This is a genomic window from Pantoea rodasii, assembly GCF_002095465.1.
Classification (GTDB): domain Bacteria; phylum Pseudomonadota; class Gammaproteobacteria; order Enterobacterales; family Enterobacteriaceae; genus Pantoea; species Pantoea rodasii.
In genome coordinates this window covers 57,672-114,628 of record NZ_MLFP01000016.1, presented here as the reverse complement: position 1 = coordinate 114,628, position 56,957 = coordinate 57,672, and the positions used below count along the sequence as shown (strand labels likewise).

At 56.0% G+C, this 56,957-nt stretch carries 31 protein-coding genes and 9 pseudogenes (1 of these 40 only partly in view); 30 read left to right on the top strand and 10 right to left on the bottom strand.

Annotated elements, in window-relative coordinates:
• Nucleotides 1–890 precede the first annotated feature (890 nt).
• From dppA to HA45_RS18105, 12 genes and pseudogenes are all read left to right on the top strand, one after another.
• Nucleotides 891–2,499: pseudogene (gene dppA / locus HA45_RS18160) on the top strand (dipeptide ABC transporter periplasmic-binding protein DppA).
• 323 nt (nucleotides 2,500–2,822) lie between these two features.
• Nucleotides 2,823–3,842 (top strand): dipeptide ABC transporter permease DppB, encoded by a 1,020-nt coding sequence (gene dppB / locus HA45_RS18155; protein ID WP_100701510.1) that lies wholly within the window; start codon nucleotides 2,823–2,825, stop codon nucleotides 3,840–3,842.
• A 9-nt stretch (nucleotides 3,843–3,851) separates the two neighbouring features.
• Nucleotides 3,852–4,754 (top strand): dipeptide ABC transporter permease DppC, encoded by a 903-nt coding sequence (gene dppC, locus HA45_RS18150; RefSeq protein ID WP_100701509.1) that lies wholly within the window; start codon nucleotides 3,852–3,854, stop codon nucleotides 4,752–4,754.
• 12 nt (nucleotides 4,755–4,766) lie between these two features.
• Nucleotides 4,767–5,753 (top strand): dipeptide ABC transporter ATP-binding protein, encoded by a 987-nt coding sequence (dppD, locus tag HA45_RS18145; RefSeq protein ID WP_100701508.1) that lies wholly within the window; start codon nucleotides 4,767–4,769, stop codon nucleotides 5,751–5,753.
• Entirely contained in the window at nucleotides 5,743–6,750 is a 1,008-nt protein-coding gene (dppF, locus tag HA45_RS18140) for a dipeptide ABC transporter ATP-binding subunit DppF (protein ID WP_100701507.1), read from the top strand. The genes dppD and dppF overlap by 11 nt, the downstream gene beginning before the upstream one ends.
• 476 nt (nucleotides 6,751–7,226) lie before the next feature.
• Nucleotides 7,227–7,982 (top strand): cellulose biosynthesis protein BcsO, encoded by a 756-nt coding sequence (gene bcsO / locus HA45_RS18135; protein ID WP_100701506.1) that lies wholly within the window; start codon nucleotides 7,227–7,229, stop codon nucleotides 7,980–7,982.
• Nucleotides 7,973–8,772: pseudogene (bcsQ, locus tag HA45_RS18130) on the top strand (cellulose biosynthesis protein BcsQ). Before bcsO ends, bcsQ (HA45_RS18130) begins: the two are co-directional and overlap by 10 nt.
• A gap of 62 nt (nucleotides 8,773–8,834) precedes the next feature.
• Nucleotides 8,835–10,940 (top strand): UDP-forming cellulose synthase catalytic subunit, encoded by a 2,106-nt coding sequence (gene bcsA / locus HA45_RS18125; protein WP_100701504.1) that lies wholly within the window; start codon nucleotides 8,835–8,837, stop codon nucleotides 10,938–10,940.
• A complete protein-coding gene (bcsB, locus tag HA45_RS18120; RefSeq protein ID WP_100701503.1) occupies nucleotides 10,937–13,477 on the top strand; it encodes a cellulose biosynthesis cyclic di-GMP-binding regulatory protein BcsB in 2,541 nt (846 codons plus the stop codon). The genes bcsA (HA45_RS18125) and bcsB (HA45_RS18120) overlap by 4 nt, the downstream gene beginning before the upstream one ends.
• An 11-nt stretch (nucleotides 13,478–13,488) precedes the next feature.
• Nucleotides 13,489–17,290, top strand: a pseudogene (locus HA45_RS18115) (cellulose biosynthesis protein BcsC).
• A complete protein-coding gene (gene bcsD / locus HA45_RS18110) occupies nucleotides 17,291–17,737 on the top strand; it encodes a cellulose biosynthesis protein BcsD (protein WP_100701501.1) in 447 nt (148 codons plus the stop codon).
• 9 nt (nucleotides 17,738–17,746) lie between these two features.
• Nucleotides 17,747–18,750, top strand: a pseudogene (locus tag HA45_RS18105) (family 8 glycosyl hydrolase).
• A 96-nt stretch (nucleotides 18,751–18,846) separates the two neighbouring features.
• Here HA45_RS18105 and bcsC read toward each other — a convergent pair.
• The 5 genes and pseudogenes from bcsC to bcsR form a co-directional block, all read right to left on the bottom strand.
• Nucleotides 18,847–22,320: a cellulose synthase complex outer membrane protein BcsC gene (bcsC, locus tag HA45_RS18100; protein ID WP_100701499.1), complete on the bottom strand. Its 3,474-nt coding sequence runs from the start codon at nucleotides 22,318–22,320 to the stop codon at nucleotides 18,847–18,849.
• Nucleotides 22,313–24,609 (bottom strand): annotated as a pseudogene (gene bcsB / locus HA45_RS18095) (cellulose biosynthesis cyclic di-GMP-binding regulatory protein BcsB). The gene bcsC and the pseudogene bcsB (HA45_RS18095) overlap by 8 nt, the downstream one beginning before the upstream one ends.
• A gap of 15 nt (nucleotides 24,610–24,624) precedes the next feature.
• Nucleotides 24,625–27,240, bottom strand: a complete 2,616-nt coding sequence (gene bcsA, locus HA45_RS18090) for a UDP-forming cellulose synthase catalytic subunit (RefSeq protein WP_100701497.1) — start codon at nucleotides 27,238–27,240, stop codon at nucleotides 24,625–24,627.
• Nucleotides 27,237–27,968, bottom strand: a complete 732-nt coding sequence (gene bcsQ, locus HA45_RS18085) for a cellulose biosynthesis protein BcsQ (protein ID WP_100701496.1) — start codon at nucleotides 27,966–27,968, stop codon at nucleotides 27,237–27,239. Before bcsQ (HA45_RS18085) ends, bcsA (HA45_RS18090) begins: the two co-directional genes overlap by 4 nt.
• Nucleotides 27,968–28,162 carry a cellulose biosynthesis protein BcsR gene (bcsR, locus tag HA45_RS18080; RefSeq protein WP_100701495.1) on the bottom strand — a complete coding sequence of 65 codons (195 nt, stop codon included), beginning with the start codon at nucleotides 28,160–28,162 and terminating at the stop codon, nucleotides 27,968–27,970. Before bcsR ends, bcsQ (HA45_RS18085) begins: the two co-directional genes overlap by 1 nt.
• 194 nt (nucleotides 28,163–28,356) lie before the next feature.
• Here bcsR and bcsE point away from each other — a divergent pair.
• The 6 genes and pseudogenes from bcsE to HA45_RS18045 all read left to right on the top strand — a co-directional run bounded on the left by bcsE (nucleotide 28,357) and on the right by HA45_RS18045 (nucleotide 37,216).
• A pseudogene (gene bcsE / locus HA45_RS18075) lies at nucleotides 28,357–29,902 on the top strand (cellulose biosynthesis protein BcsE).
• On the top strand, nucleotides 29,902–30,090 hold the full coding sequence (bcsF, locus tag HA45_RS18070; RefSeq protein ID WP_100701493.1) for a cellulose biosynthesis protein BcsF: 189 nt from the start codon (nucleotides 29,902–29,904) through the stop codon (nucleotides 30,088–30,090). Before bcsE ends, bcsF begins: the two are co-directional and overlap by 1 nt.
• Entirely contained in the window at nucleotides 30,090–31,730 is a 1,641-nt protein-coding gene (gene bcsG / locus HA45_RS18065) for a cellulose biosynthesis protein BcsG (RefSeq protein ID WP_100701492.1), read from the top strand. The genes bcsF and bcsG overlap by 1 nt, the downstream gene beginning before the upstream one ends.
• Nucleotides 31,731–31,932: 202 nt before the next feature.
• Nucleotides 31,933–33,945, top strand: a complete 2,013-nt coding sequence (gene hmsP, locus HA45_RS18060; protein WP_205960943.1) for a biofilm formation regulator HmsP — start codon at nucleotides 31,933–31,935, stop codon at nucleotides 33,943–33,945.
• Nucleotides 33,946–34,175: 230 nt separating this feature from the next.
• Nucleotides 34,176–35,456: a dicarboxylate/amino acid:cation symporter gene (locus HA45_RS18055; protein ID WP_100701490.1), complete on the top strand. Its 1,281-nt coding sequence runs from the start codon at nucleotides 34,176–34,178 to the stop codon at nucleotides 35,454–35,456.
• A gap of 245 nt (nucleotides 35,457–35,701) precedes the next feature.
• Nucleotides 35,702–37,216 (top strand): M16 family metallopeptidase, encoded by a 1,515-nt coding sequence (locus HA45_RS18045; protein WP_100701488.1) that lies wholly within the window; start codon nucleotides 35,702–35,704, stop codon nucleotides 37,214–37,216.
• 179 nt (nucleotides 37,217–37,395) lie between these two features.
• On the opposite strand, the pseudogene HA45_RS18040 reads toward HA45_RS18045, so the two are convergent.
• Together HA45_RS18040 and kdgK are read right to left on the bottom strand one after the other, a co-directional pair.
• Nucleotides 37,396–38,264, bottom strand: a pseudogene (locus tag HA45_RS18040) (alpha/beta hydrolase).
• A 436-nt stretch (nucleotides 38,265–38,700) separates the two neighbouring features.
• Entirely contained in the window at nucleotides 38,701–39,630 is a 930-nt protein-coding gene (gene kdgK, locus HA45_RS18035; RefSeq protein ID WP_100701486.1) for a 2-dehydro-3-deoxygluconokinase, read from the bottom strand.
• 284 nt (nucleotides 39,631–39,914) lie between these two features.
• On the opposite strand from kdgK, the gene pdeH reads away from it, so the two are divergent.
• Complete coding sequence (gene pdeH, locus HA45_RS18030; RefSeq protein ID WP_100701485.1) at nucleotides 39,915–40,688, top strand: cyclic-guanylate-specific phosphodiesterase; 774 nt, start codon at nucleotides 39,915–39,917, stop codon at nucleotides 40,686–40,688.
• 63 nt (nucleotides 40,689–40,751) lie between these two features.
• Nucleotides 40,752–42,812: an AsmA family protein gene (locus tag HA45_RS18025; protein ID WP_100701484.1), complete on the top strand. Its 2,061-nt coding sequence runs from the start codon at nucleotides 40,752–40,754 to the stop codon at nucleotides 42,810–42,812.
• Here the strand turns inward: HA45_RS18025 and ppiC are convergent, their stop codons facing one another.
• A complete protein-coding gene (gene ppiC, locus HA45_RS18020; protein ID WP_084933160.1) occupies nucleotides 42,813–43,094 on the bottom strand; it encodes a peptidylprolyl isomerase PpiC in 282 nt (93 codons plus the stop codon). It lies immediately after the preceding gene.
• 127 nt (nucleotides 43,095–43,221) lie between these two features.
• On the opposite strand from ppiC, the gene rep reads away from it, so the two are divergent.
• A complete protein-coding gene (gene rep, locus HA45_RS18015; protein WP_100701483.1) occupies nucleotides 43,222–45,243 on the top strand; it encodes a DNA helicase Rep in 2,022 nt (673 codons plus the stop codon).
• A gap of 158 nt (nucleotides 45,244–45,401) precedes the next feature.
• Here rep and ppx read toward each other — a convergent pair whose 3' ends face one another.
• Complete coding sequence (gene ppx / locus HA45_RS18010) at nucleotides 45,402–46,886, bottom strand: exopolyphosphatase (protein ID WP_100701482.1); 1,485 nt, start codon at nucleotides 46,884–46,886, stop codon at nucleotides 45,402–45,404.
• Between the two features lie 7 nt (nucleotides 46,887–46,893).
• Entirely contained in the window at nucleotides 46,894–48,189 is a 1,296-nt protein-coding gene (gene rhlB / locus HA45_RS18005; protein WP_100701481.1) for an ATP-dependent RNA helicase RhlB, read from the bottom strand.
• Nucleotides 48,190–48,305: 116 nt separating this feature from the next.
• Between rhlB and trxA the strand changes: the two genes are divergently transcribed.
• The 9 genes and pseudogenes from trxA to wzxE form a co-directional block, all read left to right on the top strand.
• Nucleotides 48,306–48,638 carry a thioredoxin TrxA gene (trxA, locus tag HA45_RS18000; protein ID WP_003851963.1) on the top strand — a complete coding sequence of 111 codons (333 nt, stop codon included), beginning with the start codon at nucleotides 48,306–48,308 and terminating at the stop codon, nucleotides 48,636–48,638.
• 345 nt (nucleotides 48,639–48,983) lie between these two features.
• Complete coding sequence (gene rho / locus HA45_RS17995; RefSeq protein ID WP_084933178.1) at nucleotides 48,984–50,243, top strand: transcription termination factor Rho; 1,260 nt, start codon at nucleotides 48,984–48,986, stop codon at nucleotides 50,241–50,243.
• Between the two features lie 278 nt (nucleotides 50,244–50,521).
• Nucleotides 50,522–51,600: pseudogene (wecA, locus tag HA45_RS17990) on the top strand (UDP-N-acetylglucosamine--undecaprenyl-phosphate N-acetylglucosaminephosphotransferase).
• A 36-nt stretch (nucleotides 51,601–51,636) separates the two neighbouring features.
• Nucleotides 51,637–52,685 (top strand): annotated as a pseudogene (gene wzzE, locus HA45_RS17985) (ECA polysaccharide chain length modulation protein).
• A gap of 10 nt (nucleotides 52,686–52,695) precedes the next feature.
• Nucleotides 52,696–53,820 carry a non-hydrolyzing UDP-N-acetylglucosamine 2-epimerase gene (gene wecB, locus HA45_RS17980; protein ID WP_100701479.1) on the top strand — a complete coding sequence of 375 codons (1,125 nt, stop codon included), beginning with the start codon at nucleotides 52,696–52,698 and terminating at the stop codon, nucleotides 53,818–53,820.
• A gap of 2 nt (nucleotides 53,821–53,822) precedes the next feature.
• Nucleotides 53,823–55,082, top strand: a complete 1,260-nt coding sequence (wecC, locus tag HA45_RS17975) for a UDP-N-acetyl-D-mannosamine dehydrogenase (protein ID WP_100701478.1) — start codon at nucleotides 53,823–53,825, stop codon at nucleotides 55,080–55,082.
• A gap of 18 nt (nucleotides 55,083–55,100) precedes the next feature.
• Nucleotides 55,101–55,796, top strand: coding sequence for a dTDP-4-amino-4,6-dideoxy-D-galactose acyltransferase (gene rffC / locus HA45_RS17970; protein ID WP_100701477.1), 696 nt, complete (start codon nucleotides 55,101–55,103; stop codon nucleotides 55,794–55,796).
• Nucleotides 55,796–56,926 carry a dTDP-4-amino-4,6-dideoxygalactose transaminase gene (gene rffA / locus HA45_RS17965; RefSeq protein WP_100701476.1) on the top strand — a complete coding sequence of 377 codons (1,131 nt, stop codon included), beginning with the start codon at nucleotides 55,796–55,798 and terminating at the stop codon, nucleotides 56,924–56,926. Before rffC ends, rffA begins: the two co-directional genes overlap by 1 nt.
• Nucleotides 56,926–56,957, top strand: the beginning of a protein-coding gene (gene wzxE / locus HA45_RS17960) for a lipid III flippase WzxE (protein WP_100701475.1). 1,222 nt of this gene lie beyond the right edge of the window; only the first 32 of its 1,254 coding nucleotides appear in the window; the start codon lies at nucleotides 56,926–56,928; its stop codon lies beyond the right edge, outside the window. The genes rffA and wzxE overlap by 1 nt, the downstream gene beginning before the upstream one ends.

The window sequence follows — 56,957 nt, the reverse complement described above, 5'->3', positions numbered from 1 at the left end:
CAGTCAGGAGTGAATACGGGGCCGCTGCGTAAAGTCGCTGTCTCGTCCCTGATCGCTCGACACACGCCATCCCTGGCGTGTAACGCTTTACTCCGCGGCCCCGAATTCCCTCCTTCATCTGATTCTGTGCGCGCTGCTTTTCAAAACAGCATTATCAATGCTGATGTGCGATGGGAAGGCGGCTCGGGGAGCAAAGCGTCCGCCGCAAGGATGCGGCGGCCGAGGCTACAGGGATGTATTTACGCCGTCTTTGCGATCGAGCCGCCTTCCCTGAGCAGCGCACCAAACAAAAGCGATGGTATTTATTCCTAACCCGCTAATTCACCGATCCCATCCGGCAAATCAACCTTACCCGTCATTATTCCCACTTTACGTACTCCATCCCTTACTCAGTCAACCCCGCCTGCTTAATTCGCGACACATTCTTCTTATGACCGCTTTTTGCTTTTTGCTGATTTCTTATGCCATTACCCCAGCATATTTCGCTGCCTGAACGTCATAACGCACGGAGAATCGTTCAGATATTCGACATTTACCAATAACTTTTGTGTGTTTTTTAGCGGTGATAATCACTGTCATTTGGCACCATAGCCAGATAATCACGCGGCATTGAGCGCTTTATCACCTTTTTAAATTTTGGCTGAGCGCAATAACCCTGTTTTTTATCGTTGCTTGCACTTACTCACACTCTGTGTAAATAACCCCACCTTGTATTGACGTTCTTTGCAACTGTTGACAAATTGATGCGTCAATAACATGCAGAGTAGGGCGATTCAGAGAGCCACTGGCTATCGGATGACAAAATAAACCACTCGCATGCTGCCCGAACCGCATAAAAAAATTCAGAGGTCGGGCGACGCACACAACATCACATCACAATGGAGCAAAACATGATCAACTCCCTGGCTAAATCCAGGATGCTGAAGGTCGGTCTAAGCCTGATTGCTTTGACCGTTGCCGCGGGTGTCCAGGCGAAAACCCTCGTTTATTGTTCTGAAGGTTCGCCGGAAGGCTTCAACCCACAGCTCTTCACATCGGGTACCACTTACGATGCCAGCTCCGTGCCGATCTACAACCGTCTGGTTGAGTTCAAAACCGGTACTACCGAGTTGCAGCCGGGTCTGGCTGAGAAGTGGGACGTTAGCGAAGACGGTAAAACTTACACCTTCCACCTGCGTCAGGGCGTGAAGTGGCAAACCACCAAAGACTTCAAGCCCACTCGTACCTTCAACGCTGACGATGTCGTGTTCTCCTTCGAGCGCCAGCTCGACAAAAACAACAAGTTCCACGGTGTTTCGGGCGGCAGCTACGAATACTTCGAAGGCATGGACATGCCTAAGCTGATCGCAAAAATCGAGAAAGTTGACGATTACACCGTACGCTTCACCCTGACGCGTCCAGAAGCGCCGTTCATTGCTGACCTCGGCATGGACTTCGCCTCAATCCTGTCAAAAGAGTACGCTGACAACATGCTGAAAGCCGGCACGCCAGAGAAGCTGGACCTCAATCCAGTGGGCACCGGCCCATTCGTGCTGCAGCAGTATCAGAAAGACTCACGCATTCTGTATAAAGCCAACCCGGACTTCTGGGGCACCAAGCCGAAGATTGATCGTCTGGTGTTCTCCATCACGCCTGATGCGTCTGTGCGTTACGCCAAACTGCAGAAGGGTGAGTGCCAGGTGATGCCGTACCCGAACCCGGCTGACATCGCCAGCATGAAGAAAGATGACAAAATTAACCTGATGGAACAGCCTGGTCTGAACGTCGGTTACCTGTCATTCAACACCGAGAAAAACCGCTGGATAACGTGAAAGTGCGTCAGGCACTGACCATGGCGGTAAACAAACAAGCCATCATTGATGCCGTTTATCAGGGCGCTGGCCAGGCCGCGAAAAACCTGATCCCGCCAACCATGTGGGGCTACAACGACGACATCAAGGATTACGCCTACGATCCGGCGAAAGCCAAAGAGCTGCTGAAAGAAGCAGGCATGCCGGATGGTTTCTCTATCGACCTGTGGGCAATGCCGGTACAGCGTCCTTACAACCCGAACGCCCGTCGTATGGCGGAAATGGTTCAGGCTGACTGGGCGAAAATCGGCGTGAAGGCCAAGATCGTCACCTTCGAGTGGGGCGAGTACCTGAAACGTGCTAAAGCCGGTGAACACCAGACCGTGATGATGGGCTGGACCGGTGATAATGGGGATCCGGATAACTTCTTCGCCACCCTGTTCAGCTGTGCTGCGGCGAAAGACGGTTCTAACTACTCTCGCTGGTGCTACAAGCCGTTTGAAGATCTGATTCAGCCAGCGCGTTCAGAAGCCGATCACAACAAACGTATCGAGCTCTACAAACAGGCTCAGGTGGTGATGCATGACCAGGCTCCGGCACTGATCATCGCTCACTCCACCGTGTATGAGCCGGTGAGCAAGAAAGTGACAGGCTATGTGGTTGATCCATTAGGTAAACATCACTTCGAAACGTCGATATCCAGGAATAACCTTTCGGATTATCGCGGTCTGGGCCAGCGCTGCTGGCCCTCGGGCGGCACCTTTGCCGCCCGGTCTCCGCACTTTTTTTCCGGCTAATTTCTTATATACCCTAAATAATTCACGCTACAGAAAGGCGGCAAGTTCGTGAATGCCCGGGAGCTTACTCAAGTAAGTGACTGGGATGAGCGAACGCAGCTAACGCAGATGCAGCGTGAAGTATGACGGGGATTTTGAAGCGCTTCTTGCGTCGCGGTCGGCTTTGTCGATTGCGTGTTGTGAGCAATGTAGTCCCTGGCGGTAACGCCACGGGAAATGACTGAGAATCCGGCTTATGCTGCAATTCATATTCCGACGTCTGGGCCTTGTCATCCCAACGTTCATCGGTATTACCTTACTGACCTTTGCGTTTGTCCATCTGATCCCCGGCGACCCGGTGCTGATCATGGCGGGTGAACGCGGCATCTCTCCCGAGCGTCACGCCCAGCTGATGGCCCAATTTGGCCTCGACCAGCCAATGTGGAAACAGTACATCACCTATATCAACGGTGTGCTGCACGGCGACCTCGGCATCTCACTGAAAAGCCGCATCCCGGTATGGGATGAGTTTGTGCCCCGTTTCAAAGCCACACTGGAACTCGGCTTCTGCGCAATGCTCTTCGCCATTGCGGTGGGCATTCCAGTGGGCGTGCTGGCTGCGGTTAAGCGCGGCTCAGTATTCGACCATACGGCGGTCGGTATCTCATTGACCGGCTACTCGATGCCGATTTTCTGGTGGGGCATCATGCTGATCATGCTGGTGTCGGTGCAGTGGAACCTGACGCCGGTTTCCGGGCGCATCAGTGACATCATCTTCCTCGATGACAGCCATCCGCTCACCGGCTTCATGCTGATCGATACGCTGATCTGGGGCGAGCCGGGTGATTTTAAAGATGCGGTGATGCATATGATTCTGCCGGCCATCGTGCTCGGCACCATCCCGCTGGCGGTGATTGTGCGTATGACGCGCTCCTCAATGCTGGAAGTGCTGGGTGAGGATTACATCCGCACCGCACGCGCCAAAGGCCTGACGCGTATGCGTGTGATTGTGGTGCATGCGCTGCGCAACGCCATGCTGCCGGTGGTCACCGTTATCGGTTTGCAGGTCGGTGCTTTGCTGGCCGGTGCGATTCTGACGGAAACCATCTTCTCATGGCCGGGACTCGGTCGCTGGCTGATCGAAGCATTGCAACGCCGTGACTATCCGGTGGTGCAGGGCGGCGTGCTGCTGGTGGCGATTCTGATCATCGTGGTCAACCTGCTGGTTGATCTGTTGTACGGCGTGGTCAATCCGCGCATTCGACATAAGAAATAAGGGGGCATCATGACAACTGTTGATCCCGCAAGCGTAAGCGCTGCACCCAAGCCGATGACCCCGATTCAGGAATTCTGGCACTACTTCAAACGTAATAAAGGCGCGGTGATTGGCCTGTTTTACATCATCCTGATGCTGCTGATCGCCATCTTTGCCGACGTGCTGGCACCGCACGCGCCGTCAGAGCAGTTCCGCGATGCGCTGCTCCATCCGCCGGTTTGGCAGGATGGTGGCAGCTGGAAATTTATCTTTGGCACCGATGACGTGGGCCGCGATGTGTTGTCGCGCCTGATGTACGGTGCGCGCCTGTCACTGTTGGTCGGCTGTCTGGTGGTGGTGCTGTCGCTGATTCTCGGCGTGGTCTTTGGCCTGATGGCCGGTTACCTCGGCGGTGTGGTGGATGCGATCATCATGCGCCTGGTGGATATCATGCTGGCGCTGCCAAGCTTGCTGTTGGCACTGGTGCTGGTGGCGATCTTCGGCCCGTCGATTGTGAACGCCTCGCTGGCGATTACCTTCGTCGCCCTGCCGCACTATATCCGTCTGACGCGTGCTGCGGTGCTGGTGGAAGTGAACCGTGATTACGTGACCGCTTCCAGCGTGGCGGGGGCCGGTACGCTGCGCCAGATGTTCGTCAATATTCTGCCTAACTGCCTGGCACCGCTGATCGTGCAGGCGTCATTAGGTTTCTCCAACGCCATCCTTGATATGGCGGCGTTGGGCTTTCTCGGAATGGGGGCGCAACCGCCTACGCCGGAGTGGGGCACCATGCTCTCCGACGTATTGCAGTATGCGCAAAGTGCCTGGTGGGTCGTGACGTTCCCTGGTGTCGTCATCCTGCTCACCGTGCTGGCATTCAACCTCATGGGCGATGGTTTGCGTGATGCACTCGACCCGAAACTCAAGCAGTAAAGAGGCACCGAGATGGCACTATTAAATGTAGAAAAACTGTCGGTGCACTTCGGCGACGAAAAAACACCGTTCCGTGCAGTAGACCGTATCAGCTATCAGGTTGAACAAGGCCAGGTGGTGGGGATTGTGGGTGAATCCGGCTCCGGTAAATCGGTCAGCTCGCTGGCGATTATGGGTCTGATTGATTATCCCGGCCGTGTGAAGGCGGAAAAGCTGGAGTTCAACCAGCGCGATTTGCAAAAGATCTCCGAGAAAGAGCGCCGCCAGCTGGTGGGCGCCGAAGTGGCGATGATCTTCCAGGACCCGATGACCAGCCTTAACCCGTGCTACACCGTGGGCTTCCAGATCATGGAAGCGCTGAAGGTGCATCAGGGCGGCAGCAAACGCACCCGTCGTCAGCGCGCGATTGATTTGCTGGATCAGGTGGGGATTCCCGATGCAGCATCACGTCTGGATGTTTACCCGCATCAGCTGTCTGGCGGCATGAGCCAGCGCGTGATGATCGCTATGGCGATTGCCTGCAAACCCAAATTGCTGATTGCCGACGAACCGACGACGGCGCTGGATGTGACCATTCAGGCGCAAATCATCGAACTGCTGCTGGAATTGCAGAAGCAGGAGAACATGGCGCTGATCCTGATCACCCACGATTTGGCGCTGGTGGCAGAAGCCGCGCAGCACATCATCGTGATGTACGCCGGTCAGGTGGTGGAAAGCGGCAAAGCGGTGGATATCTTCAAAGCGCCACGTCATCCGTACACCCAGGCGTTGCTGCGTGCATTGCCTGAGTTTGCGGCGGATAAAGCGCGTCTCGCCTCGCTGCCGGGTGTGGTGCCGGGCAAGTATGACCGTCCAACCGGCTGTTTGCTCAATCCGCGCTGTCCGTATGTGACTGAACGCTGCCGTCGTGAAGAACCTGAACTGCGTGACATTCCGGGTCGCCAGTCTAAATGCCATTTCCCACTGGATGATGCCGGGAGACCAACTTATGAGTCTTGATAACACTAAGCAGGATTACCTGCTGCAGGCGATCGACCTGAAAAAGCATTACCCGGTGAAGAAAGGGCTGTTTGGCCAGGAGCGTCTGGTCAAAGCGCTGGATGGCGTGTCGTTTAATCTTGAACGTGGCAAAACGCTGGCGGTGGTGGGCGAGTCGGGTTGTGGAAAATCCACCCTTGGCCGTTTGCTGACCATGATTGAAACGCCGACCGAAGGCCAGCTGTACTGGCACGGTCAGGACTTGCTCAAGCACGACCCGCAGGCGCAAAAGCTGCGTCGTCAGAAAATCCAGATCGTGTTCCAGAACCCGTATGGCTCACTCAATCCACGCAAAAAAGTCAGCCAGATTCTCGAAGAGCCGTTGGTGATCAATACCTCACTGACTAAAGCGGAACGTCGCGAGAAAACGCTGGAGATGATGGCGAAGGTTGGCCTGAAAACCGAACATTACGACCGCTATCCGCACATGTTCTCCGGTGGTCAGCGTCAGCGTATCGCCATTGCGCGTGGTTTGATGCTCGATCCCGACGTGCTGATTGCCGATGAACCGGTCTCGGCGCTGGACGTGTCGGTGCGCGCGCAGGTGCTGAACCTGATGATGGATTTGCAGCAGGATTTGGGTTTGTCGTATGTGTTCATTTCGCATGACCTGTCGGTCGTTGAACACATTGCTGACGAAGTGATGGTGATGTATCTCGGCCGCTGTGTGGAGAAAGGCAGCAAAGAGGCGATTTTCAGCAATCCGCGTCACCCTTATACGCAGGCATTGTTGTCAGCCACGCCGCGTCTTAATCCGGATGAGCGTCGCGAACGTATTAAACTCACCGGCGAGCTGCCTAGTCCGCTGAATCCGCCGCCGGGCTGTGCGTTTAACGCGCGCTGCCGCCGTCGCTTTGGCACCTGCGTTCAGTTGCAGCCCAAACTGAAGCAGTATGGCGATCAGCAGATTGCCTGTTTCGCGGTGGATCAGGATGAGAATCAGCCTGTGGGCGTGTAATTAATAACGCCAGAAATGACTAAAGGCTCCTGCGGGGGCCTTTATTTTTTCGTGCGTTATACTTCAGAGTTGCTTACGCGAAAAATGTATCTGCCGACAACGCTTTGAAATGTATTACCCCAGCGCATCAGTAATGGATTGGTCCTGATAAAGTCATTAATCGTTAAGGCAAATTCTGAATAGCGTCAGGATTATGTGAGCATAATCACACGTCTGTTAAATCCGTAACTTATACCACTTCCGCATCATATCAGTAGCTTAGGTGAATGTTTTTGCCGTTATTATTTCAGTTAATCGATATTAATAAATCTCCGGCCTTAAATATCTGCATGCTTTTTGCATTGCCAGATTTTCAATCATATTGATAAAAGTCTTTTGTTGAATGCGCCGTTTTTATAATCAGAATTCTCTCACTCTCTTTTAATGTGTGTGATATATTCGCGGAAAATTCCCTCCCGCTTTTACAGGCTCTGATCATGAAGAATTACGACGATCTGCAGCGTTTTAAAGAAAAGACCAAAACGCTTGATATCGCTTTTAAGGATATGTCTGGGCAATCGCAGGAAGCGGATCACAGCCAGTGGGCGATCATTCGCCAGTTGGCGACCGATAATGAGCCAGAGTTAGGCAGTGGTCAGCGTATTGACCTGCCACAGCCACAGCCAATTCGTGGCGATGAATTTACTGCACCGGCTGCGCCAATGCAGGCTGCGCCTGTGGTGGTTGCCCCGGTTGCCAGCACCTCACGCGGTTCGATTCTTGATAGCCTGGCGGCCACTGCGCCGGTTGAATCTACCCCTGCGACGCCACCAGCGGGCATTTCATCACTGTTCCCGCCTGCTCCGGCGGCTAAATCGGCACCTTCTGTATTGACCCAGGCGCCGAAAGCCACGCACGTTGAACGTCAGGCGACCACTTCACTGTTTCCACCCGCACCGGCAAAACCGGCGGCCGCAGTCGTACCCGCTCCGGCGGTTGCATCTGCACCGATCTTTGCCGCACCGGTTGAAGCGGCGCGCCCGGCTGCACCTGCGCCTGTGTATGCCGCACCGGCTGAGCCAGCGCGTCCTGCACCTGCGCCAACGTTCGCCGCACCAGCAGAACCGGCGCGTCCAGCTGCTGCACCGTCTCGCTTTGGCTCACTGTTCCGCTCACGTCCCGCGGAACCTGCTAATATTTCTAAAGAAACACCCTTAAAACCGCTATTGGAGAAGATTGCGCTATGCCGTTAGTTTGTGTGTGCTCGCCAAAAGGGGGAGTAGGGAAAACCACCATGGCGGCCAACCTTGCATGGAGTCTGGCTCGCGCTGGCAGCAAGGTGTTGGCAATCGATTTCGATGTCCAGAACGCATTGCGCCTGCATTTGGTGTGCCTTTGCACGACGGTCGTGGCTTTGTAGCGCGTTCGGAAGAGCTGGCCGACTGGAGCCAGTCCATCCTCACCACCGGCGGTAATATTTTCGTCATGCCTTATGGCGACGTCACCGAAGAGCAGCGTGAGCGTTTTGAAGAGAACTTAATTAAGGACCCGCATTTCCTGCGTCGTGGTCTGGACACAGTTTTAAATTATCCGGGACTGGTGATTATTGCCGATTTCCCGCCGGGTCCTGGTCCGGCACTTAAAGCTATGCAGGCATTGGCCGATATGCATTTAGTGGTGATGCTGGCCGATACCGCCTCCGTCTCTTTGCTGCCGCAAATTGAAAATGACCGCATGATAGGTCAGCCACTTAATAATAAGCGTGGTCACTATTTCGTGCTTAACCAGAGTGACAATCGCCGCAATATTAGCCGTGAAGTGACGGACTTTATGCAGCAGCGCCTGGGTGAAAATTTATTAGGCGTGGTGCACCGTGATGAAAGTGTCGCGGAAGCGAATGCCTCACAACAATCAGTTTATGATTTCAGCCCGGCTTCTGCGGCGGCATTTGATATTGAACTGGTGGCGAAACGCGTGGCCAATATCCTGAGTATTACCGTGGGTAACGGTGAAGTTCAGGCTCCCATTCGTAGCCATTATTAATCGCCAGACGCTTGTCTGGCGGTATTAGCAATAATAACAACACAGCTTCTCTAGGGTGAATCATGAGTAAACTCGGGTTTTACCTGCTGCTGCTGGTGCTTGCACCTGTGGCCGCGGTAATCGTCATCACGCCTATGGACAGCCAAAAACAATATATTTTTGGCTTAATCAGCATCGGGATGATGTTTTTACTGGGCTTCAGCAAAAGCCGCAAAATAACCGTTGTGATGGTTATCCTTTCTGCGCTGATGTCGACCCGATATATCTGGTGGCGCACCACAGAGACGCTGCAGTTTAATTCCGAGGTCGAAGCGATTCTCGGCATCGGCTTATATCTGGCTGAACTGTACGTCTGGTTGATTCTGATCCTTGGCTTCCTGCAGACCACCTGGCCATTAAAACGTACTATCGAACCGTTGCCGGACGATACCAGCCTGTGGCCAACCGTTGACGTCTATGTCCCGACCTATAACGAAAGCCTCGACGTAGTGCGTGATACCGTGCTGGCGGCGCAGTGCATCGATTATCCCCGCGATAAACTCAAAGTTTATTTGCTGGATGACGGTAAGCGCAGTGAGTTTGCGGTATTTGCCGCTGACGTGGGCGTGGGCTATATCACCCGTGACGACAACAGCCATGCGAAAGCCGGTAACCTCAACCATGCGATGAAAATCACCAAAGGTGAGCTGATTTGCATCTTTGACTGTGACCACGTGGCAACCCGTACTTTCCTGCAGGCGACCGTCGGTCCGTTCCTGAAAGATCCCAAGCTGGCGCTGCTACAGACGCCGCACTACTTCTACTCACCCGATCCGTTCGAGCGTAACCTGCGTGCGGCGCGGACTATCCCGAACGAAGGCGCCTTGTTCTACGGCCCGGTTCAGCAGGGTAACGATAACTGGAACGCGACTTTCTTCTGCGGTTCCTGTGCGGTGATTCGCCGTAGCGCGCTGGAAGAGATTGGTGGCTTTGCGGTGGAAACCGTGACCGAAGATGCCCATACCGCGCTGAAAATGCAGCGTCTGGGTTGGGGCTCGGCCTTCCTGGCGATCCCGCTGGCTGCCGGTCTGGCCACCGAACGTCTGGGTCTGCACGTGGTACAGCGTAACCGCTGGGCGCGTGGTATGACGCAGATTTTCCGCGTCGATAACCCGCTGTTTGGCCGGGGTCTGAAATGGCAGCAGCGTCTTTGCTACCTTAACGCCATGCTGCACTTCCAGTTCGGTCTGCCGCGCGTAGCGTTCCTGACCGCGCCGCTGGCGTATCTGCTGTTCAACCTGAACATCATTCATTCGTCGGCATCGCTGATCTTTGCCTACGTATTGCCGCATCTGGTGATGTCGCTGTACGTCAACTCCCGCATGAACGGTAAGTTCCGTTACACCTTCTGGGGTGAAATCTACGAAACCGTGATGTGCTTCCACCTCGTTATCCCGACGTTGCTGACCATGCTGGCACCGAAGCGCGGGAAGTTTAACGTTACGGATAAAGGCGGTTTGCTGGATCAGGGCTTCTTCGACTTCCACATCGTGCGTCCGCATGTGATTGTCGCGGTGCTGCTGACCATTGGTATCGTGGCGGGCGTGGTGCGTGCTGTCGCGCATGACTACTTTGGCGTGGATCCTTACGTTATTGCCCTCAACGTCGGCTGGGCGGTGTTCAGCCTGATCATCCTGATGGCGGCGATTGCCGTGGCACGTGAAACCAAGCAGGTGCGTAAAACCATCCGTATCGAGGTGCAGATTCCGGCGGTGATTCACTACGCCAGCGGCATCTCTTCCCGTACCCAAACCAGCGATCTGTCGATGGGTGGCGCGCAGCTGGATGCGCCAGATAATCGTCATGAGCACGATGAGATCGAAGAGATTGATCTGCTGTTGAAGTCCGGTGCCATCACCATTCCAGTGAGTAAAATCTCTGGCGATGAGGAATCTATCCGTCTGCGCTTTGGCGATATGCCGCTGTCACGCCGCCGCGAGCTGGTGCGTGTAGTTTTGGCGCGTGCCGATGCGTGGATCCAGCCAGAATACAAAGCGGACAATCCGCTGGTCTCGCTGGGCACTATTATTCGTACCGTATTTGAGCTGTTCTGGCTGACCTGGAAAGATCGCCGTGAGAAGCGTAAGCGTGACAACCAGGCGACAGTGAAAGAGGACAGCGCAGTATGAAGAATTTGACGCAAACGTTGCTGGCAAGCTCGCTGGCGACGGCGCTGCTGCTCGCCCCGGCCTGGGCAGAAACCCCAGCGGTGACGCAGGATAGCGGCGCGCTCTCCAACGTGCCGCCACCGCAAGGTATTCAAAGCGAGGCGGATGCACAGCTGCAACAGGCGGCGGGTGCCACGCCTTATACGCCAGCTGAAAATGCGCCAGCCACTGAAAATGCTGCGCCGGCTGCGGCTGATATGCCTGCAGCTAACTCCCCGAATACGTCGGCACCCGATACGCAGTTGCCTGCTACCACGTCTTCACCAGAGATGGTGCTGCCTGATGTGGCGCCTGCGGCACCGGTTGCTGCACCCGTTGCGGCTTCTGCCATGCTAAATCAGCCGGTGAGCAGCACCATTTCCGTGGCGCAGATGGGCCAGCCGCAGGGCATTACCCTGACCGGCGGCCAGCTGCAATCCGGTATCGTGTTTACCCTGCCGAGCGATGAAGTGATCACCAACGCGCGCCTGAATCTGTCGCTGCGCGTTTCTGCGGCACTGGCGGCGCGTAATACCTCGTTGCAGCTGATGCTGAACGGTCAGCCGCTGGGCACCTTGCCATTGGGATCGAGCGACAGCGATGTCAGCGACTATCAGCTGGATATTCCGGCGGCGATGGTGGTCTCAAGCAACAACCTCAGCTTTAAAATTAACGATGCCGACAAACTGCTGTGTGAAAAAGAGAGCGCGCAGCAGTATCAGGTGTCGATTCTGCCGAAAACCACGCTGAGCCTTGAAGGCCAGCAGTTGAACATCGGCACCAGCCTGCGCAACTTCCCGCGTCCGTTTATGGATGCGCAGCGCATGACGCCCGCCAGCGTGACCTTTGGTTTTACCGCCAACGCCACGCCGGACAGCATCAGCGCTGCGGCATTGGTAGCATCGTGGATGGGTATTCAATCGGATTATCGTGGTATCCGTTTCCCGGTGGTGCGTGGCGATCTGCCTGAGCACAACGGCATTCTGATTGGCCATCCCGGTGACAAGATCGGTACTGTAACCTTGCCTGCGACCAACGGCCCGCTGCTGCAGGTGATTGATAACCCGAACAACCCGATTTACAAATTGCTGCTCGTGGTCGGCGCGGATGATGCCCAGCTGCGTCAGGCGGCCAACCGCTTAACCACCCAGCCGCTGGCCACCGATGCCAGCAGCCTGAACGTGCAGCCGCAGCCAATTGGCCTGCGCAAGCCTTACGATGCGCCACGCTGGATCAACACCAGCCGTCCGGTGCGTTTGAGCGAGCTGCTGCGTAAAGATCAGAGTCTGACCACCACCGGCATCTGGCACGATGCGCTGAGCGTGAACTTCCGCGCGGCGCCGGACCTGTTCATGTGGGATGGCGACACCATTCCGGTGGAACTGCACTATCGCTTCCCGTCAGAAAGCTGGATTGATGAGAACAAGTCATTCCTTAACGTGATGATTAACGGCACCTTCCTGCGCAACCTGACCGTGAATAAAGTCGGCTTGCTGGAAAGCGCCTGGCATCGTTTAGGCGGCGATGCGCGTCAGGAGCATTACACCCTGAAGCTGGAGCCGTATCTGATTTACGGTGATAACCAGCTGGCGTTGTACTTCAACATCAAGCCGAAAGCGGATGCGCCATGCGGTGTGCTGCTGAACAACAACATCAAGAGCCGTATTGAAGATGATTCGTGGATCGACCTGAGCCACACGCGTCACTTCACTATGCTGCCGAACCTGTCGTACTTCGTCGGTGCGTCGTTCCCGTTCTCACGTCTGGCGGATTTCTCGCAGACCACTTTACTGCTGCCGGAAAAACCGACTGATGCGGAGATCTCCACGCTGCTGGATATGTCTTCACGTGCTGGTAACGCCACCGGTGTGCCGCTGTTACAGAATCAGGTGCTGTTTGGTCTGCCGAATGGCGGCACCAATCTGACGCGCCTGCAGGACAGCGATCTGCTGGCGGTGAGCACCACGCAGAACAGTGAATTTAATCAGCAGATGCTGGCCAACACGCCGTATGAAACCAGCGGTAACACGCTGGGCGTGAAAGAACCCACAACGTGGGACAAGCTGCGTGGCTGGCTGACCGGCGACTGGAATCTTCAGCAGCTGGATGCCGATCGTTACTTCTCCTCGAATGAAGCGTGGCGTGGCTTTGTCAGCTACCGCTCGCCGTGGAACGCGGACCGTCTGGTGGTGATGACGGTAGCGACCAGCGATCAACAGCTGTTACGTCTGCATGAAGATCTGAATTCGGCGCGTATCAACGCAGGTATTCGTGGCGATACCGCCATCATCACTGATGAAAACGGTATTCGCAGCTTCCGCGTCGGTCCGCAATTCCCGAGCGGTGAAATGCCGTGGTACATGATGGTGGTGTGGTATGCCAACCAGCACTCGGTGCTGATGGCGCTAGCGGCAGTCCTGCTTTCTGCGCTGGTAGGCGGTAGCGCCTGGGCGATGCTGAAACGTCATGCGTGGCGACGTCTCAACCCGAAAGCTGATAGCAAGTCCGGCAAGAAGTAAGGATAAAAACAATGAAAAAAAATCTGTTAAGTGCCGGTATTCGTCATGCCTTGATTCTGGGTGGGGCACTGACGTTCTCTCAGCCGCTGCTGGCGGCCGAGAGCACCAATCCTGCGTTACAAGCGTTGTTCGATCAGGCGGCTTACTGGCATCAGAAAGCGCATGACGATTTAGCCAAATCTTCGCTGCAAAAAGTGTTGATGGTAGAACCCAACAACACCCAGGCGCTCTATCTGCTGGCGCTGTATTCCCAGCAGAGCGGTGGCACAGCCGAAGCGGCGCAGTGGCGTGCACGCCTGAGTGCGGTATCGCCCAACGATCCGCATCTGAGCGAACTGGATAACGCGCGCCAGCTGCAAACCATTCCACAGGCGCAGCTGTCACTGGCGCGTCAACAGGCACGCAGTGGCAACATTGCGGCGTCGCTGCAAACCTGGCGCAACACCTTTAACGGTAATGAGCCACCGCCGAGCGTGGCGGCAGAATATTACCTGACCATGGCCGGCGATCGCTCGATGCTGCCGCAGGCGGTGGAAGCGCTGCGTCAATTCGCGGCCGACCATCCGCAGGACACTGGCGCGAAACTGGCGCTGGGCAAGGCGCTAACCTATCAGGAATCGACCCGTCGTCAGGGTATTGATTTGCTGGGCACGCTGGCGGATGGCAATAAAGATGCTGACCGTTCACTGCGCCAGGCGCTGTTGTGGTTGGGCCCGCAGGCTTCCGATGCCTCGCTGTACCAAACCTGGCAGCAGCGTCATCCGCAGGACAACGCGGTGCTGGATTACTACCGTAAAAACGTCGGTGGTGCCGAGAAAGGTGCCGGCTTTACCGCGCTCAACAGCGGTGATGTCAGCAACGCGCAAAACAACTTTGAGAAAGTGCTGCAAGCCAACCCACAGGATGCCGATGCGCTGGCCGGTATGGGCTATGTCGCTCAGCGTGCTGGACGCTATGCGGAAGCCGCTGATTACCTGACGCGCGCCGCGCAGATGGGCGGCGATCAGAGCGACACGCGCCAGAAGCAGGCTGCCGATGCTCGCTTCTATGCCCAGCTGGCGACCGCGCAGCAGGCACTGAAAAACGGTGACAGCGCGCAGGCGTTAGCGCTGAGTGAACCTCTGGCGCAGGCCGATGGTGAAAAGGCGTCTCAGCCAAGCTGTTCCGCGCTGACGTGCAGCGTCGCAGCAATCAACTCGATCAGGCGGAACAAACTTATCGTTCCATCCTGCAGAGCGATGCGAACAACCGTAATGCCAAAGAAGGCCTGTTCTACGTGTTGCGTCAGCAGAACCGCAGCGCTGAGGCGAATACCTTACTGGCTTCTCTGCCGGATAGCGTCCGCCAGAGCGTGGCCCCGCGCGGCAGCAGCACCGATCCGATTCGTGCGCAGGCCAAGCGTGAGTTAGCCGCCGGCAACAACAGCGCGGCGATTGCCACGCTAAACAGCGGTATCCAACGCTTCCCGAACGATGGCTGGTTACGTCTCGATCTGGCGCGTATTTATCGCGCGCAGGGCGACAGCATGATGGCCGCCAATATCATGCAGCCAGCGATGCGTACCGGTGCCAGCACCACAGAGCTGTATGCCGGCGCACTGAACGCCAGCGAAAGCGGTGCCTGGCAGCAGGCGAGCTTACTGCTGTCACGCATACCGAACGGCAGTAAGAGCAGCGACATGCGCGAATTAGCGCAGCGCGTGAACTTCAACCTGCAGATGTCTACCGCCGATCAGTATCTGGCGCAGGGCTCCAATGCAGCAGCGGCGAACACCTTGCGTGCGCTGGCGTCATCGCCGCCGTCTAACCCGGTGGATGCCGGTAACCTGGCGCAGAAGCTGGCGAAAGCAGGCGATCTCACCACCGCGGTCTCGGTGGTGCGCAGCAACATGCAGCGCGGCATTCAGGGTAACGCCGGTGATTATGCGGCACAGGTTGCGGTGCTGAACCAGGCCGGCCTGAATACCGAAGCGCAGAGTTTCCTCAGTAGCCCAGAGTTGCAGGCGCGCAGTACGCCAACGCAGCTGGCCGGTATTCGTAACGGTTATGTGATCAACGAGGTGGATCGTCTGCGCGAGCAGAAGCAATACGCTGCGGCTTACGACAAGCTGGTGGGCGCACTGCAACACGATCCACAGAACCGCGATCTGATGTTCGCCATGGCGCGACTGTATCAGTCCGGCAAGATGAACAAAGAAGCTGGCGTGGTGTATGACTACCTGATGACGCAGGACACGCCAACACAAGATGCGCGTACCGGCGCGATCAACGTGGCGCTGGCCAACAACGACGTCAATAAAGCCAATACCCTGACGCGCGGTCTGAACAACGAGCAGTCACCGGATCGTCAGCTATTACTGGCGCGCGTGGCGGAAGCGAACGGTAATCACAGCCAGGCGATGAGCTATCTGCGCAGCGCGCGCGGTCAGTTGATTGGCCTGCAGGGCGCCACCAATGGTGAAACGCCAAGCGTGGGTGGCCTGGCCTTGTCGGATAACCCGTTCATCAACCGTGGCACTTCGCCGGTGGGACGTTCTCCGTCGTCCTATGGCGCGGTAATGCCATGGCAGTCGGCACCGGATGTCATCAGCAGCGCTGCGGGATCTACCCTGGCGAGCAATACGCCAGCGATTCAGCAGAGCCAGACATTGCGTCAGATCGACAACATGATGGATGACCTGCAAGAGAAAACCGGCACCTGGGTTCAGGGCGGCATGCAGATTCGCGGTCGTGACGGCGAATCGGGCCTGAGCAAGCTGACCGAAGCCAAAGCGCCGCTGACCTTCTCGACCGTTCCGTTTGGCGAATCGCGCTTTGACTTCACCATGACGCCAATCTCTCTGACGGCGGGTAGTGCAGGGGGCGATGCGTGGCAACGTTTCGGCACCAATGCGTTAGAGCAGGGCAAAGTGGTGGCAGCAGGCAATGCCAAAATTGATGATGTGCCGACTTCTTCTACCGATTCACAGAAAGCGACAGGCGTTGAGCTGAACCTGGCGTTGAAAGGCGACAGCTACAAGATCGACCTTGGCAGTACGCCGCTGGGTCAGGATCTGAGTACCCTGGTGGGTGGCGTGCAGTGGTCACCGAAACTGACTGACTTCCTGACGCTGATCCTCACCGGTGAACGTCGCGCGATGACCGACAGCCTGCTTTCTTATGTCGGCGTGGAAGACAAAACCAGCGGTAAACGCTGGGGCCGCGTGACCAAAAACGGCGGTAACGCCTTGCTGAGCTACGATAACGGCGATGCCGGTTTTACGTCGGTGGTGGCGCGTACAGCTACATTGGTGAAAACGTAGCAAGCAACAACAGCGTCCAGGCAACCGCCGGTGCTTACGTGCGTCCGTTCCACTACGACGATCGCGAGCTGAAAGTGGGCATGAGCCTGTCGTGGATGGATTACTCGAAAAACCTCAGCTACTTCAGCTATGGTCAGGGTGGTTACTTCAGCCCGCAGAACTACGCGTCGGTCTCCTTCCCGATTGATTTCAGCCGCAAATTTGACGATCTGAAAGTGAACGTTGGTGGTTCAGTGGGTTATCAATCCTACAGTCAGGATAAGAGCGCTTACTTCCCGAACGATCCGACTTACCAGGCACAAATGCAGAGTCTGGCCGATCTGGGCTACGTGAAGAGCGCGTATTACAGCGGCGAGAGTAAAAACGGCATTGGCTATAACTTGCATGCCGGTGCGGATTATAAGATCAACAAAGATGTCACTGTGGGTGGGCAATTAGGCTACGACACCTTTGGCGATTACAACGAAAGCACAGCGAATCTGTACTTCCGTTATCTGTTCGGAGACAACTAAATGAGTGAGCAGGCAACCGCGCGCGTCAACCATCCGCATCAGCCGGGTTGGTTTGATCTGGTCAGCGTGATGATTGAAGGGATGCTGGACAACGCGGGCGAGGAAGCCGAAGGCTTCCTCAACAATGTGGGCGCATCGCTGGCAGCACGCTATCCTTTAGCGGAAGCGCGCACCGTGCAGGATTTGGAGCGCGAGATGAATCTGCAACTGGCGCGCTTTAGCTGGGGCTTCACCCAGCTTCAGCCACTGGAAAATGCCATTTTGATTCAGCATCACGCGTTGCCGCAGGGCGACAGCAACGTGAGTGCAGAGCGCTGGCAGCTGGCGATGAGCGCCGTGCTGGCCGGTGTGTATTCACAGTGGCTACAGGCACAGGGCGGCAGCGCTGCGGTGCCGGTCACCTTTGAGAAGAATGACGGCAACACGCTGCATTACCGTTATCAATAGGAAAGTTTGATGAGAGTCATGCGCTTCTGGCGTCAATGGATGCTGTGTTTCATGGTGATGTTTTTCAGCGCCCAGGCTGCCGCAGATGGCTGGAGCACCTTTAAAGGCCGCTTCATGAGCAGCGATGGTCGTATCAGTGATACGGCCAACAACAATGTCAGTCATACCGAAGGTCAGGGTTACGGCATGCTGCTGGCGGTGGCGAACGACGACCGCACTACGTTTGATTTGCTGTGGAAGTGGACGCGCACCCATCTGCGTAATCCGCAAAACGATCTGTTCTACTGGCGTTACACGCCGGGTGCGGCGAACCCGATTGCAGACAAAACAATGCCTCTGATGGCGATGTGTTGATAGCGTGGGCGCTACAGCGTGCGGGGCAAAAGTGGGGCGGTGATTACCAATCAACCTCTGACCGCATTCAGCGCGCCATCGTGAAACAGAACGTCACCACTTTTGGCGGCCACACGGTGATGTTGCCGGGTGCCCAGGGCTTCAACAAAAACAGCTATGTGGTGTTGAATCCATCGTATTTCCTGTTTGCCGCATGGAAGGAGTTTGCGGAACACAGCCACCTGCGCGTGTGGAACAGCCTGATTGATGATGGTATGGCGCTGCTGGGTGATATGCACTTTGGCAAAACCGGTTTGCCGCTGGATTGGGTGGCGCTGAATGCCGATGGTTCGGTGGCACCGGCGGTGGGTTACTCCAATCGCTTCAGCTATGATGCGATTCGTGTCCCGCTCAACATTTGGTGGTATGACCCGCAAAGCCTGCGTCTGGTGCCGTTCCAGCGCGTCTGGCAGGGTTATGGTCGTCAAACGACTCCTGCCTGGTTTGATGTGCTCGCTAACACCCCGGCGCCGTACAATATGGACGGTGGTTTGCTGGCGATTCGCGATCTGACCCTGAATCAAACCGGTTATCTCAGTGACCACTTAGCGCCGGATCAGAACTACTTCTCCGCCAGCTTGCAGTTGCTGACCTGGCTGGCGTATCAGGAAAAACGCTAAACTATTGCGCCGTTACCACCGCGCGCGATGATTCGTAGCGGTGCAATTTATTGCGCAACCGAAGAGGCCGTACTTCACAAATGAAGTACGGCTTTTTTATTTAAAATTCGCATACGGTTCGAGCGGCTGTGGCGGCATATCCATATCACCGTTCCAGCCAGCCATTGAATAGCGCATGTAGATTAAGCCGTGGCTCGGTGTGTAATCCTTGGCCTGCTGAATATCCATGGCGAGTCCCACTGACCAGTGCGGCGTGACGCGCCGTTCTACCACCGCTTGCAGGGTGTAACCGAAACCGTTGCCGGAGCTGCTGTCGGAGGTCGGGTTGGAATCCAGCGTGAAGCCAGGATTGACCGGATAACGCTGCTGGCCGCTGGTTTGTGATTGTGACCAGGAGACCGAGCCGCCCACATCATATGACCAGTTATCGGTGCGCTGACGATAAGTCACTGGCACCGAGAGCGAGAAGTACTGCTGCGGGCTGTAATAGCCGCCCTGGCCGAAGGTGTAGTCGCTGAGGTCTTTCTGGTAATGCCACAGCATGCTGTTCAGACCGACGGTGGCGCGGCGATTGTCCTCGTTGATCAGCTTGTAGTAATAACCAGCCATGGCACGTTCACGGCTGTTGTCTGCGACATTTTCCCCGGTGATTTGATGGGCGCTGATATCGGCCCATATGCCATTCGCGCCGCCCTGATCGTAACTTAGTCCCACCGAACCACCGGTTGCGACAACGCCGCCCCAGGTTTTTCCGCCATTGGCGGATGGATCGCGTGCACCAGCATACGCCAGCAGCGAACTGGAAATCGGCCGGCGTGACGCACTGAAGGTCACGCCAATATCATCCACATCGGTTTTCCAGCTCAGCCCGCCTACCCAGTTGGTGACTTCGAAGCCGAGCGGCGTGGTGCCAATATCGCCAGACCAGCGATCGTTATGCCAGCCAACGCCAATCGCCGTGCCTTCATCGCGCTGGGTAAAGTCGCGGCTACAGCCACCGGAGTTGTCATCGTTACAGCTGCCAAACCGTTCGTTGTGGCTACCATCGCTGGTGGAAAACGTGCCCGCTGACACCAGCACATGATCAACGCGCACAAAACTGCGCCCGTCGGCCAGCGGCGTTTCCGCCTGCATCATGGTGGTATGCGCGGTGAAATCGGAAATGCCGCCGGTGCCCTTATCGCGCGAATAATCCTGTTCGAGCGTAAAAGTGGTGTCCTGCTGACGATAAAGATCGGCAGCGTCGCTGCGAATACCGCGCTTCAGCCAGTCATCACCGGCGTTATTGCGCGTCAGTTGTGTATAGCGGTCGTTATCCTGCGGCGCGTCGGTGCTGATGCCGCTGGCCGCCATCGCCAGACGATAATCCTGCTGCGCCGCCTCAGGCTGTTGCTGCTGAATTTCCAGCCGCGCCGCATCCCGATACACCAGCGCTTTGCTTTGCGATGGGGCTTCTGTGGCGGCACGGGTTTTTAAATCATTAAACAGCTGCTGTGCGCGCGCCGTGTCGCCACTGTTTTGCCAGGCCAGCGCCACGCGGCGTCCGCTGTTGATATTTTGCTGCGCTACGCTGGTGGGTAAAGCTTGCAGCGCTTTGCGCGCTTCACCGGTGCGCTTCAGGGCGATAAGTGCTTCGATGCGGCCCAGCGCGGCGTCATTGTTGGTGGCATCCTGCTGCAGGACACGTTGGTAACTCGCCAGCGCGGATTTCGCGTCGCCGCGTTCCAGTGCCCAGTCCGCCAGGGTGATATCACGTCGCGTCGAGGCCGGCTGCTGTTGCAGCAGCGCCAGCGCAGCAGATTCATTGCCGTTGGCGCGCAGCTCGGTGGCGCGGGCGTATACCTTATCCTGGGTTAAGCGATCCGCCAGCTCATGCATATTGCTGTCCCAGCGGGTTTCCGGCAAGCGATGAAGTGCCGCCAGTGCCGCATCATCCTGATCGCCGGATGAGAGCCACAGTGCCCAGGCATAGAGTGCGGCGGGTTCCTGCGCGTGTTGGCGCACCATGGCGTCCATCACCTGAGCGCCTTGTGCTTCTTCACCGCTGCTGCGCAGTGCGCCGGCTAAACGGTACGAGAGCCAGATATCGTTGGGATTGTCCTGCGCGGCCTGGCGATATTTCACCACCGCCTGATGCCATTGGCCCTGTTGCGCTAGCGCATCCGCTTCTGCCCGCAGGCTGTCACTGCGCAGCGAGCGCAATGTCTCCGCCAGCGAGCGCTGTTGCGCGGCGGGCAGTGAATTGATAAACGCCATGGCGCGGGCAGGAGACTGCTGCTGATACAGCGCGGCCAGTCGGCGCACGGCGGTAGTATTGCTGCGATCGAGGCGCAGCGCCTGTTGCCAGTACTGCTCTGCCTGCGCGTCATTTTTTCGCGCCTGCGCGACATCGCCGAGGCCAATCAGCGCCCAGCTGTCACGGTTATCGATGGCCTGAGCACTGCGATATTGGCGTTCCGCACCCGCCACATCGCCTTTTTTCAGTGCGTCATCGCCGTTGTTGATCGCCAGCCAGTAGCGGTTGGTTTGCAGCAGCGACTGCCATTTGCCCACTTGCGTGCTGGCCTGTCCGGCCTGAATCGCTTTCTGCAGCCAGCTGATCGCCGCTGCGCGGTTGTTGGCGCGCGCCTGCGCCTGGCCCATCGCGCCCATCAGCTCGGCATCATTCGGATTGGCTTTCAGCGCGGCGCTGAGTGAGGCAATGGCGCCTGCGCCACCGCCGGCATCCACCAGCGCCAGCCCACGCATGCGTTGTCGGTAAGCCGGATCGGCTAACAGCTTCTGCTGCTGCGCCAACTCTTCTGCGCCGCGCTGTTGCGCATCACCGGAAGTAAACACCTGCAGATACTGCTTAAGGCTCGCTACCGTGCCATCTGACACCGGCTGATTTTGAATCTGCTGCAGCCAGAGTTCGGAGGCGGCATCGCGCCCGCCGTCACGATTGGCCAGACGACGCAGCTGCACCAGCGCCTCGCCTGGCTGATTGTTATCAAACGCCATACGCGCCAGCTGCAGTTCAACCCCGATATTGCCGGGATAACGCGCTTCCAGCGCCTGCAATTGGCGATAAGCAGTCGGCTGTTGCCCGGGTAAACGCGCCACCAGCCGCCAGTATTCCAGTTCGGTATTCACATCCGGGAACACGCCGTGGAACAGGGCATCCCAGGCCGCTTTGGCTTCTTCAACACGGCCCGCTGTCGCCAGCAAACGTGCCTGTTGCAGCTGCTGGCGCCCTTCGGTACTCATCAGACGCAGGCCGGTTTCGGATTCTCGCGTAGCGGCGGCATTCGGTGCCGCTTTTTTCAGTTGATCCAGCAGGGTTTGCGCTTTCGCTACATCGCCCTGACGCAGTGCCATGCGAATTTGCGCCGCCAGTACCTGCGGATTATCCGGATCGATTTTTTCCAGGCGATAAAGCGACTGCTGCACCAAATCGACCTTGTTGGTGGATTCGCCGGTGCGAATTTGCATCAGCAGCCAGTCAACCGGTGACACCTGCGGACCCTCGGCAGCGATGCCGGAGCCCGCCAGGATGCTGGTAATCAGCAGCCCGAGTGGCAGTTTATTCATCGTCTTCCAGCTCGGCCAGGCGACGACGGCTCACCATGCGCATCAAGCGCCATGCCATCAGAGCAAACAGAATCACCACTACGACGGCACAAATCGCCAGCCATACCGGATGGGTCGCCAGCATATTCCACAGGCGTTCCCACCATGCAGATGGCCGACGAAGTAGGTATCGCCGACGCGCACGCTGGTGACGCCTGATTCACGCACAATGGTGGCGGAACCGAATACGGCGGCGCGCTTGCCGCTGTCGAGCAGGGCATTGTTCAGCAGATCCCAGCCGCGCGGGCTGTCGGCTAACAGTGCGACCACGCTGCGCTGATCGTTAAACGGCGACTGGAAACCGACTATCGCACCCATCGGTCCGCGTGAGCTGATGCCGGTCTGGCTCTCAACCGCACGATCGCTGGCGGACACCGGCACGTTCTGCGCGGTAATCGGACGGGATGGCATGTTGATCCAACTGCGCGCCGCATCGGCCAGCAGATTGATCTTCTTGTCGTCCTGCAGATCCTGCGGAATGCCGCCGATCATGAGCAGATCGGCGTCTTTGTCTTTCGCCTGGTTCCAGTCATCGCTCATTTGCACGCGCAGTGCCGGATAGCCCGTTTGGGCACCGATAGCACCCAGCGCATTCAGCAGGGTGCTGACTTCGCCGTTGTCCGGTTTCGGTTGCACCAGCACCAGCGTCTGCGCCAGGTCGGCGTAGCGGCTGTAAGGGAAACCGGCGTTGGCGAACGCGCCGAGCGACGGCATCTCGATATAGTGGCGATAGCCAGAGAAGTCGATGCTGGAGTTATCGTCAATCACCACATGATGGCCCACGGCGGTGACCGTTTCGCAGCGACCATCGGCGGTGCCGCCAATAAAGGTATTGGCGTAATCAAAGTTGAAGCGCAGTTGGTTGACCACGCCAAGACGCAGCGCCGGGATGGTTAGCTGGCGGCTGCTGTCCTGCAAGCCTTGCATCAGCGGAATGTGCATCAACTGCTGGCCCGCGGTGTCTTTCATCGTCAGCGGATAGTCCTGCATGAACTGATTGTTCAGGTGAACCGCCAGACGCGAGCCATCCTGCTGGATCGGCGAGGTGTAACGATAAATCAGATCCATATCAATACCGCGCGCGCGCACCAGGAACAGATCCGGTGGCAGATTCAGCGTCAGGCTGATCGGGTTGGGCTGTAAGCCATCGCCCTGCAGCTGGTTCTGATATTGCGTCAGTTCGGCAAAGGTGGTGCGGCGATCGGTGCGCACCCAGTTTGGCGCATCATAGGCCTGGCGCGCTGCCAGCAACTTCACGCTGTCGATGGTTGAGGTTTCACCGCGCAGCAGCAGTTCGCCCTGCGCAATACCTTCGACGGCGGTCAGCAGGTCTTTGTCATCGCGGCCGAGAATCAGCAGCATTTTTTCGTACGGATTGTCCGGCTGGCTGACCATTTCAACGGTCGGCTTATCAACCGGTGGCAAATCTTTCAGGAAGTCGGGACGATGATCGTTGGTGGCAAACACCACCGCATGCTGCGCGTTCGGTAGCTGGTTATACAGCACCGGGAAGGACTGACCGCGCCACTGCGCTTTGCTGCCAAACCATGACGCCAGAATCCCGGCGGCGCGCTGCTGCTGCAGGTTAGGCTGATTGCTGAACACCATCGGCAATTGCAGCGGTCGGCTGTCGCGGGCATCAAAGAACGGTTCCGGGAAATGCGACAGGTCGTTCTTCAGCGGCAGTTTTTGCAGCGTCAGGTCGAGCTTGCTCTCTTTGCCGATATCCATCCAGATGGTGCTGTTGGCCGGGTTTTCACACACGTTGGCGTAATGACCGACCAGTTCGAGGCGCACGCGGTTAAAGTCGCCGATAAAACGCGGATCGATCGGCAGCTGGGTTTGATTTTCTTTGCCCAACTGATCGGCGGTGACGGTGACCAGTCCCACCAGTTCATCGTTGAGATAGACCTTGAGCTGTGACAGCGTCGGGATCAGCGCCGGTGATGGGCGGTAGCTGAGCGTTAGCAAGGCGCGTGTCACCACTTCATCACTGCGTACGCCAAACTCGATCTGGCTGGTGGGCTCGGTGCCGCGCAGCGTCATGCTGCCCGGCGGTGGTGCAACCTGATTAAACAGCAGCTGGCTGTCACGCAGCGGCGCGTTGCTATCCAGCGGTTGACTCACCACCGGCAGCGGCGTTTGGGCACTGGCGCGCGGCGCTTCCGGTGCAGAAGGTTGCGGCGCAGCCTGTGCCAACGTTGCGGTGCCCAGCAGCAGGGCAGTGAACCAGCTCAGTTTTCTCGTCATGGTCTTATCATCAACTTATGAAAAATCGGTTTTGATTGCCGCAGGTGCGCGGCCAATACCCTGTGGCAGCAGTGTGGCCAGCCAGCTCAGCAGGGAAGTCAGTGCCCGGAAAATACGGCGCAGCGGGGCAGGGCCATACTCCGCCAGACGCAGGTAACCTTTGAAACCTAACACCATAATATCGGCCAGGCTTTGCACCGGTTTATCTTCCGGGAAGCCGTCCTGCCACAGCGCCCAGGTATCGGCGCGGGCGAAGGTGCACTGGATAAATTCAATATGCTGTTGGGTAGTGAGCTGATGCAGGCGGATACCGGCGCGACGGCCAAACACGCGTTGCACCTGGCACGGGAAGCTGAACTCCTGCTGGCCACGGCGCAGCAGCAGCCACACTGGCTCATCCTCTTTTAATGCATCGGCTTCGCGCAGCTCAACGCCCACGCCGCCATCTGAATAGTCGCGTAGCGTGCACGGCACCATATGGCCATCTTCACGCGCGATGGCGGCCGGCATGGCGATCTCAACGCGATGCGCTTCACGAATCTGGCGCGCCTCCACCGAAACCGCCACGGCACCGCCGAGAATAATCATGTTGTAAAGCACCCACACCAGACTGACCCAAATGGTGAGCATCTCGTTGGCCGGGCCATACGCCATACGCCAGAACGCCATGCCGATGCCGGCAATGTTGAGCAACACCAGCATCATATACGGCTTGGTAATCACCCAGTCGAGATGACGCTCTTCGACCAGGCCACCTTTGGCCGTCACGTTGAACTTGCCCTTATGCGGATTGAACAGTGCGACGGTGGTGGGACGCGCGATATACCACGCCAGCACCGTTTCATACACTTCACTCCAGAATGAGTGACGCCAGCGGCCCTGAATACGCGAGTTGGTCAGGCTGGTGTGCACCATGTGTGGCAGCACGTAGATGGCAATCGCCAGCGCCGGTGCGTAGATGATGTAGGCGTGGCACAGCAGAAACGCCAGCGGCGCCAGCAGGAAGATCAGGCGCGGAATCCCGGCGAGGAAGTGCAGCATGGCGTTGGCATAACACAGGCGCTGCACCAGTTTTAAGCCTTTGCCCATCAACGGGTTATCAAGGCGGAAAATCTGCACCATGCCGCGCGCCCAGCGTATGCGCTGGCCAATGTGCGCCGACAAACTCTCGGTGGCGAGGCCCGCCGCCTGCGGAATACGAATATACGCCGAGGTGTAACCCTGACGATGCAGGCGCAGCGAGGTGTGCGCATCTTCGGTCACGGTTTCCACCGCAATGCCGCCAATCTGATCCAGCGCGGTGCGGCGCAGTACCGCACAGGAGCCGCAGAAGAACGCTGCATCCCAGGTATCGTTACCGTCCTGCACCAGGCCGTAGAACAGCGAGCCCTCATTCGGCGTCTGACGGAAGCGGCCGAGGTTACGCTCGAACGGATCGGGCGAGAAGAAGTGGTGCGGGGTTTGTAGCATCGCCAAACGGTGATCTTTCAGGAACCAACCCATAGTCAGCTGCAGGAAGGAGCGCGTCGGTACGTGGTCGCAGTCAAAAATCGCCACGTAATCGCTGCGGCAGGCCACTTTCAATGCATGGTTGATGTTGCCCGCTTTGGCGTGCTCGTGGGTAGGACGCACCACGTAATTGACGCCCACGCTGGCGGCGAACTCGCGAAACTCCTCGCGGGTACCGTCATCAAGAAGATAGATGTTGAGCTTGTCCTGCGGCCAGTCGATGCCCATCGCGGCATAAATGGTCGGTTTCACCACGCTCAGCGGCTCATTGTAGGTCGGTACCAGAATATCGACGCTCGGCCAGGAGGTGATCTCCGGCGGCATGGACACCGGTTGGCGATTGAGTGGCCACAGCGTCTGGAAATAACCCAGCACCAATACCGTCCACGAATAGGTTTCAGCGCCAATCAGCAGCAGGCCAAACGTCAGACTGAGCGGATCGTCCCAGTTCAGCGTCTCGGTGTAGCGCCACCACAAGTAGCGGCAGGAAATGGTCAGCGACAGCACAATCAGCATGATGGTGGAGAGGCGGCCCGGCACGCGGCGCACCATCATTGCCAGGCCCCACAGCAGCAGCACGAAGACAAACTGCGTGGTGATGCCAAACGGCTGAGAAATACACAGCAGCGCCAGCAGGCTGGCAATAATGGCGGCGGCGATAAACAGCAACTGGCGCATGCGCGCGGGCAGCTTTTGCAGCAGCTGTTCGCTACGCTGATGAAGACCGGTCTTCGCCAGACGCGCGGGTATACGGTCTAGCCAGTGATAAAGCTGCTGGCGCCAGCGAAACAGCGGGCCAAAGGCGTTAAAGCGTTTACGCTCGCTGCGCGCGCTGTTGTCGAGCGGCAGCACCAGCATCAGCCACAGGCTTTGCATGGCGTAACGCAGCACGTCTAACGGGCGTGGGCGCAGCGGCGAAATTTGGGGGTAGTAGCGCTGGCGCTGCAGCAGCAGCCGTTGCCAGCCGGGGGTTTCCAGCCGCAGTAGCGACCAGGCCAGTACGCACCACAGCAGATGCAGCATTACCGTTAAGCGGCCAGCGCCATGCTGGCGAGCCACGCGGGCACGACTTTGCAACGCCTGCCAGGCCTGCGGCACCAGCAGCCAGCACAACGGATTCACGCTGTCTCTCCTGCCACATGCAACAACAGCCAGTTTGCCAGCGTGTTGATCTCTTCACTGGCCAGCGCATGAGGGCGATACTCGCCGACCGGTTGCTTCATCATTAACGCTTCCGCCAGTGCCTCATCACGATGAACCACCTGCGGAATCAGATTTTTCAGCGTGCGCAGCCATAGCTGATGCAGATCCTGCTGCAGCTGGCTGTTGGCATTGAACTGGTTGATCAAAAACAGCGTGTGGGGCAAAAAGCGCGGATGGTGTAAACGCAGCTGACAGTTGGCATCCAGCGACAGCACCTGCAGCAGGCGATCGGCGGCCAGAGCAAAAGATCGCAGCCACGGCAGCAGATCCGCGGGAAGGTCAAGGATCACCCAATCATAGTACGATTTCAGGGCCGGCAAGGCGTTCAGCAAGGGCGCGGCGAAATGTTCGTCGGCTGCCTGCACACTCAACGTTTGCTGAAGGCTGAGCACGCCGAACGGCAGGAAATCGAGCCCTGCTTGATACCGCTGTGCACACTGTTGCCACGGTTGCTGATCGAGCAGTGCCGGCGCCCAACCTTGCGTATCAGTGAGTGGCAAGTTGAAGTGGGCAGCCAGTTGATTTGTCGCAGAAAAATCGATAATCAGCACTGATTGCTGCAAAGCATTGAGCGCCCAGCCGAGTGCTGCACTGAGTGATGTTGCGCCACAACCGCCACGCAAACCTTGTAAGGCAATAACCGGCATTAGCGTTCAGACTCCTGCGCCGCGGTTAATTCTCGCAGCAGCGGCCAGCGGTTCAGCAGGCTATTCAGCCGCTCTTCGCGGGCAATATCAATGTAGCGAAATGCCTTCAGGGAAAAGGCTTCGCTCAGTGCATTAATGTCATCCTGATCTTCTCTGGTGGAAGCGATCAGTGAAAAGGCATTCTCTGTTTTCATTTCTTTTTGCCAGTAAAAAAACAGCAACGGATGAATTGTGGTTCTATTTTTTGTAAAGTCTAAACCCGGAGAATAGCGGATACTATGCAAAAATCGATATGATTTGAGATAGAGCAGGTTTTATTTATTTCATCAGTTCCAAACGTCGCCGTCTATATTAAACTAGCCTGGATTGTTCTGATCGCGAAACAAATATGAAAAATCGCTATGCGCTTGGCCTACAACAGGTTCAGCAGGAATTAATTACCCTGCAAAATCCAGGGTTTTACTGGATCACCAGTCAGCGTCAGGAAGATGCGCGAATACTGCTGCGTCAGGTGGTGAGCCATCAGCAGGCGGCCACACTGGTCAGTTCAGATGAAAAGCCCCAATCACTGCTCACGCCCGATCCGCTGTCGGGGCCGGCGCGTATCCCGTTATTTTCGCTGCCGGCCAGCAAAGCCAGCTTGCAGCAACTCGAGAGTGATTTTGCACGCGTGCTGAATAGCCGCAGTGGCTTAGTGCTGTTTTACAGCAATGCCGCGCTGTGGAGTAAATTATCCGAAGATGAGTTGACGCTTTGGGTGAAACGCATGCGGCGGATGTTAATCAAAAAACAAATCACGCTGTTAATGATTACCTCAGGTGCGTCAATTATTCACTTGCGTAATCATCTGCAACGTTATTTTCGCCAACTTGATGGTGTCGCTCATTTAGAGTTTCAACAGGATAGCTGGCAATATCGAATTAATTGGTGGTACGCCGCAGACAAATTACTGGCCGACCGCGCGATTCGACTTAGCTGCAATGAGAATCAATTCAGCGCGGCTAATGAAGTGGAACAAACTATTCCGCTGAGCCTGAATGATGAAAATCAGTTTCTCGCCCAGCAAGGTGTGCTCGAAGGCGCGCCGCCGTTATCCAGCCAGTGGCAACTGTTTAGCGATAATGAAGGGGTGTTTTCCCGCGCCCAGCAGGCTAATGCCGCCACCGTCATCTTTAATTTGGCTCATAACCAGGACATCAATACGCTAGCAAAGATGGTCCACAGTTGCGGCGTTCGCGCGGTAATGCCTGAAGATTGTGGTGCGTGAAATCAGTACCAGTCTTAGGTATAGCGATGAACGCCTGCTGCTGGCCTGCGGCGTCAATGCCATCGTGCCTACTGCGGCCACGTTATCTCGCTTCCTTACCACGCTGGAAGGCATTCAGGGGCAGCAGTTTACCCGTCACGTGCCGGCCAACCTCGCGGCGTTGATGCAAGCCTTGCAGCCGTTACAGCAGAAAGGCTATCTGCCGCTGGAAAACTTCTGCGCGGCCGTGCAGCAGTTGATGAGCAATACGCTGCTACCCGAAAATGATAAAGGGCTGATGGTGGCGTTGCGCCCGGTGCCGCAATTGAAACCTGAACAAATTCTGACGCTGTGTAAACCGCGCCGTTTTGGCGATCTGGTGACGTTGATTAACGACCGCATCTATCTGTTCCTGTCGTCCTGTCGCTTTAACGATTTGGATATCGCTTTGAAGTCGATTTTCTCGCTGCCGCACGATGAGTTATTTAGCAATCGCGTGGTGTGGTTCGAGGACAACCAGATTCTTTCGGAAGTGCATAAAATTCGCCAACTGACGCCCGTGGCGCAGCGTGAAGCTCCGATGCCGACGATGGATGCGCCGCAGGACAACCCTGCCGCCGCATCCCACACGCGTGGTGCACAAACGCCGCAGCCCATTATTCTCGATCTGGATGGAGATCGCCGCTGATGGCACTGATGGATTGGGTGCAGGTGGCAATCCTGCTGCTGTTAATTTTGCTGTTCCTTAAATCGCTATTCGTGCGCGGGTTACCGCGCAGCAGCGCCAGTTGGCTGATGCGTTTGCTGCCCGCACGTGCATTGAAGTCGGAAGGGCAGTGGCAACGCAAACCTAATAAAACGGATACCAAACCGTAATGAGTGATAACAAACCTTCGACGCTGCACGGTTCGTGGTGGCGCGGCCTCGGCGGCTGGAATTTCTACTTCCTGATCAAATTTGGTCTGTTGTGGTACGGCTACCTTAATTTCCATGCGCTGAGCAATCTGGTGTTTTTGGCCTGGCTGCTGTTCCCGCTGCCGTCACGCCGTCTGCATCGCGTGCGTCACTGGGTTTCTGTGCCAATAGGTTTCGCGCTGTTTTGGCATGACACCTGGTTGCCGGGGATGGAATCGATCATGAGCCAGGGCAGTCAGCTGGCGGGATTCTCCTCTGCTTATCTGCTTGATCTGCTGGAACGCTTTATCAACTGGGAGATGATTGGGGCCGGCTTTGTGCTGCTGGTGATCTACCTGTTTGTGGCGCAGTGGATTCGTGTCACCGTGCTGGTCTCGCTGATGCTGATCTGGCTCAACGTGCTGACCATTGCCGGTCCTTCAATGAATCTGTTGCCGACCAAAGCGGCGACACCGGAAGTGTCACTCAATGACAAGCCGACTGCGACCAAAGCGCCCGGTGGCCTCGACCAGTCTGCGCCACCCACCAGCGCGAATCTGACATCGTGGCTCAATCGCTTCTACGACAGTGAGCGTCAGCGTGTCACCCATTTCCCGGACGCGCTGCCGGCGGATTCGCAGCCGTTTGATATCTTAGTGATCAATATTTGTTCGCTGTCATGGTCCGATCTGGATGTGGCGCAATTGCGCGATCATCCGTTGTGGAAGCACTTCGATATCTTGCTGAATAACTACAATTCCGCCACCGGATACAGTGGTCCGGCGGGAATTCGTCTGCTGCGCGCCAGCTGCGGTCAGACCTCGCACACCAATCTGTACAAAGCCACCGACCAGCGCTGCTATCTGTTTGATAACCTGGCGAAGCTCGGCTTTAAGCAGCAACTGATGATGGACCACACCGGCGTATTCGGTAACTATCTCAAGGAACTGCGTGAAGAGGGCAATTTGCAGGCGCCGCTGATGTCTCAGGCGGGCATTGCGCCAGAACTGACGTCGTTCGACGGCTCGCCGGTGTTTAATGATGGCCAGCTGATGCAGCGCTGGCTTGACGACCGCAGCAAAAGCAGCGATGCGCGCAGCGCGACGTTCTATAACCTGATCCCGCTGCACGATGGTACGCGTGAACTGGGCAGCACGCGCACGGCTGACTGGCAGCCGCGCGCCAAAGTGCTGTTTGACCAGCTCGATACCTTCCTGACCAATCTGGAGAAATCGGGACGCCGCGTGATGGTGCTGGTGGTGCCAGAGCACGGGGCGGCGCTGCAGGGTGATAAAATGCAGATGTCCGGTCTGCGAGATATTCCCAGCCCGAGCATTACCCACGTGCCGGTCGGCATTAAGTTTGTCGGCATGAAAGCCCCACATCAGGGACAGCCGCTGACCGTCGATACGCCAACCAGCCTGCTGGCGATTTCCGAGATCGTTTCTCGCGTGGTGGATGGCCAGGTGTTCAACGCGCCTAACGTCAATATGTCGGTGCTGACCGACAGCCTGCCGCAAACCCCGGTGGTGTCGGAAAACGATAACGCGGTGGTAATGATGTATCAGGGCAAACCATGGATTCGCCTCAATGGCGGCGATTGGGTGCCTTATCCGCAGTAGCTATGCATGAAAACGGTCGGCTTAATGCCGGCCGTTTCGCCCTTCACATTGTCCTGATGGGGTGTGCTATTCCTAATCACCGGGTTATCTCGCCTTCTCGGCCCTTTTTCGACTTTATCCCGGCGCAAAAAACACTGACCTGCGATATACTCGCTGCGCATTTCATCCTAAAGACACGGTTTAGCTGCCGGGAGAGGTTTTGTTGCGCGTCAGTCGATCGTTAACGATAAAACAGATGGCCACGGTATCCGCGGTGGCGATGGTGACCATCAGCATCTTTATCGTCATCCAGTTATTCCACTTTGTGCAGCAGCGCAGAATTGACTACGCCCAGCAGATGGAAAATATCGCGCATACCGTGCGTCAGCCATTGTCTGAAGCGGTGCTGAAGGGTGATATTCCTCAGGCTGAACACATCCTGAATACCCTGAAACCTGCGGGCATTTTGTCTCGCGCCGATGTGGTGCTGCCCAACGCCTTCCAGGCGCTGCACGCAGATTTCGCCCCCGAGAAGCCGGTGCCACGCCTGGTTGCGCGGCTGTTTGAACTGCCGGTGCAAATTACGCTGCCGCTCTATTCTGTCGAGCGCTCCGGGTTGCCTAAGCCGATAGCCTATCTGGTGCTGCAGGCCGATTCCTCGCGCGTGTATCAGTTCCTGTTGAGCACGCTCTCAACCATGATCACCACCTATTTGCTGTTGGCGCTGATCCTCTCGGTGTCGATCAGCTGGTGCATTAACCGACTTATCGTCCATCCGCTGCGCAATTTATCGCGCGATCTGCAGGAGCTGCCGCCGCAGGCCATTCTCACCCACAAGCTCGATTTGCCGCATAACCATCGCGACGACGAAATCGGTATGCTGATTCGCAGCTACAACCGCAATCAGCAGGTGCTTGAGTCGATTCATGATGAAATGAGCCGCATGACCACCCACTTTGCCGTGACTGACCTGCCCAATCGCGCGCTGTTTTTGGCGCTGCTGGATCAGCACGCCAGCCATCGTCATAGTCGCCAGTCGTGGGGATTGATGGTGATCCGTATTGAAACGTTGCAGGAAGCCAACGGCGTATTGAGTGATGAGCAGCGCGATACGCTGATGCTGACGCTGGTGGAGAAGATTCGTAGCACCGTTGACGATCACACCTTGCTGGCGCAAACCGGGCCAAGTGATTTCGCGCTGTTGATGAAGCGCGCACATAACCCGTTCCGCGCGATGCGGCTGGCGCGTAACCTGATGATTCGTATCAATCAGCCAGTCAACCTGCATCAATTACAGCTGCGGCCTAACGCCAGTATCGGGCTGGCACTGCATGATGACAGTGCCATCGGTGCCAGTGAGCAACTCGACCGGGCCACTTCAGCGATGATGTCGGCGCGCCATCAGGGTAAAAACCAGATTCTGTTTTTTGATCCGGCTCTGACCGAGCGGGCGCAAAAACGTCTGACGCAGGAACACGATATCTTGCAGGGGCTACAGGATGGCCAGTTCGCGCTTTACCTGCAGCCGCAAATTAACATGGCCACCGGCGAGTTAGCGGGCGCGGAAGCGCTATTGCGCATGCGCATGCCAGATGGCAGCTATGGGTTGTCAGAAGAGTTTATTGCCAGCGCCGAAGAGATTGGCGTGATCTCGGCGATTGGACGTTGGGTGTTCGAGGAGTCCTGCCGTATTCTCGCCTTCTGGCAGAAGCAGGGGATCAATATCCCGCTGAGCGTCAATATCTCGGCGGTGCAATTGCGCGATGCCAGCATGGTGAGCCATTTGCAGGGTCTGCTGGAGCGCCATCGCATTGCGCCCGGCAACTTCGTGCTGGAGATTACCGAGACGGCGCAGATAGGTGACGCAGAGCAAGCCATTCAGCTGCTGCGCTCGCTGCAGCAAACCGGCGTGGCAGTGGCCCTCGACGATTTTGGCATGGGTTACTCCAACCTCAACTATCTGCACCAGTTCAAAGCGCTGCCGGTGAACAAGCTGAAAATGGATCGCAGCTTTGTCGCCGCGCTGCCCGATGACGACACCATGGTGCGCATCGTGGCGGCGATTGCCGACATCATCGATCTCGATGTTATCGCGGAAGGCGTGGAGACGGATGAGCAGCGCGACTGGCTGCTGGCGCGCGGAATTACCATAGGACAAGGGTACTTATATTCTGAAGCGCTGCCTCTGCACACCTTCAATCAACGCTGGCTTGACAGCTCGTCACATCCTGAATAATCACCTTGTTTATTGATTTTACTCACGAAATTGAATTGAAGTGCTTTGCTGAAGCGTTTCAGTTCATAGTTAGAGTTTTGTAACTTTTGTAAGGAATGTAAGGGTATATTAATCCTGTTAACGGAGTGTTATTTTCGCGCAATCGGTAAGGTTTTACGCTTCCAGGCGGCTTGCCGCATGCGTTCTCCATAATAATGGCGGTGAATTCCGTCTATACCTGGACACCTGTTATGAAACTGTTCAAAAGCCTCTACTTTCAGGTGCTGGTTGCCATCGGCATCGGCGTCCTGATGGGCCACTTCTACCCTGAGTTAGGCGCGCAAATGAAGCCGCTTGGCGATGGTTTCGTTAAGCTGATCAAGATGATCATCGCTCCCGTTATTTTCTGTACGGTGGTGACCGGTATTGCCGGCATGGAGAGCATGAAAGCCGTTGGACGGACCGGCGCTGTTGCGCTGCTCTATTTTGAGATTGTCAGTACCATCGCACTGATTATCGGTCTGGTGGTGGTCAACGTGGTGCAGCCGGGTGCGGGCATGAACATTGATCCTGCCACGCTGGATGCCAAAGCCGTGGCGGTTTACGCCCAGCAGGCGCAGGACCAGGGCGTTATCGCCTTCTTGCTCGATATTATTCCAAGTAGCGTGATCGGGGCGTTTGCCAGTGGCAACATCTTACAGGTGCTGCTGTTCGCCATCCTGTTTGGCTTTGCACTGCATCGTTTAGGCAACGCCGGTACGGTGATGTTTAACGTCATTGAGAGCTTCTCGAAAGTGATCTTCGGCGTGATCAACATGATTATGCGTCTGGCGCCAATCGGTGCTTTCGGTGCCATGGCCTTCACCATCGGTAAATACGGTGTCGGTTCACTGGTGCAACTGGGTCAGCTGATTATCTGTTTCTACATCACCTGTGTGCTGTTTGTGGTGGTGGTGCTGGGCTTGATTGCACGTTGGGCAGGCTTCAGCATCTTCAAATTCGTCGCCTACATCAAAGAAGAGCTGCTGATTGTGCTGGGGACTTCTTCATCTGAATCGGCACTGCCACGCATGCTGGATAAGATGGAGAAGCTGGGTTGTAAGAAATCGGTGGTGGGTTTGGTGATTCCAACCGGCTACTCGTTCAACCTGGATGGCACTTCGATTTATCTGACGATGGCGGCGGTGTTTATTGCGCAGGCCACCAATGCGCATATGGATATCTTCCATCAGATCACACTGCTCGTGGTGTTGTTGCTCTCTTCAAAAGGGGCAGCGGGTGTCACCGGCAGTGGCTTTATCGTGCTGGCGGCGACGTTGTCAGCGGTGGGGCATTTGCCGGTAGCGGGTCTGGCGCTGATTCTGGGTATCGACCGCTTTATGTCCGAAGCGCGTGCATTGACCAACCTGGTCGGTAACGGCGTGGCGACGGTGGTGGTGGCGAAGTGGGTGGGCCAACTGGATGAAAAGCAGATGAAAGCGACACTTTCTTCAGCGAAAAAGGTCAATAACGCCTCACAAACCAGCGTCTGATCGTCTATTTGCGTTAAATTCCCAAGAAATGCCCGCTGTCGCTTGCCCTGACAGCGGGCATTTGCATAATAAACCCCATTGATTTTTTTCCCGATTTTTTACCTCGTTGCGCGACATCCTGACCTTCCTGTGGTCAAAGAGTCTGTTCTTCAATAAACGTGGCGGCAACTTGCCGCGTCGGCCACCAAAGATGTGGCCGCACATGTCGCGATAACGAGCGTTGATCTGTTTATGTAGGGGTTCACATGCAGGGCACCAGAATTCGGCTTTTGGTTGGCGGATTGATCCTTGCGGCATCCGGCTTCGGCGCACATGCCGAAACACTCCAGCCCGATCCCGCGTGGCAGGAAGGCAAACTGGACAATGGTTTTAACTGGCAGCTTCTGACCACGCCACAGCGTCCAAGCGATCGCATTGAGTTGCGTCTCATCGTTAACACCGGTTCGCTGGTGGAGAGTGCGCAGCAAACCGGCTTTAGCCACTTAATTCCCCGTCTGGCGATGGTGCATAACGCCGCGCTGGACACTAATCAGCAGCGTGCGCTGTGGCAGCAAGCTATGGATCCGCAGCGACCACTGCCACCGGCGATTTCGTCGTACGATTACACCCAATACAACCTGAGTTTGCCCAATAACCGCCCAGATTTGCTGAAAGAAGCGCTGAGCTGGCTGGCGGCAACCGCAGGGAAAATGACCATTAATGAGCAGGTGGTTTCGACCGCGCTGACCGCGACCGATCCGATCGCCACCTGGCCGCAGAATACCCAGGATGTCTGGTGGCGCTATCGCCTGAAAGGTTCTGCGATGCTGGCACACGATCCAGGCGAGCAGCCGCGCGCGCCGGTGGATATTGCTCAGCTCAACAGCTTCTATCAGCAGTGGTACACGCCGGATGGCATGACCTTATACGTGGTGGGTAACGTTGATAGCCGCAGCATGGCGGAGCAAATCAATAAAACCTTCTCCCCGCTGAAGGGCAAACGCGTAGCGCCGGCGGCACTGCCGACGCTGTCGCCTCTGCCGCATCAGCCCGTCAATCTGGTTAACGGCGGGATGAATCAGGATCGCCTGTCGCTGGTGTGGGATACGCCGTGGCAACCGATTCGTGACTCGCAGAATCTGCAACATTACTGGCAGAGCGATCTGGCGCGTGAAGCGCTGTTCTGGCATGTGCAGCGTGCGCTGGCGGACAGCAAAGCGCAGAACGTGCAGGTCGGTTTTGACTGCCGCGTGCTGTATCAGCGTGCGCAATGTTCCATCAACATGGACAGTCCCAACGCTTCGTTGCCACAGAACATGAATCAGGTGGCGAAAGAGCTGGCGGCGGTGCGTGATAAAGGGCTGCCGCAGGATGAGTTCGATGCGCTGATGGCGCAGAAGCTGTTGGAACTGAACAAGTTGTTCGCCACTTATGCGCGCACTGACACCGATATTTTGATGGGGCAGCGTTTGCGCTCGCAGCAGAATGCGGTAGTCGATATCGCGCCGGAGCAGTATCAAAAGCTGCGCCAAACGTTTCTTGGCGAGCTAACGCGCGAGCAGCTGAATCAGGAACTGCGTCAGCAACTGACCCAGGAACTGACCATGGTGCTGATTCAGCCGCAGGGTGAAGCCGAAACCAACATCAAGATGCTGCAGGAAGGTTGGGATAAAGTGATGAAAGTCCCGGACGCGCCTGCTGCACCGGCGGCGCCGGATGAGGTCAAACCGGAAAGTAACGGCAGCGCGAGCGCCACTGACCCGGCTCAACCCTCGTCATGATGCCAGATGCATTACGTCAAATTCCTGGCGTCTGAAGCCTGATTAGATACCTGAAATCCTCGAAATAATTTGAATCGCAGCAAGGCGGCAAGTGGATAAGTCCCCAGGAGCTTACATGAGTAAGTGACTGGGGCGCATCCACGCAGCCAACGCTGCTGCGGTTCAAAGTATGAAGAGGATCATTTGGCGCGCAGCCATTCGGTGACCAGCATCGGCCAACTGGCGAGGGGCAGATCGGCCACGCCGCGAATGCCAAATCCATGACCGCCTTTCTGATAGAAGTGAATCTCCACCGGCACCTTGTGTTCGCGCAGGGCGCTGAAAAACACCATGCTGTTGTTCACCGAGACGGCTTCATCATCGGACGCGTGAATCAGCAGCGTGGGCGGTGTCTGCGCATGCACGCGCGTTTCCAATGAGTAAGCCTCAATCAACTTTTGATCCGGCCATGCACCTAGCAGACGCGTGCGTGAGCTTTCGTGCGCCAGGCCGTCCCGCATGCTGATCACCGGATAGAGCAGCACCATGGCATCCGGACGTGGCGAGAAGCTATCGGCCTGATCCTGCACCGGATACACTTTCTCAGCAAAGCGCGTGCCCAGACTGGCCGCCACGTGTCCACCCGCTGAAAAGCCCATCATCACAATGTATTTGCCGTTAAGGCACGCTGCGCGCGTTCACGCAGCACGCGGACGGCACGCTGTGCATCGGCCAGCGGCGCATCGGGACCTTCATGATGACCATCGTAAGGCAGGCGATAAGTCATTACCGCCAGCGTGTAGCCCATCGATGTGAAGAAAGTAGCGAGTGCGCTGCCTTCACGATCAATCAGTACACGCTGATAGCCGCCGCCGGGTGCCACCAGTAACGTGATGCCGTTGGAGGTTTCAGGGTGCCAGATCGCCATTTCCGGACAGCGCACGCCGGTGGCGGCGCGGTCATAGGGTTCATACTCTTTGGCGAGATCGACAATTTGCGGTTGAGCGCGCGAATCACTCGCGCCTGGCGCGTCACCGTGCGGCCAGATATTAATGATTTCTGTGTGCATAAATCAGTCCTGAGCGAGTCGTGTTGTCATTATTTTGTTCGCGGCCGGATGAACAGCGTCCTGCTGTTATTGATTAAAACATGGTCTGTTTTCGTGCTGGCGTCCAGCCGAAAACCCGCCATTTTTGCAGTTTCGGACTATGCCTGGCGGCCCGAATTCTTTCCGTAATACATTGAATTTAAATTGATATGGTAAAGATTTCTAAACTGGCGTGGGCGGATAAGTGTTAAAGATGGATGGCTGGCGAGGTTAGTCAAAATTAGCAGTGCAATGTCGGGATTTAAGGCAAATTATCCTGTTCATTGTGTAAGTCGGGATTATCAAATCAACACGGCAAAGTGATCGAGTGGCGCAATTCATCGCGCCAGCGGAGATCCAGCGGCGCCAGGCTCTGTGCCTGAAAGAGCGCCGCTGGGCAGTGCAGTGATTAAGGCTATTACGGCATGGCGCTTAATGGGATGATCGCCCCACGATGCTGGATCACGGTGCTGGCAGTCAGGTGACCGCAGGCGGCGGCGTCTTCCGCACTCCCTCCGGCCAGACGGACTGCCAGATAACCCGCGCTAAACGAGTCGCCCGCAGCCGTGGTATCGATCACCTTCTCTTTAGCCAGCTTGATGGCGGGCACTTCACGCAGTGGTTCATCGCCAATTGCTACCAAACAGGCATCGGCACCGCGTTTGATGGCGATCTCCTGCACGCCCGCTTCACGCGTGCGCGCAATCACTGCCTCCAGCGGCTGTTCGCCCCATAGCAGATGTTCATCATCCAGCGTCAGGAAGGCCATATCGGTATGACGCAGCATCTCTGCGTAAGCTTGCTGCGCGCTGGCTTGATCAGCCCACAGACGCGGTCGATAGTTGTTGTCGAAAATGACCTTTCCACCGTTTTGACGGCAGGCGCTGAGCAGGGCCATCAGCTTCTCGCGACTGGCGGCCGGCAGAATCGCCAGGCTAATGCCGCTGAGATAAAGATAATCGTAATGGGCTAGCTGTTTACAGATCGCCTCAGATTCCGCGCCATCCAGCCAGAAGCGCGCGGCGGCATCGTTGCGCCAATACCAGAATGTGCGCTCGCCGTGATCGTCGGTTTCGATGAAGTACAGGCCCGGCATTTTATTGTCGAGGCGCTGAATCAGCTGGGTGTTTACCTGCTCCTGCTGCCAGGCAGCGATCATCTGGTCACTGAAACTGTCGGTGCCCAGTGCGGTGACGTAATCCACCCGCAGCTGCTGGCTATCTGACTGACGCGCCAGATAAACCGCCGTGTTTAGCGTATCACCGCCAAAACCGCGTTTGATATTCTCACCTTTTTCGGACAGCTCAATCATGCATTCGCCAATGATGGCGATGTTCTTCTGCGTCATGGTCTTCGGCCTGTAGTGAATTCTGCCCACGAGTCTCGCGTCTGGTATGGCAGCTGTCAATGGTTTTTAAAACGACGTTTTAATTTAACTTAAGGTGGTGAATCGCCCCGTCCACGGCGATTTAGCGGCCAAAGCGCCGTTTGTTTTGCCGATTAAGACTGAAACCTGCTGATACACTCAACTGCTCGTGTGGCTGCTGAGACCAATAAAGTTATCGCGTCGATGGCCGATACTTGCCGCTGAGAAGCTAATTGCAGGCACCCACCACCTACCAGGAAAAAACCATGGTGATGAACAATTTGAGTCATCGGCTGCCTATTTCAATTGAACTGGAGCAACAACAGGAAACGCGTTTCTTCTGGCAGCAGTGCCAACGACTCTATACTTTCCAGCCGATTTACCAGGTCTCCGGCCGCTTACTGGCTATTGAATTACTGACTGCGGTGACCCATCCATCCGCACCAGAAAAAAGGTTGTCACCCGAAGCCTATTTTGAAGCGCTGACTATCGCGCAGCGACTTGATGTCGTCGAGGAACAGCTTGAGCTGTTATTACAGTGGTCACACTTTTTCTGCCAGCGTAAGTTGGTTGCATCAGTGAATATTGATGGACCCACGCTGCTGGCGATCGAGCAGCATGATGATATCCGCCAGTTGATCACGCAATTGCCTTGGGTACGCTTTGAACTGACTGAGCACCATGCGCTGCCGCAGGAAGAGATGGTGGCGAAGATGCCTGAATTGGGCCCGCTGTGGCTCGATGACTTTGGCTCAGGCATGGCGAATTTCTCCGCGTTGACGGAACTGCGTTATGACTACATCAAGCTGTCGCGCGAACTGTTCATGCTACTGCGTTCCACCGATGAAGGTCGCTCACTGTTCTCCATGCTGCTGGCGCTGATCAACCGTTATTGCAACGGCGTCATCGTGGAAGGTGTGGAGACCGAAGAAGAGTGGCAGCAGGTGCGTAATTCACCCGCCATGGCCGCACAAGGCTATTTCTTCTCGCGTCCTGTCCCCTTCAGCAAGCTGGAAACCATGGCATTAGAGCTTCCCTGATCCCGTTCCGCAACGTCTCGACTACAGTTAATTGAGACGTTTAAGGGGCAAGGAGGAAGTAGAATGTCACGTACGGGAAAAGTCCTGAGTTGGGTTTTCGGGATTTTATTGTTGCTGGTTGTGGTGGTCGTGGTGATTATCGCCACCTTCGACTGGAATCGCCTGAAGCCAACCATCAACCAAAAAGTCTCCACAGAGTTGAATCGGCCTTTCGCCATCCGTGGCGATTTGGGCGTCGCCTGGGTGCGTAACCGCGAAGAGCCTGGCTGGCGCAGTTGGGTGCCATGGCCACAGGTGCATGCGGATGATGTCATGCTGGGTAATCCCCCCAACATTCCTGATGTCACCATGGTGCATCTGCAGCGCGTAGAAGCCACCATCGCGCCGCTGGCGTTGCTGCACAAACAGGTTTATCTGCCGTGGATTAAAATGCAGTTGCCGGACGCGCGTCTGGTACAGACTGCTGATAAAAAGAATAACTGGACCTTCAACTTAGCCAGCAGTGGCAGCAGCGATCCCAACGCGGCCCCCTCTGCCTGGTCCTTCCGCCTTGATAACATCCTGTTCGACAAAGGCCAGGTGCGCTATCGCGATGCCATCAATAAAGCCGATGTCACCGTGACCATTAATCCACTGGGTAAACCGGTGCCGTACGCGCAGTTGGCGGGCGGCAACGATCAGCAGAAGGGCGCGGGCGATTTTGTCTTTGGCTGGCAGGCGGACGGAACTTATAACGACCAGAAACTTGAGGGCGACGGCAAAATTGGCGGCATGCTCTCATTGCGCAGCAAAACCACGCCGTTCCCGCTGCAGGTCGATGTGCGCAATGGCACCACACGCGTGCGCGTGGACGGAACGTTGCAAGACCCGTTGAACCTGGGTGGGCTGGATGTGCGCCTGCGCTTTGCTGGCGATACGTTGGCAAACCTGTACGGTTTAACCGGCGTGCTGCTGCCGGATACGCCGCCGTATGAAACCGACGGCCATCTGATTGCGCGCTTTAATGAAGAGAAAGGCCCGCTGTTCCGCTACGAAAACTTCAATGGTCACATTGGCGATAGCGATATTCATGGTTCGCTGACGTATCGCCAGGTAAAACCGCGTCCGACTCTGACCGGGGAATTATCCTCGAACCAGCTGCGCATGGCGGATTTGGGCCCGCTGATTGGCGTGAATTCGGGTAAAGGCAGTGAGAAAACCCAACAGGCCAAAGCCCAGCGCGGTGACGCATCGACTCAACCAGCGGATCGCGTGCTGCCGCATGACAAGTTTGAGACCAAAAGCTGGGATGCGATGGATGCGGATGTGAAGTTCAGCGGTAAGCGCATTGAACACAGCAGCAAGCTGCCGCTCAGCGATCTCTACACCCATCTGCAGCTGAAGAACGGCGATTTGCTGCTCGATCCGCTGCGATTCGGTATGGCCGGCGGCAGCATCAACTCGACTATTCATCTGGAAGGGGATAAAAGCCCGATGCGCGCGCGTGCTGATTTGCATGCACGCAAACTGCAACTCCGCCAGCTGTTCCCGGATGTCACCGCAATGCAGCGCAGCCTCGGTCAGCTAAACGGCGATGCCAGCCTGAGCGGCACCGGCAACTCGGTGGCAGATATTTTAGGGACCAGTAACGGTGAGCTGAAGCTGCTGATGAATGATGGCTTGATCAGCCGTAGCCTGATGGAGATTGCCGGCCTTAACGTCGGCAATTATGTGGTCGGTAAACTGTTTGGCGACGATGAGGTGCGCATCAACTGTGCCGCCACCGATCTCAACATCCGCCAGGGCGTGGCCACGCCGAAAGTGTTTGTGCTGGATACGGAAAACGCGGTGATCAACGTGGCGGGCAACGTTAACTTTGCCAACGAAAGGCTGGATTTATCCATTAATCCAGACAGCAAAGGCATTCGCATCATTACACTGCGATCGCCGCTGTATGTGCGTGGCACCTTCAAAAATCCGGATGCGGGAGTGAAAGCCGGACCGCTGATCGCGCGTGGTGCCGCTGCGGTGGCGCTGGGCGCGGTGGTGGCACCGGCCGCCGCGCTGTTGGCACTGATTTCACCGAGCGATACCGATGCCAATCAGTGCAGCAACGTGTTGCAGCAGATGAAGAGTAAAAAGTGATCAGTTACGCCACAGGACTTTGATGATGTGATAACCAAAGGCGGTTTTCACCGGTCCGTAAGGTTGCAACAGCGGGCAGGAGAATGCCGCCTTATCAAAGGCGGGCACCATCTGACCTTTACGGAACTCCCCCAGATCGCCGCCGTTGCGGCCCGATGGGCAAGTCGAATGTTTCTTTGCTAACTGCTGGAAGTTCGCGCCTTTTTCCAGCTGAGCCAGCAGGGATTTGGCCTGCGCTTCATCCTTGACGAGGATGTGTAAAGCCGCCGCGGTTTTCGCCATGATCTTGTCTCGTTGTGTATAATGCGGCCTGCATTATATACCTTAATTCTTCGAAGGGGCGCGCCATGGTGCGCTCATCAGGCGCCTTTGGGTTGCCCCTACTTTTAGCTCTGAGTGATCTTCCGTTATGCGTTTAAACTCCGGCCAACAACGTGCTGTCGAATTTGTCACCGGTCCTTGCCTGGTGCTGGCCGGTGCGGGCTCGGGTAAAACCCGCGTCATCACCAACAAAATCGCCCATCTGATCCGTGAGTGCGGCTATCAGGCGCGCCATATCGCCGCCGTGACCTTTACCAATAAGGCCTCGCGCGAGATGAAAGAGCGCGTGGCGCAAACGCTGGGGCGCAAAGAGGCGCGCGGCCTGATGATCTCGACCTTCCACACGCTGGGCCTCGAGATCATCAAACGTGAATATAAAGCGCTGGGGATGAAGGCCAGCTTCTCACTGTTCGACGATCAGGATCAGCTGGCGCTACTAAAAGACCTGACCCAACAGTGGCTGGAGGAGGATAAAACCTTACTGCAGCAGCTTATTTCCACCATCTCCAACTGGAAGAATGATCTGGTCGACCCGCAGACGGCGGTCGGACTGGCCCAATCGCAGCGCGACCAGATTTTTGCCCACTGCTATCAGCTGTATGACCAGCATCTGAAATCCTGCAACGTGCTGGATTTCGACGATCTGATCGCATTACCTACCTTGCTGCTGCAGCGCAATCAGGAAGTGCGTGAACGCTGGCAGCAGCGTATTCGTTACCTGCTGGTGGATGAGTATCAGGACACTAACACCAGCCAGTATGAGCTGGTGAAACTGCTGGTGGGCGCGCGGGCGCGGTTCACCGTCGTCGGTGATGACGATCAGTCGATCTATTCCTGGCGTGGCGCGCGGCCGCAGAACCTCGTGTTGCTTAAAGAAGACTTCCCGGCACTGGAAGTGGTGAAACTGGAGCAGAACTATCGTTCGACCCAGCGCATTCTGAAGTCGGCTAACATCCTGATTGCCAATAATCCGCATGTGTTCGAGAAGCGTCTGTTCTCCGAACTTGGCGAAGGCAGTGAGCTGAAGGTGCTGAGTGCGAATAATGAAGATCATGAGGCCGAGCGGGTCGCCGGTGAGCTGATCGCCCATCACTTCGTGAATAAAACCGCCTACAAAGATTATGCGATTCTCTATCGTGGCAATCACCAGTCGCGCGTATTTGAAAAGCAGCTGATGCAGAATCGTATTCCGTATCGCATTTCTGGCGGCACGTCGTTTTTCTCGCGCCCCGAGATCAAAGACCTACTGGCTTATTTGCGCGTGCTGACCAATCAGGAAGATGACAGCGCCTTCCTGCGCATCGTCAACACGCCGCGCCGTGAGATTGGTTCCGCAACGCTGCAGAAGCTCGGTGAATGGGCCAACCTGCGCAGTAAAAGTCTGTTCAATGCCAGTTTTGATATGGGGCTGGAACAGACGCTGAGCGGGCGTGGATTGGAGCATCTGCAGCGTTTTACTCAGTGGCTGAATGAGATTATCCAACTGACGGAACGCGAGCCGGTGAATGCAGTACGCGATCTGATTCGCGGCGTTGATTACGAAAGCTGGTTGTTTGAAACCTCACCGAGTCCAAAAGCCGCTGAAATGCGCATGAAAAACGTCAACACCTTGTTCCAGTGGATGACGGAAATGCTGGAAGGCGACGAGCTGAATGAGCCGATGACGCTGGCGCAGGTGGTGACGCGCTTCACGCTGCGCGACATGATGGAACGCGGTGAGAGCGATGAAGATAGTGATCAGGTGCAGCTGATGACGCTACATGCGTCAAAAGGGCTGGAGTTTCCGTATGTATATCTGGTCGGTATGGAAGAGGGATTATTACCGCATCAAAGCAGCATTGATGAGAACAACATCGAAGAGGAACGTCGTCTGGCCTATGTGGGCATTACCCGCGCCCAGAAAGAGCTGACCTTTACCCTGTGCCGGGAACGTCGTCAATATGGCGAACTGATGCGACCGGAGCCGAGCCGTTTCCTGATGGAATTGCCGCAGGACGATGTGGTGTGGGAGCGCGAGAAAAAGGTGATCAGCGCGGAAGAGCGAGTGAAAACCGGACAGACGCGCGTCGCCGGGTTACGCGCGATGCTGGAGAATGCGAAGAAAGGGTAAATCCCCTGCCGTTCATTCAGGCCAGGCCTCTAGCGAGAACCGTTGCGAGCGTAGCGGAGGCAAGGCGAAAAGTTCCTGGCAAAGCGGAGTTTACATGCCGTAAATGAGCATTTGACGGGAGCTTTTCAACGCAGCATCAGCAAGCGCAGCAGGTTTGATCAAAAGATAGTCAGTAGCCAGTGCACATACGACTGATAATGACTCTCTTGTTCCAGCAACTCGGCACGCAGCGGATGCGCTTCGAGCCAGCCATCGGGCAATGTCAGATGCAGTGCATCATCATCCGCCTGTAAACGTACCGCAGGCAGCGTGTCATCGCGACGACGGCTGGAGAAGATAATCGCCAGACGTAATAAACGACTTAAACGCTCGGCCGTACGGGGCGGCACGGCATTCTGCTGCGTCAGTAAACCCAGATCGATACTGCCGCTCTGATTTTGTAGCAGGCAGGCGAGCATTTTTTTCTGTGCGGGGGTAAAGCCAGGCAGGTCGAGATGGCGAATCAGGTAAGCGGCGTGCTGCGGGGCCTGACGAAAATCGACGCTCAGGCCAATTTCATGGATGGAACAGGCGCTCAGGAGCAAATCGCGACATCGATTATCCAGCTTCCAGCTACTGCTGACCTGACGGAAAAAACTCTCCGCCAGCTGACGTACGCGGCCGGCCTGTTCCACATCAATGGAAAATCGGCGCTGGACGTTTTGCAGCGTGCGGCTGCGAATATCGCGATCGATCGGCAGATGCAACATGCCATACACCAGACCTTCACGCAGCGCACCACCGGCCAGCGTCATGCTGTCGATGCTGAGTTCATGGAAGATAGCGATCAGAATCGACAGGCCGCTGGGAAACACCAGCGCGCGCTCTAACGTCAATCCTTCAATTTCCAGCTCTTCCAGCTTACCGCACTGAATCGCACGCTGTTTAAGCTGCTGCAGCTTGCTCAGGGTGATGCGTTCATCCATGCCCTGTGCGACCATAATTTCCTGCAACGCCTGAACGGTGCCCGAGGCGCCAACGCAAATCTGCCAGCCCTTTGCACGCAAAGCAGCGGCCACCGGACGAATGATTTCACGAGCCGCCTGTTCAGCCTGCTCGAAATTCTCTTTCGCCAGATGACGATCGCCAAAATAGCGTTCCAGCCAGGTGACGCAGCCCATCGATAAACTAAATAACGTGTTTGCGTGTGAACCTTCGCCGGTCACTAATTCAGTGCTGCCACCGCCAATATCCACCACTAATCGCTGATCGGAACCGCCGGTGGTATGGGCAACACCTTGATAAATCAGGCGCGCCTCTTCCTCACCGCTGATAACGTTCACCGGGCAGCCAAGAATATCGACAGCTTTAGCCAGAAAATCCTGTGCGTTTTCTGCAATACGCAGCGTGGCGGTAGCCACCACACGGATTTGCTCGGGGGGAATATCTTGCAGCTGTTCAGAGAAGAGTTTCAGACATTGCCAACCGCGCTGCATCGCCTCAGGCGAGAGCTGGTTGGCTTTATCCAAACCGGCAGCCAGACGCACTTTGCGCTTTATTCGCGCAACGGTCTGAATACTGCCGGACACTTCGCGCACCACCAACATATGAAAGCTGTTAGAGCCTAAATCAATCGCAGCATAAAGTGACGATGCGCTTAGCATGGTGTGCTTAACTCGGACGTTTACGGTTGTTGTTGCGCGGTGCACTGCTGCGACGGTTACTGTTGTTTCCGCCACGGCGTGGGCCGTTACCTGAACGACTGCGCTGCAGGCGTTTAGGTGGTGGCAGTTCGCCCAGTAATGCTTCGCTGCTGTACTTGCTCACCGGAATACCGTGACCGATATACTCTTCGATGGCTGGCAGGTTCAGTGCGTACTCTTCACAGGCCAGGCTGATGGAGTGCCCACTGGCGCCGGCGCGGCCGGTACGACCAATACGGTGTACATAGTCTTCACGATCGTCCGGAAGATCATAGTTAAACACGTGGGTGACGGCAGGAATGTGCAGACCACGTGCCGCGACATCGGTGGCGACCAGGATATCGACATCACCTTTAGTGAAGTCATCAAGGATACGCAGACGTTTTTTCTGCGCGACATCGCCGGTCAACAGACCTACGCGGTGACCATCAGCGGCCAGATGGCCCCAGACGTCTTCACAACGATGCTTGGTGTTGGCGAAGATGATGGCGCGATCGGGCCACTCTTCTTCCAGCAAGGTTTGCAGCAGACGCATCTTCTCTTCATTCGAAGGGTAGAACAGTTCTTCTTTAATGCGGTGGCCGGTTTTCTGCTCGGGTTCCACTTCCACGTATTCGGCATTGTTCATGTGTTCGAACGCCAGTTCACGTACGCGGTAAGAAAGGGTCGCAGAGAACAACATACTCAGACGCTGGGTGGCCGGCGGCATGCGGCGGAACAGCCAGCGGATGTCTTTAATAAAGCCAAGATCGAACATGCGATCGGCTTCATCCAATACCACGACCTGAATAGCGCCGAGGTTGATGTGATTTTGTTTCGCGTAATCGATCAGGCGACCCGTGGTGCCCACCAGAATATCGACGCCGTCAGCTAACACTTTCAGCTGTTTGTCGTAGCCGTCACCGCCATATGCCAGACCCAGTTTCAGGCCTGTCGATTTCGACAGCGGTTCTGCATCAGCATGAATCTGCACAGCAAGTTCACGCGTCGGGGCCATGATCAGCGCACGTGGCTGATTAATCTGGCGGCCTTCGGCGGCTGGATGAGAAAGAAGATGATGAAACGTTGACGTCAGGAACGCCATCGTTTTTCCGGTACCGGTTTGCGCCTGACCCGCTACATCACGCCCTGAAAGCGCAAAAGGCAGTGCCAACGCCTGGATAGGCGTGCAGTAAGAAAAGCCTTTAGTATCAAGGGCTTCAACCACCTGTGGGTGCAGGGCGAAGTCGGAAAACTTCTGTTCAGTTAAGTGTGTTTTGCTCATAGTGTGGTAGAATATCAGCTTACTAGCGCTTTACGAAAGCGTATCCGATGAAATAAAGTCAACCTACGTTGGTATATTTTACGCCAATTCGCCAGGCACAATCTTTGGAGTTAAACATGAGCAGCGATAAAATCGTTCACTTGACCGATGACAGTTTCGACACTGACGTGCTGAAAGCCGACGGTGTCACTCTGGTAGATTTCTGGGCAGAATGGTGTGGTCCTTGCAAAATGATCGCCCCCATTCTCGACGAAGTTGCAGAAGAGTACGACGGTAAGCTTACCATCGCCAAGTTGAACATTGATGACAACCCGGGCACTGCGCCTAAATATGGCATTCGTGGTATCCCGACGCTGCTGCTGTTTAAGAACGGTGAAGTGGCTGCCACCAAGGTTGGCGCACTGTCTAAAGGCCAGTTGAAAGAGTTCCTGAACGCTAACCTGGCCTAAGCCCAGCACGGCGTTGTTCCGCAGTGGTGAATTTTTTCGCCACTGCTGGACGTCTCCTTTAAGGCGTGTTAAGTTGACCTCACTGCATTACGCACTTACCTTGTAGTTTGCATCTAAAGTTTTCCCTTGTCAGACCCTGCTCGCATTGAACGTTATCGTGGTTTGGCAATCTGATGACTAGCACATTCGGCATCACCTTTCGACCATCTCTTCGTTTCCTATCGCCACATCAGACGATAATCGTCGAGCAGAGTTGAAAAAAGAGCCATTAACAGGCATGGAATTTTCGCCATACCACTCACGACAATCATTCCGAGAATTACCCCGAGTTTAAGAACCCTCACTATGAATCTTACCGAATTAAAGAACACGCCGGTTTCTGAGCTGATTACCCTCGGCGAAAATATGGGTCTGGAAAACCAGGCACGTATGCGTAAACAGGATATTATTTTCTCTATCCTTAAACAGCATGCGAAAAGTGGCGAAGACATCTTTGGTGATGGTGTGCTGGAGATATTGCAGGACGGATTTGGTTTCCTCCGTTCTGGAGACAGCTCCTACCTCGCCGGTCCCGATGATATCTACGTTTCTCCTAGCCAAATCCGCCGTTTCAACCTCCGCACTGGTGACACCATTTCTGGTAAAATTCGCCCGCCAAAAGAGGGTGAACGTTACTTTGCGCTGTTGAAAGTTAACGAAGTTAACTACGACAAGCCGGAAAACGCGCGTAACAAGATTCTGTTCGAAAACCTCACGCCACTGCATGCAAATAATCGTATGCGTATGGAGCGCGGTAATGGCTCAACTGAAGATCTGACCGCTCGCGTGCTGGATCTGGCATCACCGATTGGTCGTGGTCAGCGTGGTCTGATTGTGGCACCGCCGAAAGCCGGTAAAACCATGCTGTTGCAGAACATCGCACAGAGCATCGCCTACAACTATCCTGATTGCGTGTTGATGGTGCTGCTGATTGACGAGCGTCCGGAAGAAGTGACCGAGATGCAGCGTCTGGTGAAAGGCGAAGTTATCGCATCAACCTTCGACGAACCGGCTTCACGCCACGTTCAGGTTGCTGAGATGGTGATCGAGAAGGCTAAGCGCCTGGTCGAACACAAGAAAGACGTTATCATCCTGCTTGACTCCATTACCCGTCTGGCGCGTGCTTATAACACCGTAGTACCGGCTTCTGGTAAAGTGTTGACCGGTGGTGTCGACGCCAACGCCCTGCATCGTCCGAAGCGTTTCTTCGGTGCAGCACGTAATGTGGAAGAGGGTGGCAGCCTGACCATCATCGCGACCGCGCTGGTTGATACCGGTTCGAAGATGGACGAAGTGATTTACGAAGAATTTAAAGGTACAGGTAACATGGAACTGCACCTGTCGCGTAAAATCGCCGAAAAACGTGTCTTCCCAGCGATTGATTACAATCGTTCTGGTACGCGTAAAGAAGAGCTGCTTACCACGCAGGAAGAGCTGCAGAAAATGTGGATCCTGCGCAAAATCATCCATCCAATGGGTGAAATTGACGCGATGGAGTTCCTCATCAATAAACTGGCAATGACGAAAACCAACGACGAATTCTTCGATATGATGAAGCGCTCGTAAGTTGGCGAAACTGAATCGCTAAGCGAAGCGATTTGTGCGCACAATTTGCCAGGATTTATTGCTAACGCCACGTCTTAACGTGGCGTTTTTCATTTATGGGCATTAGGATTAGCCCAGTCAGGAAGCATTATGAGGATTGTGCCTGAAGGATGCTGGATTTTTCAGCAATCAGACTTTTCGCAGGCATAATTCGGACAAAGGATATACGGCAATGGCAAGAGTCTTGCATATTGTTGTCGATGATTTTAGCTGAGAGCGTTAACGTGAATTTACTCACTATGAGTACTGAGCTTTGGTTTTAGTTTTTCTTTTTACTTTAGTGTTCCTATTTTTTGCCCGTAAAGCCGCTAAAAAAATTGGGCTAGTGGACACACCTAATTCGAGAAAACGACACCATGGCGCCATTCCGTTAGTAGGTGGCATCTCAGTTTATGCAGGGATTTGCTTTGCTTTCGCCATCTCAAATTATTATTTGCCGCATGCGGCGCTCTATTTAAGCTGCGCAGGCGTTTTAGTGCTGGTTGGCGCGTTAGACGATCGCTTTGATATCAGCGTTAAAATTCGTGCGTTGGTTCAGGCGACGGTCGCCGTTGTGATGATGGTCGGCGCCAAGCTCTATCTGCTCAGTCTGGGCTTTATCATCGGCCCTGTGGAGTTGGTGGTAGGGCCCTTTGGCTATGTATTGACGCTGTTCGCCGTCTGGGCGGCCATTAATGCCTTTAATATGGTGGATGGTATTGATGGTTTGCTGGGCGGGCTCGCCAGTGTGACCTTCGCCGCGATGGGTATCATCCTCTATTTCGACGGTCAAACCAGTCTCGCGATGTGGTGTTTTGCCATGATCGCCGCCACCATCCCCTATATTTTGCTCAATCTGGGCCTGATTGGTCGCCGCTATAAAGTGTTTATGGGCGATGCAGGCAGCACCATGATTGGCTTCACCATCATCTGGATTCTGCTGGAAACCACTCAGGGATTGAGTCATCCCATCACCCCGGTCACTGCGCTGTGGCTGATTGCCATCCCGCTCATGGACATGGTGGCGATTATGTATCGCCGCCTGCGCAAAGGTATGAGCCCGTTTTCTGCGGACCGCCAGCATATTCACCATTTGATCATGCGCGCAGGTTTTACTTCACGTCAGGCATTTGTCCTGATCACCGTGGCCGCAGCGCTGTTAGCCGGTATCGGCGTGCTGGGCGAATACCTCGCCTTCATCCCCGAATGGGTGATGCTGGTGTTGTTCCTGATGGCGTTTTTCCTTTACGGCTATTGCCTGAAACATGCCTGGCGCGTCGCGCGCAAAATTCGTCGTATAAAACGCCGCTGGCAAAGCAGCGGCGAAGATAAAAAATAAGTTACCCCGATCAGTACCCTGATAAGGACTTTTGTTATGACCTCTGTGGTTGTGGAGAACGAACTGGATGTGCGCGGCCTCGGCTGCACGCTGTGGCGCGGTAAGCGCTGGATTGTCGGCTTTGCGTTGCTGTTTGCCCTACTGGCATGGCTCGCCTCGATGTTGATGAAACAAGCCTGGAGCACCACGGCTGTCACCGACCGTCCGACGGTGAACATGTTGGGTGACTTCTTCGTGCAGCAGCAATTCCTCAATAACCTCGATGTGCGTACTAACACGCTCAACCTCAACACGCCAGCACCCACGGTGATGGATGAGGTGTATCAGGAGTTCACCATGCAATTGGCCTCCTGGGATACACGTCGTGATTTCTGGCAGCAGACCGATTACTTCAAAAGTCGCAAAAGTGGCAACGCCCACAACGACGCCGCACTGCTCGACGATATGATCACCAATATTCAGTTCACGCCTGCCGATGCGGCGCACAACACGCTGGATAACATCAAGTTAATTGCCGAAACCGCCAGCGATGCTAATAATCTGCTGCGCCAGTACATTGCTTATGCCAGCGAACGCGCGGCGCGTCATCTGAATGCAGAATTAAAAGGGGCGTGGCAGGCGAGAAGCACCCAACTGCAGGCACAGGTTAACCGCCAGCAAGACGTGGCGCAGGCGGTATTCGATCGTCAGCGTCAGCGCATTGAGCAAGCGTTGAAAGTGGCCAGCCAGCAGGGCATTAAAGAAAACCGCGCACCGGCCCTCGGTGAGGCATTGCCGGACAGCGATCGCTTCCTGCTGGGACAGCAAATGTTGCAGGCCCAGCTGGATACGCTGCAGGCCAGCGGACCCGCTTACGATTTGAGCTATGATCAAACAAAGCCATGCTGAGCACGTTGCAGGCAGGCGCGCGGCTGGACAAACCGTTCCAGACCTATCGCTATCTGCGCACGCCAGAGGAGCCTGTGTCGCGCGATAGTCCGCGCCGTCTGTTTATGATGATCATGTGGGGCGTCATTGGCGCGCTGGTGGGTTCAGGCGTCGCGCTGATGCGTCGTCCGCGCCCAACGTCACCAACGAGCCATTAAGAGAAGCCACGTGAAAGTTCTGACCGTATTTGGCACGCGTCCTGAGGCGATCAAAATGGCTCCGCTGGTGCAGGCACTGGCGCAGGATGCTGCGTTTGAGTCACGCCTGTGCGTCACTGCGCAGCATCGCGAAATGCTGGATCAGGTGTTGCGGCTGTTCCAGCTACAGCCCGATTATGATTTGAATATCATGCGCCCGGAACAGGGGCTGACGGAGATCACCAGCCGTATTTTGCAGGGGATGAAAACGGTGCTGGCCGATTTCCAACCCGATTTGGTGCTGGTTCACGGTGACACCACCACCACCTTCGCCGCCAGCCTGGCCGCTTTCTATCATCAAATTCCGGTGGGGCATGTGGAAGCCGGATTACGCACCGGCAACCTGATGTCACCGTGGCCAGAAGAGGCCAACCGCACCTTGACCGGCCATTTGGCCAGCTATCACTTCACGCCGACCGAAAATTCGCGCCAGAATCTGCTGCGTGAAAATCTGCCAGATGCGCGCATTTTTGTCACCGGCAATACGGTGATTGATGCGCTGCTGTGGGTGCGCGATCGGGTGCTGGATGATGCCGATCTTAACGCGCGCTTAGCGGCGCGTTATCCGTTCCTCGACGCTGAGAAAAAGCTGATTCTGGTCACTGGCCATCGCCGCGAAAGCTTTGGCGGCGGTTTTGAACGTATCTGCAGCGCGCTGGCGCAGATAGCGCGTCAGCATCCGCAGGCGCAAATCGTTTATCCGGTGCACCTCAATCCCAACGTCAGCGAGCCGGTAAACCGCATTCTCAGCGGGATCGAGAATATCATTTTGATCGAGCCGCAAGAGTACTTGCCGTTTGTCTGGCTAATGAACCGTTCCTGGCTGATCCTAACCGATTCCGGCGGTATTCAGGAAGAAGCACCGTCATTGGGTAAACCGGTTTTGGTGATGCGCGATACCACCGAACGCCCGGAAGCCGTGGATGCCGGAACCGTAAAATTGGTGGGAACAGATATCAACCGGATTGTCGTTGAAGTCAGCCAGTTGTTGCACGATGACGAAGCCTGGCAGGTCATGAGCCGAGCGCACAATCCGTATGGCGATGGCCATGCCTGCGCACGCATCCTGCAGGCACTCAAACAACACAGAGTATAATTATGCGTTTTGAAACCATTTCCGTTATCGGACTGGGCTACATTGGGCTGCCAACGGCAGCCGTTTTTGCCTCAAAGGGAAAAAAAGTGATTGGCGTGGATATCAGTGTCCGCGCGGTCGATACCATTAATCGCGGTGAGATTCACATCGTAGAGCCGGAATTGGCTGAAGTGGTACGTGATGCAGTGCAAGCCGGTTTCCTGCGTGCCACCACGCAAGCGGAACCCGCTGATGCCTTCCTGATTGCCGTGCCCACGCCTTTTATTGGCGATCATCAACCGGATCTCAGCTATGTTCAGGCCGCGGCGCTTTCGATTGCGCCGGTGTTGAAAGCGGGCGATTTGGTGATCCTGGAGTCCACGTCCCCGGTCGGCGCCACTGAACAGATGGCCGCATGGCTGGCCGATGCCCGCCCTGATCTTCGTTTCCCGCAGCACGATGATGACTGTGACGTGTTTATCGCTTACTGCCCGGAGCGCGTGCTGCCCGGTAAAGTGATGGTGGAACTGCTGGAAAACGATCGCGTGATTGGCGGCATGACGCCCGTCTGCTCAGCGCGGGCCAGTGAACTGTATCGCATCTTCTTGCGCGGTGAGTGTGTGGAAACCAACGCGCGTACTGCCGAGATGTGCAAACTCACCGAGAACAGTTTCCGCGATGTGAATATTGCTTTCGCCAACGAGCTATCGCTGATCTGCGCGGAACAACACATCAATGTTTGGGAACTGATTGCACTGGCGAACCGCCATCCGCGCGTCAATATCCTGCAACCCGGACCGGGCGTTGGCGGACACTGCATCGCTGTCGACCCGTGGTTTATCGTGGCGCAAAATCCTGAACTGGCACGTTTGATTCGCACCGCGCGCGAAGTGAATGATGCGAAACCCACGTGGGTGTTGGATCAGGTCAAACAGCAGCTTGCCGATTGCCTGACTGCCAGCGGTAAACGCGCCAGCGAGGTGACGATTGCCTGCTTCGGCCTGGCCTTCAAACCTAACATTGACGATTTACGTGAAAGCCCAGCAATGACGGTGGCACACCTGATCGCCGAGTGGCACAGCGGGCCGACGCTGGTGGTGGAGCCACACATCACCGAAATACCCGCCCGACTGGCGCATGAGGCCACGCTGGCTTCTACCGCCGAAGCGCTGCAACGCGCTGATGTCGTGGTGATGCTGGTCGACCACGCGCAGTTCCGTGCGATTGATGCAAGCCAGGTCATGCAGCCGTGGATTGTCGATACCAAAGGTGTCTGGCGATAAACTCAAAGGAGCGTCTCCATGCCCGTCCGCGTCAGTATTAATCCCCTTACGTGGGAAAGCGATTTCTTTGGCGTGAACAGCGCGCGTGTCGAACTGGATGGCGATCACTCCCTGGCGGAAGCGCTGCAGCAGCCCGATACGCTATGGCAGGCCAAAGTGCCGGCCGAGCGCACGGACGTCATTGATGCCTTGAGCCAGCACGGCTTTCAGCTGGTGGAAGGAGAGGCCGATCTCGTCATCAATATCAAACGCACCGAGCGCCAGCTCGGCGTGCGCATTGCACGTGAAGCGCAAATCCCAGCATTACGTGAAGCGGCATCGCAGGCATTCCGCCAAAGCCGTTTTCGTGCGCCCTGGTTCAACGCCGATGACAGCGGGCGCTTTTACGCGCAATGGATTGAGAACGCGGTGCGCGGCACTTTCGATCACCAATGCCTGGTGGCCAGCGATGAAAGCGGTAGCTTGCAGGGCTTCGTCTCAATGCGTGAAATAAACGGCGATGCGCGTATCGGCTTGCTCGCAGTATTGCCTGACGCGCAGGGTAAAGGCATCGGGCAACGCTTGCTGTTGGCCGCAGCAGATTGGGGCCGTGTGCGGCATCTTGAGCGTCTGTATGTGGCGACACAACTCAGCAATCTCACGGCGATGCGCCTCTATTTACGCAGCGGTGCCCGGCTGGAAAGCACCGCTTACTGGTTTTACAGGAAAGACTGATGATCCCATTTAATGCACCGCCGATTGTCGGCAGCGAAGTTGAATACATGCAGTCGGCAATGGCCAGCGGCAAACTCTGTGGTGATGGCGGTTTTACGCGTCGCTGTCAGCAGTGGATGGAGCAGCACTTTGGCAGCAAAAAGGTATTGCTGACACCCTCCTGCACCGCATCACTGGAAATGGCCGCGCTGCTGATTGATATCCAGCCCGGCGATGAAGTGATCATGCCGAGTTATACCTTTGTCTCCACCGCCAATGCCTTTGTGCTGCGCGGTGCGGTTATTGTGTTTGTTGATGTACGCCCTGACACGCTGAATATCGATGAAACTTTGATTGAAGCGGCGATCACTGAGAAAACCCGCGCAATTGTGCCGGTGCACTATGCGGGCGTGGCCTGTGAGATGGATAGTATTATGGCGCTGGCGGCGAAGCATCAGCTCTTTGTGATTGAGGATGCCGCACAAGGCGTGATGTCGCAGTACAAGGGACGTGCGCTCGGCACCATTGGCCACATTGGCTGCTTTAGCTTCCATGAAACCAAAAACTACACCGCTGGCGGTGAAGGTGGCGCAACGCTGATCAATGACGCGAAGCTGGTGGAGCGCGCGGAGATCATCCGCGAAAAGGGCACTAACCGTAGCCAGTTCTTCCGTGGCCAGGTGGATAAATACACCTGGCGTGATATCGGCTCGAGTTATCTCATGGCCGATTTGCAGGCGGCCTATTTGTGGGCGCAGCTGGAAGCGGCTGAGCGCATTAATCAGCAGCGTTTGCGCCTGTGGCAGCGCTATTATGATGCGCTGCAACCGCTGGCGGCGGCAGGACGCATCGAGCTACCGGTGGTGCCAAAAAATTGCCTTCACAACGCGCATATGTTTTACATCAAACTGCGCGACAGCGACGATCGCCAGGCGCTTATCAACTGGATGAAAGAGGCGGAAATCCTCACGGTGTTCCACTACATTCCCTTGCACTCTTCGCCAGCCGGTGAACGTTTTGGTCGCTTCCACGGCGATGACCGCTTCACCACCAAAGAGAGTGAGCGCCTGCTGCGCCTGCCGCTGTTCTATAACTTGTCGGACAACAATCAGCGCACGGTTATCAGTTCGCTGCTGAGTTTCTTTGCCTGATGTCGTTAGCCAAAGCCTCGGTCTGGACAGC

Coding starts and splice junctions, on each gene's coding strand:
- ppx (WP_100701482.1), bottom strand. CDS start 46,886: ATGCTAAGCGCATCGTCACTTTATGCTGCGATTGATTTAGGCTCTAAC.
- HA45_RS18025 (WP_100701484.1), top strand. CDS start 40,752: ATGTCACGTACGGGAAAAGTCCTGAGTTGGGTTTTCGGGATTTTATTG.
- rffC (WP_100701477.1), top strand. CDS start 55,101: ATGCCCGTCCGCGTCAGTATTAATCCCCTTACGTGGGAAAGCGATTTC.
- bcsR (WP_100701495.1), bottom strand. CDS start 28,162: ATGAAAACAGAGAATGCCTTTTCACTGATCGCTTCCACCAGAGAAGAT.
- HA45_RS18045 (WP_100701488.1), top strand. CDS start 35,702: ATGCAGGGCACCAGAATTCGGCTTTTGGTTGGCGGATTGATCCTTGCG.
- pdeH (WP_100701485.1), top strand. CDS start 39,915: ATGGTGATGAACAATTTGAGTCATCGGCTGCCTATTTCAATTGAACTG.
- dppC (WP_100701509.1), top strand. CDS start 3,852: ATGACAACTGTTGATCCCGCAAGCGTAAGCGCTGCACCCAAGCCGATG.
- bcsB (WP_100701503.1), top strand. CDS start 10,937: ATGAAGAATTTGACGCAAACGTTGCTGGCAAGCTCGCTGGCGACGGCG.
- bcsC (WP_100701499.1), bottom strand. CDS start 22,320: ATGAATAAACTGCCACTCGGGCTGCTGATTACCAGCATCCTGGCGGGC.
- trxA (WP_003851963.1), top strand. CDS start 48,306: ATGAGCAGCGATAAAATCGTTCACTTGACCGATGACAGTTTCGACACT.
- dppF (WP_100701507.1), top strand. CDS start 5,743: ATGAGTCTTGATAACACTAAGCAGGATTACCTGCTGCAGGCGATCGAC.
- bcsF (WP_100701493.1), top strand. CDS start 29,902: ATGGCACTGATGGATTGGGTGCAGGTGGCAATCCTGCTGCTGTTAATT.
- bcsA (WP_100701504.1), top strand. CDS start 8,835: ATGAGTAAACTCGGGTTTTACCTGCTGCTGCTGGTGCTTGCACCTGTG.
- bcsO (WP_100701506.1), top strand. CDS start 7,227: ATGAAGAATTACGACGATCTGCAGCGTTTTAAAGAAAAGACCAAAACG.
- rep (WP_100701483.1), top strand. CDS start 43,222: ATGCGTTTAAACTCCGGCCAACAACGTGCTGTCGAATTTGTCACCGGT.
- rffA (WP_100701476.1), top strand. CDS start 55,796: ATGATCCCATTTAATGCACCGCCGATTGTCGGCAGCGAAGTTGAATAC.
- bcsG (WP_100701492.1), top strand. CDS start 30,090: ATGAGTGATAACAAACCTTCGACGCTGCACGGTTCGTGGTGGCGCGGC.
- rhlB (WP_100701481.1), bottom strand. CDS start 48,189: ATGAGCAAAACACACTTAACTGAACAGAAGTTTTCCGACTTCGCCCTG.
- rho (WP_084933178.1), top strand. CDS start 48,984: ATGAATCTTACCGAATTAAAGAACACGCCGGTTTCTGAGCTGATTACC.
- HA45_RS18055 (WP_100701490.1), top strand. CDS start 34,176: ATGAAACTGTTCAAAAGCCTCTACTTTCAGGTGCTGGTTGCCATCGGC.
- bcsD (WP_100701501.1), top strand. CDS start 17,291: ATGAGTGAGCAGGCAACCGCGCGCGTCAACCATCCGCATCAGCCGGGT.
- wecC (WP_100701478.1), top strand. CDS start 53,823: ATGCGTTTTGAAACCATTTCCGTTATCGGACTGGGCTACATTGGGCTG.
- bcsQ (WP_100701496.1), bottom strand. CDS start 27,968: ATGCCGGTTATTGCCTTACAAGGTTTGCGTGGCGGTTGTGGCGCAACA.
- dppB (WP_100701510.1), top strand. CDS start 2,823: ATGCTGCAATTCATATTCCGACGTCTGGGCCTTGTCATCCCAACGTTC.
- kdgK (WP_100701486.1), bottom strand. CDS start 39,630: ATGACGCAGAAGAACATCGCCATCATTGGCGAATGCATGATTGAGCTG.
- dppD (WP_100701508.1), top strand. CDS start 4,767: ATGGCACTATTAAATGTAGAAAAACTGTCGGTGCACTTCGGCGACGAA.
- ppiC (WP_084933160.1), bottom strand. CDS start 43,094: ATGGCGAAAACCGCGGCGGCTTTACACATCCTCGTCAAGGATGAAGCG.